Consider the following 55,764-nt stretch of genomic DNA (forward strand, 5'->3'; position numbering starts at 1 on the left):
TCTGTGCGGCGCGGGCGTCGTAGCGGATCTGTACGCGTTCCAGGGAGGTGGCGACCCATTGGAGGTAGTCGGAGAACTCCCACCGGAAGGGGTGGAAGGTTCCCAGGTTGACGAACTCGTCGAGTCTGCCCTGGGAGTGGAGGAAGCTGAGGAAGGTGAACCTGCTGCTGGGATTGCGCAGGGTCACCAGGTCCTTGAGGAAGGAGACCTGGCTGCGTGCCCATGGCATCAGCAGGTCGCGCTGCCATTTGATGTCCGGGCTCTGTTCCAGCAGCAGTGTGCCGTCGGCCAGTTCGGCCGAGCCCGATTCCTCGATGGCCACCGCGAGCGCCAGATTCGCCGGCCCCGCACCGATCGCCAGAACACCGACTTCCCGGTCAGTCACTCTTCCCCCTCGATGTCGATTCGGACCATGCCGGCGGCGGTCTCGGCCCGCCGGAGTGCCTCGGCCGAGCTGTCCGCGGTGGCCATGACGATGCCCGCGCGGTCCCAGGAGTGGTGCAGCCCCGTGAACCGGTGGCCCGGCCCGACGGTGACCGCGGCCAGGAACACGCCGTCGGCCTGCCGGGCCGCCTCGACGCCGGTTACGGAGGCCACCCGGCCCGGACCGGCCGCGAGGAACCGGACGGCGGCGCCGCCCTTCGCCCGCCGCGGCAGTTCGCCCGTCGGCTCCTCGCCCTTGAGCACCGCGTAGTAGCTGCGCAGGAGTTGCACCGGATAGGCCAGCTGGATGGTGTCGAGGATGCCGCCGCCGGGCAGCCGGCCCGCGCATTCCACGAGGTACGGGACGCCGTCCGAGACGATCCATTCGCAGTGGACGATCCCGTCGCGGAAGCCGACGGCGCCGACCAGCCGGGCCGTCTGCCCGCCGAGCAGGTCCGCGAGCTCCTGAGGGATGTCGGCCGGCACGGTGTGCGCCATCTCCACCGGATGGGCCCCGGGGAACAGCTGCTTGCCCGTGACGTTGACGAAGAGCGGGCCGCCGTCCCGTACGAGCATCTCGACGCTGTACTCGGGCCCCTCGACGTACTGTTCGGCCAGCATGGAGAGCTCCATGGGCCGGTCGGGAACGAAGACGCCCTCGTCCTGGACGAGACAGGCCGCCCAGGCCCCCTCGACCTCATCGGGGTCGTGGATCACCCGTGTGCCGACCGACGCCTGACGGTTCGCCGGCTTGAGCACGACCGGGCCCGGCCGGCCGCGCAGGAAGGCCAGGACGTCCGCCGGGCCCCGTACGGGGACGCTGTCCGGATTGGCGATGCCGGCGGCGGCGCTGACCCGCCGAAGCAACGCCTTGTCGCGCAGGATCTGCGCGGCGCCGAGACCGGCACCGGGCAGGCCGTAGCGCTCCGCGAGCCGGGCGGCGAACGGCGTCGCGTACTCGATGGCGGGGACGACCGCCGCAGGGGCCAGCCCGGGGTGGGCGTTGAAGAACTCGTCGGCCTTTCCCGCGAGGTGGTACTCCCACTCGATGAGGCCGCGGACGAAGGACACCCCGTCGATCTGCTCGCGCACCCCCCGCTTGCGGACGACGTCGGGCTCCTCGACGTAGACGACCGAGCCGTCCCCCTGGAACTCCCCGATGGCGGCCATCGTCACGCCCACGAACCCGACGACCAGGACCGGTCCGTCCGTCGCGGACCGCGCCATCACGAGGCACCTCCGACGACTTCGGGCCTGCCCTCGTCCGCGTTCGCCTCCGGGTCCTCGGCGGGGACCGGTTCGGGCGGTTGCCGTACGCCGGCCAGGGCGAGCAGGCCGGCGATGGCGGTCACGACGCCGCACAGCAGCCAGAAGCCGCTGCCGAGCGCGGTCCAGGCGTAGACGCCGAACAGCGGGGCGACGGCGCCGGCCGCACCGCCGACCGCCTGCATCGTGCCGATGTAGCGGGCCTTCACCGACGAGGGGAACGTCGCCGGGTGGGCGAACATGCTCGGAGCGGCAATCATGATTCCGGACACCACCAGCACCGCGCCCGCGATCGTGAACGCCCCGGACCGCGAGGACAGTCCGTAGACCGCGAGCCCGACCGCCTCCACCAGGTGGCCGGTGATGACCCGGACGTGCTTGGGCAGTCTGCTGAGGTACGCGGTGATCTTGAGCTCGCACGTGATCAGCACGACGGACGACACGGTGAGCACCGTGCTGTAGAAGCTGGTCGGGTAGTCGTCGGCGACCAGCTCCAGTGGCAGCGCGATGTGGCCCTGGGCGTAGGTGAGCGAGCCGAGCAGCACGGCGGCCAGGTAGTAGAGGTACTTGCGGTCGCGCAGCATCGCCGCGTACGCCGAGCCGGTGCGCCGGCCCTCTGCGGCGCCGGCGCCCTTGCCGTCGGCCGCCTTGCCGTCGGCCCCGGCGGAGGCCGCTCCGGCCGGTGCGGTCCCGCCCCCGGCCGCGCCCTCCTCGTCGGCCTCGTCCTGCACGGTCTTCTTCGGGAGCAGGGCAAAGGCCAGCAGTGCGTAGACCAGCGCGGTCCCGCCGTCGATCCAGAACAGCAGGTCCCAGTTGACGAGGATCAGCCCGGCGGCGATCAGCGGTGCCAGGGCCGCGCCGATGTTCAGCGCGATCCGCATCATCGAGAACGCCATGACCTGGTACCGGTCCGGCATCAGATCGCTCAGCATCACGGCCGCGGCCGGCCGGTAGGCCTGGGTGAACAGGCCGGCCAGCCCGACGACGACGAGCAGGGGCCACAGCATCCCCGGCCCGCTCAGCCACGAGATCGCCGCCACCAGCGGGGCCGAACCGGCCATGGCCGTCACGATCGTGGCCCGGGGCCCGAACCGCTGGGTGAACTCACCGCCCAGCATCGTGCCGAAGATGGATCCCGCGCTGTAGGCGACCAGTGTCAGACCCGCGGCGGCGACCGACATGCCGCGGAAGGTCAGGTACAGCACGAGGAACGTCTGGACGAAGGCGCCGAGCTGGTTGATCAGCACGCCCCCGAGGAGATACCGGACCGGTGTCGGGGTCGCCTTCAGCGCCTCGAACACACCGATCGGAGTGTCCTCCTTCTTCATGCCGCTCCCTTCGTCAAGGCATCGACGATCCGCCCCGCGACGAGCGGGGCCTGACTGAAACCGGAGCCGCCGCAGGCCGCCCGCGACCAGACGGCGGGCCCCACACGGGCGAGCAGCGCACCGCCGGTGTCCGCGGCGCTGACGTAGTGGCAGGGTTTCACCGCCGCCACGGTGTAGCGGTCCAGGCCGGCCAGCGGCGCCGCCCGGGCCAGCCGGGTCACCCAGGGCGACTGGTCCTCGTCCGCGCAGTCCGCGGTGGTGCCCACGTCCCGGGTCACGGCGTCGGAGCTGATCTTCAGGAGCGTGCCGTCTACGGGTGGCATCACCCAGGCCCGCCCGTCCGTGCCGAGGCCGCCCGCCGCGGGCGCGCCCGCCCACCACCGTGCCGCGTCCGCGGGCGGCCGCAGGTACACCATGGTCTGGCGGTGCAGTACGACCGGTTGTTCGACCAGATCGCGGGTCCACGGGCCGGCGGCGATCAGCACCAGGTCGGCGCCGAGCTTCTCCCCGCCGGTCAGCAGGACGTGCGCCGAGTCGACGTCCACGTGCGTGACTGTGCTGTACGGCCGCAGGGCCACCGCGGGATGTCCGCTCAGCCACCGGACCGCGGCCCGCAGCACCCGGTCCGCGAGCAGCACTCCTGCGTCGGCCTCCCGTACGCCCGCCGAGCCGGCCGGGAACTGCAGGTACGGCAGGCCCTCCGGCTCCACCTTCTCCACGGACACCCCTGCCGCGGCAGCCGCGGAGGCCACCGCGGTGAGCTGCTCCCGGGGCCAGGCGGTCACCACGCCCACACGCCGGTAGAAGACGGTGCCCAGCAGGGTCTGGAGTTCCAGCCACCGTCTCCGGGCGACGGCCATCCGACGGGTGGCGTCCGCGTCGTCCGGGCTGAAGGTACGGATGACCCGGTGCTGGTCCGCCGAGCTCGACTCCGGATTGGGGATCGGGCCCCGGTCCAGCACGGTCACCCGGTGGCCCGCGAGCGCGCATTCCACCGCGGTCAGCAGCCCGGTGACGCCCGCTCCCACGACGAGCACCTGCCGGGAGGCGGCCGCCGCCCTCACGGCCCCGTCTCCGCCAGCCGTGGCAACCGTACGGGCGTGATCCGGGTGACGGGACCGGCGTCCGCGGTCCGCCGTGCGGCGGGGATCGCCGGGTCCGGGAAGGCCTCCCCGGCCAGATCGATCAGGACAGGCCCCGCGCAGCGCAGGAACACCTCCACCTCGTGGCAGAAGTCGCCCGCGTCATCGGGCCCCACCTCCCACCGGTCCAGCCGCGCCAGCTGCTCGGACAGGGTGAAGGCCACCGCGGTGAGGCTGAACCGGCGGACGTCGTAGGCGGCGGCGAAACGTTCCAGCATCAGCCCGGCGGCGGCCCTGGACCGCTCGGACACCGGCAGCGGTCCCCGGCCCGTCCACGGGACGACCTTGTCCGCGACCCGGTTCCACGGCCGCACGAGCCGCGCCCCGGTCACCTGCTCCAGGGCCTCGCGGGTGAAGTTCGTGCGCTGGAAGTCGGGGCTGGTCGCGGCGAGATAGAACCGGATGAGGTCCCTCGGCACCTCGGCGGCCAGCTCCCGCCCCGTCACGACGTGGCCGCGGCTGGTGGAGAACTTGTCGTGGTCCAGCTCGTAGAACTCGTTGGTGACGAAGTGCCCGGGCAGGACGTAGCCGCCCAGGGCCAGCAGCATCGCGGCCCCGACCACCGCGAAGGCGAAGCCGGCGTCGGAACCGAAGAAGTACACCACCTCGGAGCCCGCGTCGGAGAACCACAGCTCGTCGTCGGCGGCGAGCACCCCACCCCGGTGCTCGGCTGCCAGCGCGGTGCAGTGCATGCTCCACGCGATGGTCTCGGCGTCCGCGTAGATCACCTGCCCGGCGACCTCCGGGAAGGGCGCCGGGATGCCCCAGGCGATCGGCAGGGTGACGGGATAGTCCGGGAGCGGCCGGGACAGGATCTCCTCGATCATCTGCGCCAGGCGCGGCCGCATCGTCGCGCTCTGCCCCGCGAAGTACTCCACGAGCGCCTCGCGGTGGTCCTCCAGCGGCAGCACCAGCACCTGCTGCTCGCGCAGTTCCACCGGATCGCCGGGATCCAGGGTGGAGCGCGGTCCGATCAGGTCGCCGGAGGCGATCCAGTGCCCGCACGTCTCGCACAGCCCGGCGCAGCCCTCGGCGAGGCACACCGGGCAGCCGCCCCGTACGTACGCGTCCGTGAGGTACTCGCCCGTGCGCGGCGAGTACGGGAACCGCACCCCCTGCAGCCGGAGCCTGCCCGCGCTGTGCAGGCGCTCGAAGAAGTGCCGGACCGTCTTCACGTACCGGTCGCCGAACCGGACGAAGCCGTCCGGCCGGATCCCCACGGCCGCCAGGGTCTCCTCCACCTGCCCGGCCGACCGCACGCGCAGGTCCTCCGGCTGCACGCCCAGTCTCCGCGCGGTCGTCACGATGTAGTTCTGCGTGAAGTGCACGCCCGTGCCGAAGAGCACGTCCCGGCCCGCGGCGCGCGCGTACCGCGCACACACGTCCGCGGCCAGGAAGGGGCCGGCCAGGTGACCGAGGTGCAGATCGCCGTTGGCGGTCGGGCCGGGGGCGATCACCAGCGTCCGCTTCATCACGCGCTCCTGGGTTCGGTGGCGGTTTCGCGGCGGGTGAGGAGGTCGGTGAGGATGTCGTGGGAGCGGTGGGCGAGGACGCTGATGAGGGAGTCGGCGATGCCGTGGGTTTCTTCGTTGACGCCTTGGAGGTAGACGGCGCCCCAGGCGGATGTGCCGAGGTCGACGCGGTAGTTGCGGCTGACGGTGACCTGGTCGAGTCCGACCCGTGCGGCCAGGTCCCGTACGAGCGCGGGCTTGCGCGGGTCGTAGCCGGTGCCGAGCAGGACCAGGTCGCACCGCAGCGGCTCGATCTTGCCGTTGATCCGGTCCCGGAGATCGAGCACCACTTCGTCACCGTCGAGGCGGGCACCCACCACCTCGGTCATGGCCCGGACGGCCGACCGCTGCGGGCCGAGCGTCTTCTCCCGGTAGAGCATCGTGTAGAGCTCGTCGAGGAACGGCGGTGCCAGCCCCGCGTAGTTGGTGAACCGCATTTCGTCCAGGAGTTGTGCGCGCACCTCGGGCGGGCTGTCGTAGAACTCGTCGACGAAGGACGGAAAGAACAGCTCGTTGACGAATTTGCTGGTCTGGTAGTTCTGCAGTCCGATCGAGCGGACCACCATGGTGATCCGGCTCGCCGGCAGGTTCTCGTGCAGCGCGAAGAACATTTCCGCGGCGCTTTGTGCTCCGCCCACCACGACGGCGCGGACGGGTTCGTCCTTGGGGATCTGTGCGATCCGGGTCCGGTACTGGGCGCTGTGGATGAGCCGGTCGCCGGGCAGTGTGGCGAAGACGTCGGGTACCCGTGGATCGCGTCCGCCCCCGACCACGAGGTCGCGGCAGCGGATGGTGTCCCCGTCGGTGAGGCGTACCTGCCAGCCTGATACCGATCCGTCGGCTTCGCATACCGGGTCGATCTGTGCGGCGCGGGCGTCGTAGCGGATCTGTACGCGTTCCAGGGAGGTGGCGACCCATTGGAGGTAGTCGGAGAACTCCCACCGGAAGGGGTGGAAGGTGCCCAGGTTCACGAACTCGTCGAGTCTGCCCTGGGAGTGGAGGAAGCTGAGGAAGGTGAACCTGCTGCTCGGATTGCGCAGGGTCACCAGGTCCTTGAGGAAGGAGACCTGGCTGCGTGCCCATGGCATCAGCAGGTCGCGCTGCCATTTGATGTCCGGGCTCTGTTCCAGCAGCAGTGTGCCGTCGGCCAGTTCGGCCGAGCCCGATTCCTCGATGGCCACCGCGAGCGCCAGATTCGCCGGCCCCGCACCGATCGCCAGAACACCGACCTCCCGATCAGCCACACTTCCCCCTCGATCACAGTGATCCGACTCACGGACAGGCAGTAGCGAGGCTAGATTTCCGCCGTTCCCGATCGATAGGGGAACTTGTCCCTTCGACTGGGGAATCTCAGCGGGGAAAACGGTGCCGCCGACTCAAGTGGTCTGACATGCATGCCTCGCTGCGCACCGGTGGCCGCATCGACCGCCGCAGCGATGCCTGCACCGACCGCCGTGGCGCCCCGCCCGAGGCGCCCTCACGAGGGTCGCCCCCGCACCCATGACGGACGACCGCTACCGGCTCCGGCCCGGGAGGTAGCCGCCGGGCCCCTCGAGGACCGCCCGCCGTCGTGAGCATCGGGGTCGGGCTGCACGGGGTCACCGGCGCGCTCGACGTCTTCCGGCTCCCGGGACCTGTGGCAGCCGCACCTGTACCGGTACGCCGCCGAGCTCACCGTCGACGGAGTGCCGCACGCCATCCGGCCGGGCCATGTGAGCCTCGTCCCGCCGGGCGCGGTGGTGCGCTACCGGGGCCGGGCGAGCCGCGGCGCGGCGAGCGGCGCCCCTGCGGGCCGCGGGCCGTGCCCGTGGTCCAGGACGCGGGGCCGAGGCTCCCCGCGCTCTCCCAGCTGTTGCTGCGCGCCATCGCCGCCGCCCCGGGCGCCCCGCGCCGGGCGGACGCCGAGATATGGGGGCGCTGTGGCGGGTCGCGGAGCTCGCCGAGCCCACCGGCCCCCGGCGCCCGGCTGCACGCCTCGGCGGCGGCCGCCATCGCCTTCGTCGAGTTCCACCTGGCCCGGCCGCTGCGCGCGCCCGAGGTCGCGCGGGCCGCCGGGGTCTCCCACAAGCACCTCATCCGGCTGTTCCGCAGGGAGACCGGCGGCACGGTCGCGGCGTACATCCGGCGCCGCCCGATGGAGCGGGCCCGGCATCTGCTGCGCGATCCGCAGCGGCCCGGTCCCGCGAGCGGGCGCGGGTGTTCTCGTCCTCGTCGAGGGGATGGCGCGGCTCACCCCCGCCGCTCCCCGACGCCAGGCCGCGGACCCCGGGGAGCGCGTGGGAGCGGATCACCGCCCGTGGTCGGTTCTCACCCTGTCGCCGGGTGGCTCGGCAGCGAACTGACGCAGGCCGGCGGCGCGTTGCGCCGGCCGTCTCGAACAGGTCTCCGTCGAACGGCCCCACGGCCACCGGGCTCCGATGCCTCCAAACGGGGGCCGTGGGGGCACCCCTTCGAGGGAACCGGCGGCCTGAACCACGGCGGGCGGCCGTCAGCTGCCGAATGAAAGGGGGCGGTCCCCCTCGGGGCCGCGCGGTGCTCAGGCACCGCTGTGCGGTAACAAGGAGATGTCACGTGTCGCGTGTTCTGAAGAGTGCCGGTCTTGCCCTGGTGATGAGCCTGGCGGTCATCGGCGGTGCGTCCTCGGCGTCGGCGGACGCCAAGGCGGAGGGTGCCGCGATCGGCTCGCCCGGCGTCCTCTCGGGCAACCTGGTCCAGATCCCGATCCACATTCCGATCAACGTGTGCGGGAACACCATCAGTGTGATCGGCGCGCTCAACCCGGCTGCCGGCAACGTCTGCGTCAACGCCTGACGGTCGTGAAGCCCGGCTCATCCCGGTCGCGGACAGCGCCGGGATGAGCCGCCCGCGCGGACGCCGTCAGGACAGGGTGCGGACGTGCTGGTCGCGCAGTTCGTAGCGGGCGGCGACCACGGCCAGTTCGCCCGCCGCCACCTTCCCGGCGAGGTCGGGCTCGGCCGCCAGCCGGCGGCGCACCCCGCGGACATGCGCGTTGATCGTTGCGTCGACGCGGGCGTCACCGTGCTGGCCGTGGTCGATGGACGGCCGTATCTGATCGGCCAGGTACTGGATGTGGGCAGGGAGCGGCTCGCCCGTCTCGTCCGCGTGGACCGTCGCGGCCACGGCTCCGCACGACTGGTGGGCCAGGACGAGCACCAGCGGTACGCGCAGCTCCAGAACCCCGTACGCGATGCTCCCCAGCACCGCCTCGTCGAGCACCTCGCCCGCCGACCGGACGGTCAGCAGGTCGCCCAGCCCCTGGTCGAACACCAGCTCGGGCGGCACCCGTGAATCGACGCAGCCCAGCACCACCGCGAAGGGCTGCTGGCCCTCGACGAGCCGGCGGCGCAGGTACGCGGATTCGTGCGGGTGCTCCTGGCGCTGCGTGCGCCAGCGCTGGTTGCCGGCCGCCAGCCGGCGCAGCGCCTGCGCGGGGGTGGTGACGCGCTCGGCGCTCTCCTGGTCCTGCGAGGCGGCGGCAGCCGGAAACGCCGAACCGAGGGCCAGGCCCGCGCCTGCGGCGGCCGTGCCCGCAACGGCAGTGCGCAGCAGGGCGCGGCGACTGCGCGGAAGAGCGGCGGGGGTTCGTGTGTTCGAAAGCATGGTCGGACGGTAACCCGGCCCACGGGTGCGGGAGTTGGGACCGCGAGCGCATTGGCGGGATCCGCTCGGTGTCCCCGCGGGGCGGACCCGGGGGACTCGGGCGGCGCCGGAAGGGGGTCGTGGCCGGCCCGGGTTTTGGCGGTAGCGGTCAGTCTGCGCTGAGCTGGTTCCGAACGCGGCCGGAGGCGCGCAGTTCCTGTAGGTCGGTGATGTGGCTGTAGAGGGTGCCGGGGCTGACGCCGAGGAGCTCGGCGATCGAGGCGATCGAGTTCTCGGGGTGGGGGAGCAGGTCGCGGGCGGCGCGGATGATCTCGGGGGCGGAGACGGCGGGTCGGCCGTCGACACGGCGGCGGACGCGTGCGGCGTCCAGGCCTTCGCGGGTGCCGGAGACGATGAGCTCGCGGAGGAACTCGGCGAGGGCGGCGAAGGCGTGGAAGGCGAGACGGCCGCCGCGGGTGGTGGTGTCCAGGCGTTCGTGCAGGGAGCAGAAGCCGATCTCGTGGCGGCGGAGTTCGCCGACCATGTTGACCAGGTCCTTGAGGGACCGGCCGTAGCGGTCGAGCGCTGGGACGAGGCGGCATGCACATGGCGGTGGCGGGTGAGGGGGTGCTGGCCTTTCATCGCGCTGGTGGTTGTCTGAAATTGGTCCTGCAGCGGTCGTCATGGCGAGGGGTGAGAGCCCCCGGTCAGTAGGCCAGTGCGGTCATGTGGTCGGGGTGGTCGGCGGCGACGTCGTGGGCGGCTTGGACGAAGGCGGCGACGGCTGCGGATCGCGAGGTCTCCGGCCAGGCGACCATGACCGCACTGGGGCTGAGGCCGGTGACCGGCCGGTAGGCGATGTCCGGGCGCTGGTGCCGCTCGGTGGTGGAGAGTGCCAGGAACGCCACCGCCTGCCCCAGCGCGACCACCTCCAGGAGTTGCTCGACGCTGGCCACGAGCGGCCCCTCAGGAGTGTCGGCCGGCGCCAAGCCTGTGTCGGCATCGCCATCGTCATCACCTGCTTCGGCGCCGTCGTATCCGGTGTAGTAGGCGGTGGTGGAGGGGGCGGCCCCCTTCCAGCGCGGGATCGGTTCGCCCTTGAGGTCGGTCAGCCGCAGTCGCCGGCGTCCGGCCAGGCGGTGCGCGGCGGGGAGGACGGCCAGTCGCGGCTCGACCACGAGCGTCTGGGAATCCAGCCCTTGTCCGTCGAACGGGCTGCGCAGCAGCGCTACATCGGCACGGCCGTCCCGCAGCATGGCGATCGGCTCTCCGCTGCCGCCGACGACGACTTCCGGCGGCGGCAGATGCGAACCCGTACCCCGGTAGGCGGCGAGGATGTCCCGCAGCAGCCCGGCATCGCCTCCCGGTTTGACCGCCACGACGAGCTGGGGTGTCGGCTGACCGGCCCGGCGTGCACGCCGGGCCGCCGCGTGCACCGCGTCGACCGCGATCCGGGCCTGGTCGAGCAGCACCTGACCGGCGTTGGTCAGCCTCACCTGCCGGGTGGTGCGCTCCAGCAGCCGTACCCCGAGCCGGGACTCCATCTGAGCGATCGCCTTCGACAGCGGGGGCTGCGCCATCCCCAGGCGTTGCGCGGCCCGGCTGAAGTTCAGTTCCTCGGCGACCGCGATGAAGTACCTCAGCTCCCGCACCTCTAGCTCACTCATATCTGTGGACTATAGATCCAGAGTCTTCTGGTCTTTCCCTGCAGCCCGTGGGCGAGGGGAGGCTGGGTGCCATGACCACTTCGCAGAAGACTGCTTTGATCACCGGCGCGAACAAGGGCATCGGCAAGGAAACGGCGCGCAGGCTCGCAGCCCTCGGCATCACCGTGCTGATCGGCGCCCGCAACGCCGAGCGTGGCGAGGCGGCGGCCGAGGAGCTTCGCGCGGGCGGCGCCGACGTACGGTTCGTTCCGCTGGACGTCACCGACGAGACCTCGGTCCAGGCCGCCGCCAAGCACATCGACGCCACGTTCGGCCGCCTCGACATCCTCGTCAACAACGCTGCGATCGCCGCCGGACCGCAAAAGCCGAGTGAAACCCCCGCCGCCACCGTCCGGCAGGTCTACGAGACCAACGTGTTCGGCGTCATCGCGGTGACCCACGCCATGCTCCCCCTGCTCCGCCTCTCCGCTGCCGCACGCATCGTCAACATGTCCAGCGAACTCGGCTCCCTCACCCACCAGGCCGACCCGGACAGCCCGTGGACCGCCTACTACTCGATCCTCCTCCCTTACTGCACCTCGAAGAGCGCGCTGAACGCGATCACCGTGCTCTACGCCAATGAACTGCGCGCCGAAGGGATCCTGGTCAACGCGGTGAGTCCCGGCTACTGCGCGACCGATCTCAACCGCCACGCCGGGATACGCACGGCGGAGGAGGGCGCGGCCGTCGCCGTTGACCTGGCGACGGCGGGCGAGGACGGCCCGACGGGCGCCTTTCTGGCCGAGGACGGGCCGATTCCCTGGTGAAACCATGCCGCGCCGTCCCCGCCCGAAGCCTGCCGGGGTGTCTTCAAGCCCCGCCGTGACGATCACTGGCACTTGTGCTCGTGGACGACGAGGGTGACGGCGACGCCGGTGGAACGGATCTCCCCGGCGAGCTTGACGGCGGCCTCCAACTCGGGGCGCCGGGCGGCGAGGGTGGAGAACTTCTCCGAGACTGCCGGGCGGTCGAGGCGCGGGTGTACCCGAGGCGGACGTGCCCGGCCGGGCTGGGGCAGCTCGGCCCACGCGGACCCCGGCTTGCGTACGGCGGGGGTCGGCACGCTGAGCGTCTTGGCGCGTCGGGGGACGAGGCGGCGCCCGCACCGTCCCCCACTGCACCGCCCAGCCCAACCGGGTCGCTGCTCGGGGAACGGGCCGGGCGCTGCTGCTGCCGTGGACCGCGACGATGAGGGCCTCGGGTCGGCAGGCCATCCGCAGCAGCCATCCGCCGTCCGTGTGGCGGACGGCGTTGCCCAGCAGCTCGCTGACCACGAGCAGGACGTCGTTCACATCGGCCCACGGGCACCTGGCCTGGGGGAAGCGCGCGGCGGCGCCGCGCCAGGGCGGTGTCCGCACGGGATGAGTCGAGGACCGGCATGAGGAGCGGCTCCTGCCCGGGAGGGAATGGCTGGCAGCCCCCGGGCCGATGGGCAGCCGGGCTGTGCCCGCGCTCAAAGCCGCCGCCGCGGCGTGCGAGGCTGTGTCCCGGCACAGGGAGGAGACCACACACCATGCACACGCCGAGCCGACCCGAAGACCTCGACCACCCCGAGCTGTTGTGGGCGAGGGCGGTGACCATGGCCATGGTCGACGCCGCCTGCTCGACCAGCACCGAATTCTCCCTGGACGACGAAGGCCTGTGGTGCCACTCCACCGGCGCGGGCGGCTGGTGGCGGCTGACCGTGCTCGACGGGGAACGCGCCGTGTTCTGCGGCCAGGACCCCGACGGCAGCCACACCCACGCCGCCGGCGAGCAGATCGACTTCCTGGCGGGCGGCCCCGCGTGGCTGCCCTGGGAGCTCCTGCGGGACGACGCCGCCGGGAACCTCTTCGGCTTCGTCTACTGGTGGGAGGGCGGCGCCTGGCACCGGATCCCGTACCCGGACGAGCTGAGGGAGGACGGGCTGGACGGGGCCGCCCCCTGGGTCGGCTCGCACGAGGAGTTCCTCGCGCTCACCGTGGCCGCGTACGACGCCCCGTACGACCGGGCACGCAGCCTGGGCGAGGCCGTCGCCCGGTTCGCGGCGCTGGCGCACGAGCGCAAGGCCGATGCGGACGACGTGAGGGCCCTGCTGGCGCCGGGCCACACCGAGGGCCGCCCCGCGCCACGGCCGGAGGTGGCGCTCGACCTCGCCACCCGCGCGGGCATCCTCGCGTAGCACGCGACGGGCCCGCCGCACGTCATGTGCAGCGGGCCCGTGGGGCGTTGGGCGGCGGCCGCTGGGGCGCGACCACGCGAGCGCGAGACCACCTGAGCGCGACCCTTAAGCGCGACTACTTGAGCGCGGCGAACGCCTTGGTGAAGGCCAGCGGCTGCTGCAGGATCGAACTGCAGGTGGCATCGGCGTAGTTGACGGCGCCCGCCGCGCACTGCTTGTCGCGCGTCGAGGACCACATGGCCAGCCGGCCGATCCCCTTCGACGCCGCGAACTGCACCAGCTGCGTCGCGTCCTCGACGGTGAAGATCTCGCTCGCGACGTCGTTCACGCCGATCATCGGCGTGACGGCCACCGCCTTCCAGGCCGCGGCGTCGGAGAGCCCGAGCACACCCTTGATCTGGGCCTGGGTGGCCGTCGCGGCCTGGATCGCGTACTGCCCCATGTCCCCGCTGTACGCCGGCCCGTAGTCCATCGCCATGATGTTGACGGCGTCCACCCGTACGCCGTTCTTCTTGGCGTCGGCCAGCAGCGCCACACCGGGCTGGGTCAGCCCCTCGGGCATCACGGGCAGGGTGAAGGCGACGTCCAGGCCGGGGTGGGACTTCTGCAGCCGGGCGATGGCCTGGGCACGGCGCGCGTTGGCCGCGGTGTCCGGCAGGGCCGCGCCCTCGATGTCGAAGTCGACCTTGGTGAGCTTGTACTGGTCGACGACCTTCCCGTACGCGGCGGCCAGTTCGTCCACGGTGGCGCAGTTCAGCGCCAGTTCATGCCCGGCGGCCCCGCCGAACGACACCCGCACGTCGCCGCCCTTGGCGCGCAGCGCCCCGATCTGGGCGGCGACCTTGTCGCTCGCGAGATCCGTGACACCGCCCCACAGGGGTGCGCAGCCGCCGCCGGAGGTGATGAAGGCGAGGTGGAACTCCTTCACGCCGGTCTTGGCCGCGGTGTCGACCAGGTCGTAGGCGGGGTAGAGGGAGGTGTCCACGTACGGGGCGAAGCGCGCGCCGCTGCCGCCGGGCGCGGGGGCCGGGGCGGTGGGAGTAGCCGTGGGCGAGGGCTCCGTGGTCTTGGTCGGGGCGGCGGAGGTGGCGGTCGCGGTCGGCGCCGCGGTGGCGGTCGCGGTGACGGTGGGACGGGCGGTGGGCCGCCCGCTCGGCTGGGTCGTCGCACCCTGATCGACGGAGCACTTCACCCCGTTGATCAGGCACCCGGTCGGATTGCCGGGGGAGTCAGACCCGCTGGTGACGAAGCCGACGGTGACGGAAGCCCCGGCCGCTAGCTGCCCGTTCCAGCTCGCGGGCTTCACGGTGACGCGCCGGCCGGAGACCGTGTGGGTGCCGTTCCACAGGGAGTCGATCTTCGTACCCGCCGGCAGGTCGAACTGGAGCGTCCAGTCCGACTGCGCCTGGCCGGTGTGGTTGGTGATGACGTACTGGCCGGTGTAACCACCGCTCCAGGAGCTGGACTTCGTGTACACGGCGCCGACGGAGGCCGCCTGGGCGGTTCCGGTGAAGGCGAAGGCCGCGCCTCCGATCACCGCCGCCGCCACGATCGCTCCCGTGACCTTGGCCTTGCCGCTCGTCCTGCGCCGGTGCCCGACTGTGCTGCCCATCGCGTGCCTGCCTCTGTGTTACTGGGGAGTTGGAGGATGCGGCAGCACGCTAGCCGCACCGAAACGGACATTCGTTCGTTTCGGTGCGCCCCCTGTGAGTCTTAGGTTCCGCTTAAGGAAGGGGTAAGGGAGGGCCAAGGAAGCGGCGTTGCGGAGCCCTTGCGCCCCGCCGTTCGACGGTGCTGCGTACGGTCGGGGCGTGGCAGCCAAGTGCGAGGAGGGGAAGCCGAGTTCGACGACGCCGGTGCGGTAAGATCACGTATGGCGCAATGGAAGTCAGCGCCTGTGCAGCACCGCGCGGAGGATCGGGTCTGCCGTGCCTTCGCCGCCGATTCGGCCGCGCGTGCGAGCACTGCTCTGCCGGGTGCGCCCGCTCTGAGGATCTCCAGAGCGCACTCTTCCGATGGCGCGCCACCGGTCGGCATCGATCCGCACTGCCCGTACGAGCCTCGCCGATCCGTCGTCGATCGGTGCGCAGGCTCCTTGCTGGAGACCATGTGAAAATCCTCCCCGAGATTTCTCGTACGCTGAGCGAATACCTCCTCATCCCGGGCCTGACCACCGAAGACTGCACGCCGGACAACGTGGATCTCGGGGCGCCGCTGGTGCGCCACCGGGTCGGCGAGGAGCCGGGAATCCGGGTCGCCACGCCCATGGTGAGCGCCATCATGCAGGCGGTGTCGTCACCGACGCTGGCGGTGGCACTTGCGCAGGTCGGCGGGTTGTCGTTCATCCACCAGAATCAGCAGATCGAGGACCAGGCCGCGGACGTGCTGGCGGTGAAGCGGCACAAGGCCGGCTTCCGGACCAGCGAGATCACCGTGGCGCCGCAGACGCCCCTCGGTGAGGTCGCCCGGCAGCTGTCCGAGGCCGAGCAGGGCGTGGCGGTGGTGACGCAGAGCGGGGACGCGGACGGCGAGTTCCTGGGGATCATCAGCCTCGACGACTTCCATCTGGAGCGGCACGGGGCTTCCGAGACCGCCGGCAACCGGATGCGGGGCCGCGCCGGCCTGGTCACCGCGTCGGCCTCGGTCTCCCTGACCGAGGCGAATGAACTGATCTGGCAGCACCATCTGGACGTTCTGCCGGTGCTCGAGGACGGCCGCGTCGTCTCCTTGGTCCTCAAGAAGGACTATCAGGCCCACAAGACGTATCACCGCGCGACGGTGGACAGCGACAAGCGTCTGCGCGTGGGGGCCGGTATCAATTCCCGTGACTTCAAGGACCGCATTCCCGCCCTGATGGAGGCCGGCGCGGACGTGCTGTGTCTGGACTCCTCCGACGGCTATTCCGTACACCAGGCGAGGACCCTCGAATTCGCCCGGGAGGCGTACGGGGATGAAGTTTTCGTCGGCGCGGGGAACGTCGTCGACGGCAGGGCCTTCCGCTACCTGGCCGATGCGGGCGCGGCGTTCGTGAAGGTCGGGATCGGCGGCGGGGCCATCTGCACCACCCGGGCGCAGAAGGGCATCGGCCGCGGGCAGGCCTCCGCGCTGCTCGATGTGGTCCAGGCGCGCGACGCCTACGCCCAGGAGACCGGTGTGTACGTGCCGCTGTGCTGCGACGGCGGCTTGCTCAACGACTCGCACATGGCGATGGCGCTGGCGATGGGGGCGGACTTCATCATGCTCGGCCGCTACTTCGCCCGGCTCGACGAGAGCCCGTCGCGGAAGCTGCAGATCGGCAGCCAGTGGTACAAGGAGTACTGGGGTGAGGGCTCGCGGCGCGCGCAGAACGCAGCCCGGTACGGCCAGCGCGGCCGGATGGTCTTCGAAGAGGGTGTCGACGGCTACGTGCCCTACGCCGGCAGCCTGTACGACAACGTGGAGCGGACCCGGGCGAAGCTCACCTCGACGATGATCAGCTGCGGGTCGACCAACCTGCAGGACTTCCACCGCGATGCGCTGCTCGTACCGGTGTCCGCAGAGTCGTTCAAGCAGACAGGTGCCGAGGTACAGCTGCGCCAGCCCACCATCGACTCCGGAGAGTGATCCGACCGCACCAGGGAGCGGGTTTGCAGGGGTAAGGAGGGGCTGAGGAACCTATACTCCCCCTGCCCGGCCGACAGGCTGCACAGGGGAGCGCGGGGGAAGCATGGCGGAGTACGTGGAGATGTCGCTGGGCATGGGCGTCCTGGCCGTGGTCGGACCGGCGTTGGCGGTGCGGCTGGTGTCGCTGCCGCTGCTGGTGCGGGCCCAGCGCGGGGTGCGTGAGCGGGTGTCGGCGACCGGGGGAGCGGCCGTGGTCCGGCCGGAGGTCTCGGCGGCGGCTCTCGGGGAGCTGGCGCTGGCGTTCGTCGGGGGCATCGGCCTGCTGCTTTGGATGACCTCCGACGTCATCCCCGGCTTCGACCTGCTGTTGGAGTCGATCGCCACCGGGCACGCGCTCGCGTTGGCCATCGAGTTCGGCATCCCCCTCGCCACGGCGCGGCTCTGGTTCCTCGGCGCCGCGATCCCGGTTCTGCTGGTCTGGCTGGTGCTGTGGGTCCTGACGCAGCGCAATCTGCTGGCCGCCGGCCCGTCCGCGCGGGTCTGGGCCTCGCCCGCGGTGCGATTCCGGCTGGCCGCCCTGTTCGCCCTCCGGCTCGTCCTCGGCGTGTTCCTGCCGGCCGGACTGGTCCTGGCGGCCCTGTTATGCGAGATCGTCGCCCTGGTGGCCAGCGGGAGGGGCCGGCCCGTCGGCGGGGGCGCCACAGCGGTTCCGCCCCCGGACGCGCAGCCGGTCCCGCACGCGCAGCCCGCCCCGGACGCGCGGACGGCCGCGGCCGCGCAGGCCGTCCACGCCCGGCCCGGCCACCTGCCGCCCGTCCCGTCCGCTCCGCCCGCGCAGCCGGCCGCGTACGTGCCGACGCAGGCCGACCGGGGCGTCGGCGCTGCCGGCAGCGTCGACGCCGGGGCCGCGCCGCAGATCGCGTACCAGGAACTGCATCCGAACGAGCCGCGGGCGATCGGCGGGTACCGGCTGCTCGGCCGGATCGGGGCCGGTGGGATGGGCACGGTGTACCTCGCCCGTCGCGAGGGGGCGGTGACCCAGGTGGCCCTGAAGACCATCCACCCCGAACTCCTCGACCACGCCGAGCTGTTGCAGCGATTCGAGCGCGAGGCGGAGGTGCTGGCCATGGTGTCGGGCGCCTACACGGCCAGGGTGCTCGACTCCGGAGTGGACTCCGGACGGCCGTACCTGGCCATGGAGTTGCTGGACGGGCGGCCGCTCGACGTGCACCTGCGGGAGCAGGGGCCGATCCGCTCGCCCGAGGCGCTGAAGGCCCTGGCGCTCGCGCTGGCCGTGGCCCTGTCCGGCGTGCACCGGCTCGGCCTGGTCCACCGGGACCTCAAGCCCGCCAACATCATGCTCACCACCGCCGGTCCGCGCCTGCTCGACTTCGGCATCGCGGCGATCGTCGACGGCACCCGGCTCACCCGGACCGGCGGCGGCCCGGGCACCCTGACGTACATGGCGCCGGAGCAGTTCGGCGACGAGCGCGTGGGCACGGCCGCCGACGTCTGGGCCTGGGCCTGCTGCGTGGTGTGCGCGGCGCACGGCACCAGCCCGTTCTCCGCGACCAGTACGGGCGCCGTGATCCGCCGGATCGTGGACACCGGACCCGAGCCCGCCGCGCTCGCGGCCGTGCAGGCGCTCGACCCGGCCCTCGCGGCGGCCGTCACGAGGGCGCTGACCGCCGACCCGGCGGCGCGCCCCGCCGACGGCGCGGCCCTCGTGGAGCTGCTGACGGCCGACCGGGCACCGGAGCGGCCGGCGCCCGACGCGCAAGCCGTCCGCGAGCAGATCACCCAGGGCTGGCGCACGCTGGCGCTCTGATGCGGGGAAGCGCTGTCGGGCCGGCCCCGGCCCCGGCCGGAGCTCAGCCGTGGGAGGTGTCGATCACGCAGAAGCGGTTGCCCTCGGGATCGGCCAGCACCACGAAATCGGGGTCCTCGGGATAGGAGTCCCAGTCCACGTGCCGGGCCCCCAGCGCCACCAGGCGCGCCACCTCCGCCTCCTGCTCCGCCGCGTCGGCCACGTACAGGTCGAGGTGGACGCGCGGGCGCTCCTGTACGGGCGTGACGCTGCGGCCCAGCGCCAGGCCGGGCCCGCCGCCGTCCGCGGGGACGAGGACGGTCCAGCCCTCGTCCACCTCGCCGTCGCGCGGGACGTAGCCCAGCGCCCGGCTCCAGAATTCCGCGGCCCGCCGCACGTCCGCGGCGCCCATGACGATCGTTCCGATGGTCAGCATGATCCGATTCTGGCAAACCCCGGAACCGGGTCTAGACGAGCCGTTCGATCGCCACCATCGCGGCGTCGTCGCCGAGGGTGTTGCCGGTCGCGTGGGCGAGCAGGTCCCGGCACAGGTGGTCCAGCAGGGCCTGGGGGTGCATGCCGGAGCAGGCGGCCACGCGCTCCGCGAGGGGGTAGAAGGTCCCGTCCCGGTCACGCGCCTCCAGGACGCCGTCCGTGTAGAGGAGCAGGACGTCACCCGCCGCGAAGGCGAAGGTCTGCGCCGCGACGGGCGCGGCCACGAGCCCGGCGAGCCCCAGGGGCGGCCCGGGGCGGGGCACCTCCAGGCGTACGACCCCGCCGGCGCGGCGCAGGACCAGCGGCGGCGGATGGCCGCAGCTGACCAGGTGCAGCACCGGGTCCTCGTCGGGGACCTCCAGGACGGCCGCGGTCACGAAGCTCTCGCCTCCGTCGCCCGGGACGCCGGCGGATCCCTCGTCCTCCGAGCCGTCCAGGTCCGGGGAGACCGCAGCCTCCAGGTAGTCCACCAGGCCCGGCAGCTCGGCCTCCTGGTGGGCGGCCGCACGGAAGGCGCCCAGGACGAGGGCGGCGTCCCCGACGGCCTCCAGCCCCTTGCCGCGGACGTCGCCGATGATCAGCCGCGTCGCCGTGGCCGTACGGGCGGCCGCGTACAGGTCGCCGCCGATCCGGGCCTCGGCCGCCGCCGCGAGGTACACGGAGGCCACGCCCAGCGGCCCCATCCGGTCGCGCAGCGGCCGCAGGACCACCTGCTGGGCGGTCTCCGCCACCGAGCGCAGCTGGACCATCTCCTTCTCGTGCACCTCGCGCAGGTGGGCGAAGAAGGTCACGAACCCCGAGATCATGACCAGCGCGATGATCTGGAAGGTGTGGTTCAGATCGGTCAGGCTGGTGCGCGTCGCCGCGACCACCACCTGGGCCAGCACGGCGACCAGGCCCACGAAGCCCGTCATCCGGGGCCCCGCGAACGAGGCCGTCACCGCGGGTGCGGCGACGAGGAACGGCCCGAGGTGGACGTCCGGCGGAGCGAGGACGTCGACCAGCGTCACGAGGGCGATCAGCGCGAACGGGACCGCCAGCTGCAGGTGGCTCACCTGCCGGGCTCGGTGGTGAATCGGGTGGGACAGCCGGAGATCCATCCCACCTGCATACACCGCGAGGCGACCCCGGTCCCCGAAGCCAGGCCGTCGGGGACCCCGGGGCCTGTCGTTCGGATCAGGCCGTCCTACGGCCGGCGGCGGGGCTTCCCGCTCTTGCCGCCCTTGCCCGCCTTGGCGCCGCCGGACGCGCCACGGGGGTTCTTGCCCGTCGGCTTCCCGGAGGCGGTCTTCCGCTGGGCGCCGGAGCCGGAGCCCGCTTCGGGGCGCTTGCGCTTCGCCTTCGGCTGCGGCGGCGTCGGGGGGCGCCCCCGCGTGCTGTTCACGGTCCGGCCGCGGACGATCCCGATGAACTCCTCCACCAGATCGGTGGTCTCCTCCTGCGGCCACGACAGCGCGACCCGCGACTCGGGCGCGTCCGAGACCGGCCGGTAGGTGAGGTCCTTGCGGTGGTGCAGACGGGCCAGCGACTGCGGGACGACCAGTACGCCCACCCCGGCCGCCACCAGCTCGATCGCGTCCGCCGTCGTCGCGGGGCGCTCGATCGCGGGCCGTCCCGGCAGCTGCTCCCACACGAGGGTGTCGTCGAGGGGGTGCAGCACGATCTCGTCGGCCAGATCCCCGGTGGACACCTCTTCGGCCGTCGCCACCAGGTGGTCCTTGGGGACGACCACCACCGTGGTCTCGGTGTAGAGCGGGATCGCGCTGAGGTCCGTACGGTCGACCGGCAGCCGGACGAATCCCGCGTCGGCGCCGCCGCCCCGCAGCACGCCGAACGCCTCGCCGGGGGACACCGCGACAAGGGTCAGCGGGACGTCGGGCAGCCGCTCGTTCCAGATCCGCACCCACTTGCTGGGTGTCACCCCGGGGACATAAGCGAGCCGGAACGAATGGGGTACTTCCGAGCCTGTCACCCCGCCAGGTTACCGGTCGTGGTCGGAGGTAGCGCACACGCTCGATACTCTTGACACCATGACGTCGCACCAGAACACCCAGACGATGAAGCCCGCGACCGCGGCGAAGAAGCTGGGCGTGTACCTCGAGGCCACCCCCGCCGAGTTCCAGGAGGGTGTCGTCTCGCGCAGCGAATTGAGTGCGCTCCAGGCCGATCCGCCCCAGTGGCTGAAGGAGCTGCGCGCCAACGGTCCGCACCCCCGACCGGTGGTGGCGGCCAAGCTCGGCGTGTCCATCGCCGGCCTCGCCCGCGGCGGGGTCACCGAGCCCCTCACCACGGAGCAGATCGAAGCGCTGAAGCAGGAAGCCCCCGAGTGGCTCCAGCGCGAGCGCGCCACCCAGGCCGAGGTCCGCAAGGAAACGGTCCGCATCAAGGAGAAGAACGCGGAGCGCGCCGAGAAGGCCCGCGAGCAGCACTCCTGACCCGCGGCTCCGGTTTCCGTCAGGCCTGGCCTCCCCCGGGGAGGCCAGGCCTGACGCCTTTCTTCCGTTCAGGCTCTCTTCCGTTCAGGCGCAGTCGAAGCGATCCCTGTACGGGCGGCCCGGGCAGGTCCGGCACTCGAAGAGGCAGACCCCGCCCAGGTCTCCCAGCACCAGGCCGGGACCCTCGTACGCGACACCCTGATCCTCGACGGGAGTCCAGGTCAGCCGGGACGCGGCGTCCGCCTCGGTGCTCGCCACGGTCAGCAGGTGATCCATCGGCTTCCCGCACCCCGAACAGTCAGGCCATTGCGGGTCCTGGCTCCAGCCGGGATATCCGCCCAGCTTGGTCCCCGGAGCGGTGGACAAGTGGTACTGGTAGTCCCACCCCGTCTCGGCCTCCACCTGTTCGAAACGCGGCTCCAGCGCGTCCCAGAGCCCGTAGGGGAGGTCCCAGCTCGGGTACTCCGTGACCAGCTCCGGATGGACGACGCACGGCTTCGGCACATGTCCGTACGGGTTCCCGACCGGCAGCGGCGGTGTCCCGCGGATCCTCCCGACCGCCTCCGCGTCCCGCCAGTGCACCTCGGGAACGACCCATCGGCCGTCGTGGTCCCGCGGGCACCACAGCACCTGGAGCAGGTCGCATCCAGGGGGAAACGGCACGATCCCCCGCGCGTCGGCGGCGTGGAGCTGGACCACCGGCACCATCGGCGACCGGTGGTGCTCCGGACACACGGGCCAGGCCTCGTGGTCGGGCCACGACAGCGGACCGCCCACCGAACTGTCCCGCGGTGTCGGGCTGCCCGCGCGGGGGTGCAGCCGCAGCGTCTGCCTCCGCAGCGGGGCGACCTCAGGGAAGAGCCCCTCGACGTCCACGGGGCGGGGAGGAGTACGGCGGGTCACGGGGCCCCGCCCGCCGTCAGCGTGTGCAGGGCCCTGGTGAGGCGGGCCCGCCTGTTCTCCGGGGTGAGGGCCTGGAGCAGGGGCAGGATCAGCTGGTAGCGCCCGGTCCTGTCGAGCGCCTCGAACGCCTTCCGGGCCCCGGGGTGCGCGTCGAGGGCCGCGTCGAGATCCGGCGGTACCGCCGCCGTCTTCTGCGACTCGTAGGCGCTCGCCCACCGTCCGTCCGCCTGCGCCCTGCGCACCTCGGCGAGCCCGGGTTCGCGCATCCGCCCCGCGGCCGTCAGCGCCGCCACTTTGTCCACGTTCACCTGCGACCACAGGCTCTTGGGTCGGCGCGGCACGTACTTCTGCAGGTAGTACAGCTCGTCGAGGGCGCGCCGCTGGCCGGAGATCCAGCCGTAGCACAGCCCGATGTCGACCAACTCGTCGTCGGTGACCGACGGGATGCCGGACTTCTTCTTGGCCACCTTGATCCACACGCCCTCGTGGCGCGTGTGGTGCTCGGCGAGCCACCCCTCGAACGCCGCGGCGTCCGCGAAGCCGACGATCTCCACCCCGCCCATTTCCTCCATGCGCTCAGGCTAACTCCCGGCCCGGCCCGTGACCGTCCTCACCGGGGCGACCGTACCCCCGGGCGCCGGCCGCGAGCTCGTGCAGCACCTCCTCCAACGAGGGCTTGCGGGTGTCGAGTTCGAGAACCACGATCCCGTGCTCGGTGGCGAGCGCGCCGACGCGCTCCGCCGTCATGCCGGCCACGGCGAGCCGCCCGGGCCCCGACAGGCCGGCCCGGACGACCGTGGCGCCCTCGGCCGCCAGCACGGCGGCCAGCTCGGCGCCGCACGCCGTGCCCACCACGACCCAGGCCGCGGCGCCCCGCGCGGCGAACTCGTCCGCGGACTGCGCCGCGACCACCCGGCCCCGCCCGAGGACGACGATCCGGTCGGCGGTGTCCGCCGCCTCCGCCGCATGCTCGCCGGTGATCGCGACCGTACGGCCCTGCGCGGCCAGGGTGTGAAGGAGCCGGCGGGCCCACCGCACCCCCTCGGCGTCCAGCCCGGCCAGTGGCTCGTCCAGGAGCAGCACGGGCGGATCCCCGAGCAGGGCGGCGGCGATCCGCAGCCGCTGCCGCATCGCGGGGGAGTACGTTGCCACGCGCCGCCGCGGCTCCTGCGCCAGGCCCGTCTCCGCGAGGACTTCGGCCACCCGGCCGGACCCGATGCCGTGGGCGCGGGCCAGCGCCCGCAGGAAGGCCCTCGCGGTGCGCCGGCCGGGCAGCGCGGCCGCCTCGGGCAGGGCCCCGACCTGGTGCGGGCTGCGCGGGCGGCCGCGCAGCGGGACGCCGCCCACGGCGACCGTGCCCGCGGTGGGGGAGTCCAGCCCCAGCATCAGACGCAGCGCGCTGGTCTTGCCGGCCCCGGCGGGGCCGAGGACCGCCGTGACCGTCCCCGGCACGGCCGTGAGGGACAGCCGGTCGACGGCGGCGCGGCCGCCGTGCATCTTGGTGAGTTCCTTGACCTCGATCACGCGGCCACCCTGCCGGGAGATCCGGCCCGAGGACATCGGGCCGCCGGCGGCAAGCGCGGAGGGAGCCACCACCCCGGGGTGTAAGCCCGGGGGCCGATGTCCCCACATGGGCCCGCTGGTTACCGTCGCGGCATGAACACCCCACCCAGCAATGCGAAGAGCAGGAAGCGCGCCGAGAGCGCGGGCCGGCGTGTGGAGGGCTCCGACGGCTCCGCGCCGACACCGCCGTCGGCCGGCGCGGCGTGGGGCGGAGCCGTCCTCTACCTCCTCATCCCGGGCCTGCTGATCGGCGGCGTCCCGTACGCGGCCGGGCCGCTCCTCGGGGCGGTGCTGCTGCTCGCCGTGACCCCGCTCTTCGGACTCCTGCGCCGCCGGCCCCTGGTGGCGCTCGCCTTGACCCTCCTCGGGGGCATGCTCGTCGCCGCGGCCAGCCGGGACCACACCCCGGGCCGGTTCCTGGTGTTCATGGCCTCGGACCTCGCGCTCGGATTCATCGTCGCCACGCGCTCGCGGCGGCACGCGCTCATCGCCACCGCCATGGTGGTCGTCGTCGAGCTCCCGGCCGTCGGACTGCTGTCGGTCGGGCCCTACGACATGATGAGCACCGGTCTGATCGCCTCACTGTCCCTGGGCGCCGTCTACATGACCGGCCTGCGGTTCCGCGAGCGCCGGGAGCACACGGTGGAACTGCGGTCGAAGGAGGTCTCCGAGGCGGTGACCGCGGAACGGCTGCGCATCGCCCGCGAGTTGCACGACATGGTCGCCCACAGCGTCGGCGTGATCGCCATCCAGGCCGGTGTGGGCAGCCGGGTCATCGAGACGCAGCCGGCGGAGGCCCGCGCCGCCCTGCAGGCCATCGAGGCCACCAGCCGGGAAACCCTGTCGGGCCTTCGCCGTACGCTGGTGGCACTGCGCCAGGCGCAGCCGGACGCCCTCCACGGGCAGGCGCCCCTCGGCCCCGCCCCCGGACTGGCGGACCTCGGCGCCCTCGTGGCCACGACCGCCGCCGCCGGGGTGCTGGTGGACGTACTGCGGGAGGGGGAGGAGCGCCAACTCCCGCCCGACATCGACCTGTCGGCCTACCGCATCGTGCAGGAGGCGCTGACCAACGTGGTCCGCCACGCGGGCACCGGGCACTGCCGGGTCACCATCGGATACGGGGAACAGGAGCTGACCGTGGAGGTCGCCGACGACGGGCGCGGGACGCCCGACGGCATCGGGAGCACGGGATTCGGCATCACCGGGATGCGCGAGCGGGTCAGCCTGCTGCACGGCCGGTTCACCGCCGGGCCGCGTGCCACCGGCGGATTCCGGGTCGAGGCGGTGCTGCCGCTGCCACTGGCGGTCACCGCGGCGGCAGCCGTGGCCGAAGGCGGAGGAGAGGCCCGGTGAGCGGGGTTCCCGCGCCGCCGGTGCGCGTACTGCTCGTGGACGACCAGCCGCTGGTCCGCTCCGGCCTGCGCGTACTGATCGCGGACACCGCCGACCTGGAGGTCGTCGGCGAGGCCGGTACGGGTGCGGAGGCGGTCCGCCTCGCAGCGGAACTGCGCCCCGACGTGGTCGTGATGGACATCCGGATGCCGGGGATGGACGGGATCGAGGCCACCCGGCTGATCACCGGAGGGAACGGGGAAAGCGGTGGCCCCGGGGCGACCGAGGGCGTCAGGATCCTCGTCCTGACCACCTTCGACGAGGACGACCACGTCTACGGGGCGCTGCGCGCCGGCGCGAGCGGGTTCGCCGTGAAGGACATGGCCCTGGAGGAGATCCTCGCGGCGATCAGGATCGTCGCCGCCGGAGACGCCCTGATCGCGCCGGGCGTGACGCGCCGGCTGATCGCGGACTTCGTCGGACGGCCTGGGCCCCCGGCGGCGGAGCCGGCCCTGAGGTCCGTCGCCGGTATCACCGAGCGGGAGCGGGAGGTCCTCACCCTGGTCGGGCGGGGCCGTTCGAACGGGGAGATAGCCGAGGAGCTGTTCATCTCGGCCGCCACGGCCAAATCCCACGTATCGCGCCTGTTCACCAAGCTCGGCGCCCGGGACCGGGTCCAACTCGTCATCACGGCCTACGAGATGGGACTGGTCGCACCGCCCCGATGAGGGGCCCGGGCGCCGGAGCAGGGCGGGGCTGGGCGGGACAGCTGACGGGGAAACGATTCCTCAGGCGGTCACGGTCTCCGTGCGGGCCTCGTCCCGGCGCCCGGCGGACGCGGTCGGGCGCGAGGCGAACAGCCCGTCCGCGGCGAGGGCGCCGGGGCCGGTGAAGACCAGCAGGAGGAAGGCCCAGCAGAACATCGCGGAGGCCTCGCCGCCGTTCTGCAGCGGCCAGAGCGCACCGGGCTGGTGCACGGTGAAGTAGGCGTACGCCATCGAGCCGGAGGCGACGAAGGCGGCCGACCGGGTGCCGAGGCCCAGCAGGACCAGGACGCCGGCGACCAGCTGGATGGCGGCGGCGTACCACCCCGGCCAGGTGCCGGCGGCGACCGTGCCGCCGCCGTGGGCGCCGCCGAGGACGCCGAAGAGGGAGGCGGCGCCGTGGGAGGCGAACAGCAGCCCCGTGACGATCCGGAACAGGCCGACGGCATAGGGCTGGGCGTGCTGGAGACGTGTGTTCATGGGGGGAGGCTCCTTCGGTTGGGGACGGGTCCCGAAGTCGTGCCGAGATGCTCAAGCGGAGCAAGCCAAAGGTTAGGTAAGCCTAACTGGCCTGGCAAGCGCGAGTTACGGCCACCGGCCGAGGGGATCCGACGCTACCCCGCGGGCGGAAGGCGGCACCGGCGGCGCGCGCGGGGTTCCCCTCCTCGGCGGCAGCCGGCGGAACACGGCGTCGCGGGCCGACCGAGCGGGGAGCCGGGCGCCAGGCGGGCCGGGCGGCAACCCGGCGAGGGGCCGCCGGGAGCCGGGCAGGGCAGGGGTGGCGATCGGGACCTGCCGGTCCGTTCCCCTGTGACGGACCGGCAGGTCCTCGTCTCCCCCCGAGCCTAGGTCCGGCCCGCGCCCCCGCATGTGCATCGTGTGCAGGCTCCGTTGATCTTCCGTGCAGATCGTTTGGGCCGCCCGGAGGGCGTGGCCCGCCGGTCGGCCCCGCCTGCTGGCGCCGCGTGCAGCGGTGCGGTCCGCTGGAGGGGTGAGCATCCCTCCCGGCCGCGGCTGGTGGACCGGACTCCCGCCCGCTGCGGGAGCCGCCGTCATGGCGGCCGGCATCATCTCCGTCGGCCTGCACCTGACCGGGTACGAGGCGGCCTCGCTGGTCGCCCTCGCCCTCGCCGCTGCCCTGTGGCTCGTGCTCGCCGCCGACTTCACGGCCCGGCTGGTGGGCGACCGCGGCCGGTTCCGCGCCGAGGCCGACACCCCGGCCGCGCTGACGGCTGTCGCCGCCACCACGGTCATCGGCACCCGGCTCTCCATGCTCGGATGGCAGACCGTGGCGGCCGCCCTGCTCGCGCTCTCCGCGGCGCTCTGGCCCGGGCTGCTGCTGAACGTCGTACGGCGCTGGGGGCGGCGGATGCCGGGGGCGGCGTTCCTCGTCTGCGTGGCCACCCAGGGCCTGGCCGTCCTCGCGACGGTCGTGGCCGCCGCCGGCGGCCACGACTGGCTGGCCTGGGCGGCGTTGGCCGCCTTCTGCCTCGGGCTGGTGCTCTACGCGGCGGCCTTCCTGCGCTTCGACCTCCGCGAGGTGGTGGGCGGCGCGGGCGACCACTGGGTCGCGGGCGGGGCGCTGTCCATCTCCGCCCTGGCCGGATCCAAGCTCACGGCGTCGCCCGTATGGACGGGAACGGCGCACGAGGTCCTGCGCAACGTCACACTGGCCGTGCTCGCCCTGTCCCTCCTCTGGTACGTCGTCCTCCTCGCCGCCGAACTGCGCCACCCGCGGCCGTGCTACGACATCCGGCGCTGGGCCACCGTGTTCCCGCTCGGCATGACCGCCGTGGCCTGTCTCTCCGTGGCCGGCCCGGCCGGCGTCGCCTGGCTGCTCCCGCTGGGCGAGGTCCTGCTGTGGATCGCCGTGGGCGCCTGGCTGCTGACCTTCGCCGCGCTGGTCGCCTCCCACGTCAAGGCCCGCCTCGGTCCCCGGCGCCCGCCCGGCACCGGGACCAAGGCCGGATGACGACGTCCCACCTCCTGCCCGCGTACGAGATGGAACGCACCTCGGCGGTCGCGGACAACACGATGAACCGTGAAGGAGGGCTCGCCGGCGTCAACAGCTGGCGGCAGCGGGAGGCCGTCAGTAGGGTCCCGGCATGGCATACACGTTCCAGGTGACCATCGACTCGGCCCATCCGCACACCCTCGCCGACTGGTGGGCGGACGCCCTCGGCTGGGAAGTGGAGCCCAGCGACGAGAAGTTCATCCGCAGCATGGTGGAAGCGGGGCAGGCGACCGAGGCGGACACCACCACCCACCACGGCACCCTCGTCTGGAAGTCGGGCACGGGCATCCGCCACCCGGAGGGCCTGCAGCGCGCCCCCCGCATCCTCTTCCAGTTCGTTCCCGAGCCCAAGACGGTCAAGAACCGGGTCCACCTCGACGTCCGCACCGGCGCCGACGACCCGCGGGCCGTGGTCGAACGCCTCATCGCCAAGGGCGCCCGGCACCTCCACGAAGGCAGCCAGGGCCCCAGCACCTGGACGACACTCGCCGACCCCGAGGGCAACGAGCTCTGCGTCTCGCACTAGCGCGGCCTAGGCTGCCTCCGTGAACGTCATCCTCTTCGGCGCGACCGGCATGCTCGGCCGGGGCGTCCTGCGCGAATGCCTGCGTGACGACTCCGTCGAGAGCGTCCTGGTCATCGGACGCACCCCGCTCGGCGTGAGCCACCCCAAACTGCGCGAACGCGTCCAGGCGGACCCGTCCGACCTGTCCGCCGCAGAGGTCGACCCGGCCGCGTACGACGCCTGCTTCTTCTGCCTCGGGGTCTCCTCGGTCGGCATGAAAGAGGAGGAGTACCGGCGCGTCACCCACGACCTGACACTCGCCGTGGCCCGGCCGCTGGCCGCCGCCAACCCCGGGCTGACCTTCGTCTTCGTTTCCGGCGAAGGCACGGACAGCACCGAGCGCGGCCGGCTCATGTGGGCCCGGGTCAAGGGGAAGACCGAGAACGACCTGTTGGAACTGCCCTTCCGCGCCTACATGTTCCGCCCCGGCATCGTCCAGCCGGTGCGCGGAGTGCCCTCCAAGAGCCGGCTCAACCGCACCGTGTACGCGATCACAGCGCCGCTGATCCCGCTGGTCCGCCGGTTCGCGCCGAACCTCGTCATCACCTCCGACACCTTCGGCCGTGCCATGATCGCCGTCGCCACGCCCGGCACCCGGGTGCCCGGCCACATCCTGCGCCCCGCCGACATCAACCGCCTGGGCGCTTCCCCGACCAGGCGAAACTGAGTACCGGGCACACCCTCCCGCAGGTGAGAATGAGCCATCTCAATCCGGGAGGAACCCATGAGCCAGGAGACCCTGACTCTGCATGACCTGCTGCCCGCCCAGGCGCTGGCGGCCTCGATCGACGCCGGGTACGTGACCCGCAAGTCGCACCCCGAACTGCCGCTGTCCATCTACACCTACACACGGACGGCGCAGTACGAGCGCGTCTGGGACCAGGTCACCACGCGCTGCCGCGGACTCGTCGCCGACGACACCACCGGCGCGATCGTCGCCCTGCCGCTGCCGAAGTTCTTCAACGTCGGCGAGCACGAGGCGGGCATGCCCTACGCGCCCGCCCTCCCGGACGAGCCGTTCGAGGTGTACGACAAGGTCGACGGCAGCCTCGCCGTGGTCTTCCACTACGCGGGCCGCTGGCGGGTCGCCTCCAAGGGTTCCTTCATCAGCTCCCAGGCGACCTGGGCCCAGCGGCGCCTCGACGGCAAGGACACCTCCGCGCTGCGCCCGGGCGTCACGTACCTCGCGGAGATCCTCTACCCGCAGAACCGCATCGTCGTGAACTACGGCGACCGCCGCGACCTCGTCCTCCTCGCCGCCTTCGGCGCGGACGGCACAGAGGTCCCGCTCGCCGAGGCCGCGCCCCACTGGGAGGGCATCGGATCCGTCGTCAAGGTGTGGCCCGCCATGCCCCTCGATGAGCTGATGGCGCTGACCGAGTCCAACACCATGCCCGGCGGCGCCGCGGCCACCGGCACCGACGCCGAGGGCTTCGTCCTGCGCTTCGCCTCCGGCGTGCGCGCCAAGGCCAAGCTGTCCGAGTACGTGCGCCTCCACGGGGTGCTCACCGGGGTCAACGAGCGGGACATCTGGCGCAGCCACGGCATCCAGCGGTTCGCCGGCCTGCCCGCGGGCCGGCTCGCGCAGGGCCTCAACTGCACCGTCGCCGAGGTCGAGGCCTCGGGCGGCAAGCCGCTGGACGCGCTGCTGCAGCAGGTGCCCGACGAGTTCGACGCCTGGGTGCGCGAGGTGATCACCCGCCTGGAGGCGCGGGCCGCGGCGCACGAGCGCGCCGTCGACCAGGCCTACGCGAGCCTCGTGCACCTGGCCGCCGACCGGGGCGCCTTCGCCCGCGCCGTCAAGGAACTGCCGGACCGGGAGGTCCGCCCGGCGATGTTCATGCGGCTCGACGGCCGGTCGACCGAGCTCACCACCTGGCGCCACGTACGGCCGGAGGTGGCCGACTCGTACACCACCGACGAGGAGGGCCGGGAGGAGCCGCAGGGAACGCGCCGGCCCTCGCCCGGGGCCGCGCCGCGCGCCGCCGCACCGGCAGCGGCCCGTCCGGCGCAACCGGCCCCGGCCGTCCGGCAGCCCGCGGTCCGGCAGCCCGCCGTGCAGAACGACATCGCGCGGGAGGCGGGTCCGCAGGAGGCCGAGGGCGGGGCCGAGGAGGCCGCGCTGCCCGTCGTGCACGTCATGACGGGACTGCCGGCCTCCGGCAAGACGACCGCGGCCCGTGCCCTCCAGGCACGCTCCGGCGGCCGGATGCGCCGGGTCAACCTCGACGACCTCCGGGCGATGCTCGACCTTCCGGACCCGACGCGGAGCCGGTCCTTCGCGCACGAGCAGACCGTGCTGGAGGTCCAGGACGCGGCGGTCCGCGCGGCCGTGGACGGCGGCTTCGACGTGGTCGTCGACAACACGCACCTGACGAAGCACATCCCGAAGCGGCTCAAGGCGGCCGTCGGCGGGCTCGCGACCTTCGTCGTGCACGACTTCACCGACGTCCCGCTGGAGGAGTGCCTGCGCCGCGACGCGGCGCGCGAACGGCAGGTGGGCGAGGAGATCATCCGGATCCTGGCCGAGAAGCACGAGAAGGCCCGCAAGGGCGGCTGGCGGCTCACGGCGGAGTGGATGAACGGGACGTCCGGCGCGGCGGCCGTGCCGCCAGTGACCGCGTACGTCCCCGATCCGGCGCTGCCGGCCGCGGTGCTGTGCGACATCGACGGCACCCTCGCGCTGACGGGCGACCGCGGGCCGTACGACTTCTCCCGCTGCGAGCTCGACCTGCTCAACGAGTCGGTCCGGCACGCGCTGGACGCCTTCAAGCGGGCCGACGGCGACACCATCGTGCTGCTGTCGGGGCGCAGTGAGGAGCACCGCCCGCAGACCGAGTCCTGGCTGCGGCGGCACGACGTGCCGTACGACGAGCTGTGGATGCGGGCGGCCGGTGACACGCGCCGCGACGACGTGGTGAAGGCGGAGCTCTTCGACGCGCACGTGCGCCACCGCTACGCGGTGCGGATGTCGCTCGACGACCGGGACCGTGTGGTCGCGGTCTGGCGCCGGATGGGCCTGCCCACCTGGCAGGTCAACTACGGGGACTTCTGACCGTGGCGCCGGGCGTGCTGATCGTGGACGGCGCGAACGTCGTCGGTTCCGTGCCCGACGGCTGGTGGCGGGACCGTCGGGGCGCGGCCGAGCGGCTGCGCGACCGGCTGGCCGGGCGGGGCGGCGACGAGGAGATCATCCTCGTCGTCGAAGGCGCCGCCCGGGGTGTCGAGTCCGTTCCCGGGGTACGCGTGGACGCGGCCCCCGGGAGCGGTGACGACCGGATCGTGGAACTGGCCGCGGCCCATGCGGACCGCGGCTGCGTCGTGGTCACGGCGGACCGGGAACTGCGCGAGCGGGTCCGGGCGTACGGAGTGGAGTGCGTGGGGCCCCGTACCGTACGCCCGGCGGACTGACCCGGGGTCAGCGGCAGTACTTCACCTCGGAGAGGTTCTTGACGTAGCGCGCGGAGACCCAGCGCTCCTTCTCGTACGCGGCGCGGCCGGCGCTGTCGGTGCTGTTCGCCAGGTCCTCGTGGTCGTACAGGCGGTACCAGATGCGGTTCCCGTCGACCTTCTCGCCGTACGCCTTGCACTTGATCTCGACCTTGCCGTGCGGGTACACGTGGCCGAGGGACTTCGAGTGGGTGGTCGGCTTGCTGCGGACCTTCAGCGGGCCCTTGGAGACGACCTTGCCGATGGCGTGCTTGTACTCCGGGTAGGTGCCGGGCTGGCCGTCACCGACGACGATCTCACGCGGCGGCCGGTTGTCACCGTCGTCCGCGACGGCGGCGCCCGCTCCGGCCAGACCGAGAACCAGGCTTCCGGCGGCGAGAGCGAGGATGGTTCTGGTGGGCTTCAGCATGAGCCGGCTCCTCTACGAAGACGTCCGCCCGGCCGCGTCGCGCGGCGCGGTGGCGGCAACCAGGCGGTTGCCAGGGACGACTATGACGAGGACGGGAGCCCTAGCCCCGGTGGCTCACCGAGCTTTAGCCCGATATGACCAATCTGTCCCGTTGCTGCGCGGCGGCCGTGCCCGCCCCCGAACGGGCACGGCCGCGCAGCGGGGCCCCGGGGGGACAGGGCCGGTGCCGGCCGGTGAACCGGCGGAGCCGAATCTACGCGCGGACCGCACCCGGCCGCGCCCATCCACGGGTTGAGACCGGCCTACCCCATGGGGTGTCGACGCTATACAACCAGGGTTGTACACAAGGGGGGTTGCTGTGCACTTCGTCAGACACCCGGCCGCGGTCCGGATCCGGGGCGGGCTTCCGGCCGCCGGCGCGATCGTGCACGCCGTCGGCTCGCCGCGCCCGCGCGAGGTTCCGGCCCGGGCCGCATTCCCGTGGTACTCCGGCGCGCACGGCGGACACGCCGGTGCCGCCACCCGGAAGACCGCCGGTCAGGGGTTGATCGACTTGCGCGAACGGGCGACGATCCACCACGGCACGGCGACCGCCGTCCCCGCCCCCGAGGGCGGCTTCGAGATCGGCCCGCGGGTCCGCGCGCCGCGACCGGGAGGGGGTCACGCCCATGCCGTCCGTGCTCGTCGTCGATGACCAGTTCCTGATCCGGTCCGGACTGACCGCGCTGCTGACCGCAGCACCGGGCTACGAGGTCGTCGGCGAGGCCTGCGACGGCGAGGAGGCGGTCCGGCTCGCCGCCGAGACCCGGCCCGACGTCGTCCTCATGGACATCCGGATGCCCGGCACCGACGGGATCGCCGCCACCGAGCGGATCCTGGCCGGCCGGGAGGACCCCGCGGACGGCGGGCCCAAGGTACTCGTCCTGACCACCTTCGACTCCGACGAGCACGTCTTCCGCGCGCTGCGGGTGGGCGCCAGCGGCTTCCTCGTCAAGGACACCCCGCCCGAGCGGCTGCTCGCCGCCATCTCCACCGTGCACGCCGGCGAGATGCTGTTCAGCCCCCGGGCCCTGCGCGGACTGATCGACGCCTACGCCGCCCCGACCGCCCGCGCCCCGCACCCCGGCCTGGACACCCTGACCCCGCGCGAGCACGAGGTGCTCGCCCTGGTCGGCGCCGGACTGTCCAACGCCCAGATCGCCGTACGGCTCGTCCTCAGCCCGGCCACCGTCAAGACGCACGTGCACCGCTGCATGAGCAAGCTGGCGCTGAACAGCCGCGCCCAGGCCGTCGTCGTGGCCCACGAGTTCGGCCTCGCCGCCCGAATGCCCTGACCGCGCGGCTCCCCGGATGCGGGCGGTGGCGGCCCGGGCGAGAGTGGGTGCCATGGGTATCGAAGACTACGGCGGCGGGGCCGGGGCACAAGAGACCGGCGTACTCGTCGTCACGACCAACGACGTCCCCGGCTACCGGGTCGAGCGGGTCATCGGCGAGGTCTTCGGCCTCACCGTGCGCTCCCGCCACCTGGGCAGCCAGATCGGCGCGGGCCTGAAGTCGATGATCGGCGGCGAGCTGAAGGGCCTGACCAAGACCCTGGTGCAGACCCGCAACCAGGCCATGGAGCGGCTCATCGAGCAGGCGAAGGCGCGCGGCGCGAACGCCGTGCTGATGATGCGCTTCGACGTCACCGACGCCGCCGACGTCGGGACCGAGGTGTGCGCCTACGGGACGGCCGTGGTCCTGGTCCCCGCATCCACCTGACCCCTCCGGACACTCCACGCGCAGTGAAGTCCAGGACGGCGCTCCGCTTTGTCCATGGGCCTGCCCCGGCCCCGGCCCGCAAGCTGTCGGATCAGTGAGCGGACCGCCCGGGGCTGCGTGCCGAGCGGTCTTCCGTCCAGGAAGCGCCGACTCCCGGAGGTCCGATGCACACCCCCCAGTGGCCGGCCGCAGCCGCGGTGGCCGGCCTGGTCGCCACCCTGTTCGTGGCCGCGCCCGCCGCCCCCGCCGTGGCGGCCGCACCCGTGACGATCACCTCGCCCGAGCTGTCCGTCAGCGTGGACAGCGGCTTCCCCCGGATCATCGGCTACACCCGGCGCGCCACCGGGGACGTGCTGCACGGCAACGAGGACCCGCTGAGCGCCGTCGTGGTGAACGGGACCACCTACACACCGGCCGTGACCTCGGTCCCGTCCGCCTCCGCCGTCGACTACGCGCTCACCTTCTCCGGCGTCACCATCAGGGCCCGCATCTCGGTGGCCGGTTCCACCGCGGAGTTCAAGGTCACCGCGATCGAGGACACCGCCGTCCTGCGCGTACGCAGCCTCGCGATCCCCGACCACCACCTCGTCAGCGTCCGCAGCGACCAGCCGGGCGCCGCGCTCTCCACGGCCACCATGCACACCGCCACCACCGGCACCGGGGACGCCTTCACCCCCGTCACCGCGAGCACGCCCGTCGACGCCGCCGCGACCACCGTGATGTACGGAATGGTCAACACGGGCAGACTGGCCGCCGCCATCGACTCCAACTCCCTCTACGACACGCCCTCCGGCACCACGGCCCGGGAGAACGGCCGGATCAGCAAGCGGGTCACCGACAAGGGAGGCTACCGCCGCGCCGGACTGTGGAGCGGCGCCTGGCTCCACCGTCCCGCGGGCGCGGCCGACACCGACACCGAGCCGCTCCCGTACGCCCGTATCGCCGTCACCGCCGACCGCAACGCGGACTCCGTCGTGGACTGGCAGGACGCCGCCGTCGCCTACCGGGACATCTGGAGCCCGCCCACCGGCTGGCAGGACACCGCCGACCGGGTCGTGCAGCGGATCCCCTTCAACTTCGCCTCCCAGGCCACCCACCCCTTCGCGCAGACCCTCGACGAGACCAAGCGGGTCGGCCTGGCCACGGACGGCCTCGGGCAGTTCGTGCTCCTCAAGGGATACGCCTCCGAAGGCCACGACTCCGCGCACATGGACTACAAGAACATCGGCTCCAGACTGGGCGGCGCCGCCGGCCTGAACGCCCTCACCACCGCCGGTCACGCCTACAACGCCGACTTCGGCGTGCACATCAACGCCACCGAGGAGTACCCGGTCTCGGCCACCTTCGACCCGGCTCGCCAGAGCGGCGGACTCGGCTGGGACTGGCTCGACCAGTCCTACTACGTGGACACGAGGAAGGACGGCCAGTCCGGCGGGCGGCTGAAGCGCCTGCAGGACCTCAAGGCCGCCGCTCCCGGACTCGACTTCCTCTACGTGGACGTCTGGTACGGCGACGGCTACGTCTCCCGCAGGCTCCAGCGCGACATCTCCGGGCTCGGCCTCCAACTGGCGACGGAGTTCCCCCACACCCTCACCGAACAGTCCCTCTGGCACCACTGGGCGGCCGACGTCGACTACGGCGGCAGCGACCTGAAGGGCGTCAACTCCACCATCGCCCGGTTCATCGCCAACCACGCCAAGGACGACTGGATCGCCCGCGACCCGCTCCTCGGCGGCGCCGAGGTGACCGCCTACGAGGGCTGGCAGGGCAAGAAGGACTTCACCGCCTTCCTCAACACCACCTTCGCGGTCAACCTGCCGACCAAGTACCTCCAGGAGTCCCCGGTCGTGAAGTGGACCGCCGACACGGTCACCCTCGCCAACGGCACCACCGTCACCACCACCGGCAACAAGCGCCGGATCACCACGGCCGGCCGCACCGTCCTGTCCGGGGACGCCTACCTGCTGCCCCGCGACGGCAAGCTCTACCACTGGAACGACAAGGCGGGCTCCACCACCTGGACCCTGCCCGCCGGCTGGACCGCCCCCAGGCTGTACCGGCTCACCGACACCGGACGCCAACCGGTCGGCGACCTCGCCGTGAGCCAGGGCCGGATCACCATCGACGCCGCCGCCCGCACCGCCTACGTGGTCACCGACGGCGCCGCGCCCGCCCAGGCCGACCCGAAGTGGGGCGAGGGCACCCCGGTCAGGGACCCTTCCTTCTACGCGGGCGACCTGAACGCCTGGACCGTCACCGGGAGCGGCGCCGCCGTCGCCCGCAACGCCCAGGGCCAGAGCGAGCTCACCTTCGCCCCCGGCACCACCCCGGCCGTCTCCCAGCAGCTCACCGGGCTCGCCCCCGGCACCTACGCCGCCTCGGTCTGGGTCTCCACCCCCGCCGGCCGGGCCGCCACCCTCACCGTCACCCCGGCCGGCGGGGCCGCAGCCTCCGTGTACGCCGACTCCTCACCGCTGACCAACAGCCTCGGCGGCAGCGAGAAGAACGGCACGAAGATGCAGCGCATGAAGGTGCTCTTCGACGTCCCCGCCGGGCAGTCCACCGCCACCCTCGAGCTGTCCGCGGCCGCCGGACCGGGCACCGGCGCCGTCCACCTGGACGACGTACGCGTGGTCCCCTCCGCCCGCTCCCCGCTCGGCGGCCACTTCTTCGCCGAGGACTTCGAGAACGCCGACGCCGGCTGGGGCCCCTTCGCCTTCGGCGGAGCGGGCGGTTCCGCCACCGACCCGCGCACGCACATCGCCCAGCGCAACGCCCCGTACACGCAGGCCGGATGGAACGGAAAACCGGTCGACGACGTGATCGGCGGGCAGAACTCCCTCAAGTCGCACGAGGAGCGGACCGGGCTCGTCTACCGCACCCTCCCGCAGACCCTTCGGCTGACCCCGGGGCGCTCGTACAAGGTGTCCTTCTCCTACGAGAGCGGCTTCAGCGGCGACTACCGGTTCGTCACGGGATCCGGGACCACCGAGACCGCCACCGCCCTCGACCAGGCCCGTACGCCCACCACCTTCACCCGGACCTTCACCGCCGGCGCCGACGCCTGGATCGGGGTACGGAAGGCCACCCCCGAGGACTCCCACAACGAGGCCGACCTGATCCTCGACGACCTGACCGTGGACGACCTCGGACCGGCCGGCGGCGGTGAAATCCTCGTCCCGCAAAGTCAGATGAGCGTCAAGGCGGTCGACAGCCAGGAGACCGCCGGTGAGAACGGCGCCGCCGCCAACGTCCTCGACGGGGACGCCGCGACGATCTGGCACACCCAGTGGTACGCCGCCACCGCACCCATGCCGCACGAGATCACCCTCGACCTCGGCGCCGCCTACGACGTCTGCACCCTGCACTACCTGCCCCGGCAGTCGCAGGGCAACGGACGCGTCGCCGGCTACCAGGTGTTCACCTCCACCGACGGGACCACCTGGGGGACGGCCGCGGCCGCCGGGACCTTCCCGGACACGACGGCCCGGCAGGACGTCACCTTCACGGCGCGCACCGCCCGCTACGTCAGGCTCAGGGCCACCAGCGAGGTGGCCGGAAACCCGTGGACCTCGATCGCGGAACTCAACATCGGATACCGGCCGTAGAAGCGGGCGCCGGCAGGCAGACTGGGTGCCGTGACGACATTGCACAAAGGCGCCAACCTGCCCGTCGGAGCCGCCTCCGTGCGGGCCGTGCTCTGCTGGTCGGCCGGGCCGGGCGTGCCGGACGTGGACGCGTCCGCACTGCTGCTGACGGCGGCCGGACGGGTCCGCTCCGACGACGACTTCGTCTTCTACAACCAGCCGCGCCACGCATCCGGAGCCGTGCGGCACCTCGGCAAACAGTCCGGCACCGACACCATCGGGGTCGATCTGGGAATGCTGGAGGCCGGCATCGAGCGCGTCGTGCTGTGCGCGTCCGCCGACGGCGGCACTTTCGGCCAGGTCCCCGGGCTGCACCTGCGGCTGCTGGACGCGGTGTCCGCGGCCGAGCTGGCCCGCTTCGACATGGAGGCCGGCCCGGAGACGGCCTTCCTGAGCGGAGAGCTTTACCGGCGGGCGGGCGTCTGGAAGTTCCGGGCCGTCGGCCAGGGGTACGCGAGCGGCCTGGCCGGGCTGGCACGGGACTTCGGCATCACCGTGGACGAGGAGCCGCGGCCCGCCGCCCCGCAGCCCGCTGTCCCGCGGCCCGCCGCCCCGGTGGTTCCCTCCCCGGCGGTCCCTCCGCCGGTCGTCTGGCCCGACCCGGCCCCGGCCGAGCCGGAACCCCCGTCGGTCCCGACGGTACGGATGGCCAAGGGCGAGGAACAACTCCCGCCCGCCGTCCGCGAACTCCTCTCCCTGCGCAAGCAGCAGGTCGCGGTCAGCCTGCGCAAACAGGGCGTCGCGACCCTGACCGCCCGCGTCGTCCTCGTCCTCGACGCCTCCGGTTCGATGGCGGGCCACTACACCCGCGGCACCGTCGCGGGCGTCGCCGAGCGGATGGCCGCCGTCGCCGCACAGCTCGACGACGACGGGCAGATGCAGGCCTGGACCTTCGCGACGAACCCGGCCCGCCTGCCGGACCTGGAGATCGGCGAGCTGCCCGCATGGCTGCGCCTGCACGTACGCGTCGGCCAGATCGGGCTGTTCGGGCGCCGGAAGCCGCCCAAGGGCCTGGTCCCCGGCCAGATCGACATGCGCGCGGTCGGCATCGGCAACGAGGAGCAGAAGGTCATCGCGCAGGTGCGTGCCTTCGTACGGGACCACCCGGTGCCCGCCCCGACGCTGGTGCTCTTCTTCTCCGACGGCGGCGTGTACCGCAACGCCGAGATCGAGCGGGAGCTGCGGGAGGCCGTCGAGGAGCCGCTGTTCTGGCAGTTCATCGGCCTGGGCCGGGCCCAGTACGGGGTCCTGGAGTACTTCGACACCCTGCCCGGACGGCGGGTCGACAACGTCGGCTTCTTCGCGGTCGACGACATCGAGCGGCTCTCCGACCCGGAGCTGTACGACCGGCTGCTGTCGGAGTTCCCGTCCTGGGTGCGTGCCGCCCGCGCGGCCGGCATCCTGCGCTGACGGCCCGCGGCCTGCAGGGCCCGTACGTCTACCGGACGGGCCCCCGGACCGACTGCTGGGCGCGGAAGCGTACGGGTGCCATGCCCACCCGGCGGCTGAACAGCCGGCTGAAGTAGGCCGGGTCCTCGTAGCCGACCCGCCGGGCGATCCCGGCGACCGGCAGGTCGGTGCGGGCCAGCAGCTCCTTCGCCCGGCTCACCCTGATCCCGAGGAGGTACTCCTTGGCCCCCTCACCGGTGCTGCGCCGCACCGCCCGGCGCAACTGCGGCAGCGGCATCCCGAGACGGGCGGCGTGCTCGGTCACGGACATCGGCAGCAGGGCGTCCCGCGCCAGCGCGTCCATCACCGCGTCCCCGTGTCCGGACGTCTCGGCACGGGCGTAGCGCAGGGCCACGAGCAGCCCGTGCACGGCGGCCGCGGCCTCGACCTCCAGCAGCGGTCCGCCGCGCCGTGCGGCCCGGACGATCCCGTCGACGACGTGCTGCACTCCGGCCGTCGCGCCGAGCGGCACCAGCGGGCGGTCCGGGGTGACGTAGCCCAGGTCGGTGTACGCGGCCACGGCGGTCCCGGCGAAGTCGACGAAGCACTCGTCCCAGCCGGTCAACGGGTCGGGCCCGTAGTGGTGTTCCACTCCCGGCACCAGCCACAGCAGCGCGGGCGCGGCCACCGGCTGCGGCGGCCGGCCCCCGTGACCGAACCAGCCCCGGCCGCGGGTGACGACCACGGCGACGTGGTGGTCGAGCGCACGCGGCCCGACCACCGGCAGCACGCCCTGCTGGACCCCCACGCCAAGGCAGACCAGGCCGAGCCTGCGGTGGTTGGCGGTGGGGGAGAAGTACCGCATCCAGCTGCTGTACGGGGGCGCGTGGCGAGCGGGCTTCGGCATCTGCGGATTGTGATCCACGAGCCCCGGCGCCCTCAAGGGGATGCGGCAGCCCGGTCACCGCGCGGAGTCCGCGTGGGCACTGCCGGGCGTCCGCGCGGGCGTTGCGGGGGTCCGGCCCGGGCGCAGGCCCACGGCCAGCCCCGCGACCACCACCAACAGGCCCAGCCACACCGCCGGTCCCGGGACGCCGCTGCCGGTCAGGACCCCGGCGCCGGCCGCGGCCGGCGGCGCGACCCCGGTCAGCAGCCCGGCGCGGCCCGCGCCCACGGAGGCCACCGTGCGGTACCAGAGCAGGAACGCCACCGCCGTCACCATGACGGCGAGGTACCCCGCCGCCGCCCACTGGACCGGCCCGAGCGAGCCCAGGTCGGCAGGGCGCTCGAAGACCACCGCGAGCCCCGCCAGCATCAGAGCCCCCAGCCACACCGCGTGCACGGACACCCCCCACGGGCCGTGCCGACGCAGCACCGGCACGGCGAGCAGGGTGAACCCGGCCTCGCAGCCCAGCGCGAGCGCCGCCCAGCCCACCCCGGCGGCGTCGGTGCGGCCCGTCCCCTCGACCAGCACCGCCCCGGCCACCACCACCGGAGCCGCCAGCAGCACCTGGCGGCTGGGCCGCCGCCGCTCCAGGAACGGGCCGATCAGTCCCAGCAGAATCGGTACGGAGGCCACCGCGACGGCGATGACGGCGGGTTCGGCGTGCGCCACCCCGCGCACGACCGCCACGTTGAACAGCACCAGCCCGGTCGCCGCGATCCCGGCCAGCCACAGCCATTCCCGCCCGCGCGGCCGCAGGACCGGCACCCGCGCGGCGCGGGCCAGGGCCAACAGCAACAGCGCGGCGGCGGCGTACCGGACGGCCTGTGTGGCGAACAGAGGGGCGTCGACGAGCGAACGGGAGACGGTGACGCTGCTGCCGACCAGCGCCATCCCCGCGATGCCGGGGGCCAGGTCCCGGAACGCGGTGGAGGCTCCGGTCGCGGTCGCGGTCGCGGCCGTGGTCGTGGTCGTGGGCGAATTCGTGGTCGTGGTCGCGGGCGAATTCGTGGTCGTGGTCGCGGTGGGGGTTCTCTGCATGAGATCCAGCGTGGCCGCACAATGGTCCGATGAGCAGGTCCAATGAAGGCGTGATCGAGGGGTCCAAAAGCCCGGGCGGCTCGGACTTCCTCCAGCTCGACCTCGGCCAGGCCCCGCCGGGCGGCCGCACCGACTGGCTGGCGGGTCGGCTCCGCGCGGCCATCGCCGACGGCCGGCTGCCCGTCGGCAGCCGGCTCCCGGCCAGCCGCGTCCTCGCCGCCGAACTGCGCGTCTCCCGCGGGCTCGTCACCGAGGCCTACCAGCGGCTCGCCGAGACCGGCCAGGTCCGCGGCCGTGGCCGGGGCGGCACCGTGGTGGTCGCCGGCCCGCCGCCGGTGGCCGGGCCGGCGCCCGCCCCGGACCGGGGCGGGCTGGTGGACGCCCTGCGCGCCGTGCCCTGCCGGATCGACCTCTCGCCCGGCGTCCCCGACCTCACCGCCTTTCCCCGTACGGCCTGGCTGCAGGCCGAGCGCCGGGTGCTCGCCGGTCTGACCCCGGCCGACTTCGGCTACGGCAACCCCCAGGGCGCGCCCGCCCTGCGCGAGGCGGTCGCCGGCTGGCTGGCCCGCAACCGCGGCATCCGCGCCGACCCCGACGAGGTGGTGATCGTCGCGGGCGTCGCCCAGGCCCTGGGGCTGCTGGCGCAGGTCCTGCGCGAGGAAGGCGTGCACCGGGTCGCGGTGGAGGATCCCGGCTCGCTCGGGGCCCGGCAGCAGCTGGAGTACGGACGGCTGGAGACGGTTCCCGTACGGGTGGACGAGGCCGGGCTCGACGTGGCCGCGCTCCGCGCGAGCGGGGCCGGGGCCGTGCTGCTCACCCCGGCGCACCAGTTCCCGACCGGGGTGGTCCTCGACGGCGAGCGCCGGAGGGACCTGCTCGGCTGGGCGGCCGCCGGGGGCCTGGTCATCGAGGACGACTACGACGCCGAGCACCGCTACGACCGCGCGCCCGTCCCCGCCCTGCGCGCCCTGCATCCCGAGGCCGTCTGCTATGCCGGGAGCGTCTCCAAACTCCTCGCCCCCGCCCTGCGCCTGGGCTGGCTGCTGGTGCCGCCGCGGCTGCGTGACGCGGTGACCGCCGCCAAGCGCTACGCCGACCTGGGCAACCCGGTCCTCGCCCAGCTGGTCCTCGCCCGGCTGATGGACTCGGGCGAGCTGGAGCGGCACCTGCGCCACGTCCGGCGCCGCCACCGGCGCCGCCGCGACGCCATGCTCCGGGCCCTCGCCGACCACCTGCCGGGGGCCAGGGTGCACGGCGCGGCGGCCGGCCTGCACCTGATGGTCACCTTCGACGCGGCCGGCTTCGAGGACACGGCGCTGGCCTCGGCGGCGCTGGCCCTGGGCGTCAAGACCCACCCGCTGTCCTGGCACCGCGTCCGGCCGGGCCCGCCGGGCCTGATCCTCGGCTACGCGGCGGGCTCGGCCGGCGAGATCGAGGAGGGCATCGCCACCCTGGGCACCGCCCTGCGCGGGCTGCCGGAAACCGGGCCGAAAGTTTTTCCGGATCGGCGGCAACCTCCCGGAGGGTCGCGCGTCGTGCGGGGGTGAAGGGCGCAGTCCCGCGTCCTCGACCCGACCGTGGAGAACCACCGTGAAGAACCTGAAGCGCGCCCTGCGTGCCCCCCTGGCCGTTCGCCGGACGGCCGTGATCGCCGCCGCGGCCGGAGTGGCCGTCTCCCTCGCAGGGCCGGCCTCCGCCGCGAGCGGCAGCTCGCCCGCGCCCGCTCCGTCGGTCAGCGTCCCGGCCAGCGCCTCTCCCAGCGAGGGGGCCAAGCCGGTCCCCTCGGTCAGCACCCCGCCGAGCGAGGGCTCGGGCGCGAAGAGCGCGGCGCCCAGCGCCGCTCCCGGCGCGGCGCCCAGCGTCTCCCCGTCGAGCCCGGGGACGCCCGGCCCCAAGCCCAGCGCCTCCCCGTCCGAGGCGGGCCCCACCGCCGAGGGGGCCGAGCTCGCGCATACTGGCTCCTCGGCGACCACCATGGCCCTCGGGGCGGGGGCCACCGGTCTGGTCCTCGCCGGAGCCGGAGCCCTGTACGCCGTGCGGCGCCGCGCGAACTGAGGAATCCCGTGCTCCACCTCGCACCACCCGTCGGCCCCCTCACGCCCGGCTTCGGCCGGGCGTGGCGGGGCCTGTGGTCGTTGCTGCGGCGGGAGCGTTCCGCCCCGTCGGCCTCCCCGCGCCCGTACGGGTCCCCGTACGGGCCTTCGTACGGGTCCTCCTCCGGATACGGGGGGCACACCGGACACGGCGAACCGCAGCCGCCCACCGTGACCGATCTCTACCACGCGCACCGGCTGCGGATGGTCCGCCTGGCGGTGCTGCTGGTCGACGACCTGGCCACCGCCGAGGACGTGGTCCAGGACGCCTTCACCGCGCTGTACCGGCGCCACGGCGAGCAGATCACCGAGGTCGACAACGCACTCGGCTACCTGCGCACCGCGGTCGTCAACACCTCGCGCTCCGTACTGCGCCGTCGGCGCACCGTACGGGCCTGGACCCCGTCACCGGAGGCCGACGTGCCGTCCGCCGAGGACCACGTGGTCCTGGACGAGGCGCACCGCGAGGTGCTCGCCGCGCTCGGCCGGCTGACGGCGCGCCGCCGCCAGGTCCTGGTGCTGCGCTACTGGGCCGACCTCAGTGAGGCGGAGATCGCGGCCACCCTCGGGATCAGCCGGGGAGCGGTCAAGTCCAATGCGAGCCGCGGCCTGGACGCGCTGGAACGGATTCTGGAGGGACGGATATGACGCGTGACGGCGAACGCCTCGCCGAACGCCCGGTCGAGCGGCGGCTGCGGCAGGCCCTCGACGCCCGCGCGGACAGCATCGACGTCCGCCGGCTGCGCCCCGCGGATCCGCCTGGACCGCAGGTGGGGCGGCTGCGCGTGGAAAGGCTGCGGCGGTTCGCGCTGCCGCTGGCGGGCCTGGCGGCCGCTGCTGCCGCCGGGATCGGCTACCTGCTGCTCGCCCCGGATCCGGCGCCCGGCCCGACGCCTCCGGCCACCCCGCCGAAGGTCACGGGACCCGGCCCGTCCCCGGAGTCCTCGCCGACGCCCTCGCCGAGGTCCGCCGGGCCGGCGCAGCCGAGCCCGGGCGTGGACGCGTCGGGGCGCCCGGTGGAATCGCAGTCCCCGTCCGCGTCGCTGAGCCCGCCGACCCCGTCCGCGTCGAAGGGTTCGGGGTCGGTGTCGCCGTCGGCGGTCCCGTCCACCCCGTCGGGCCGGGCGGTGACCTCCTCGCCGCCGGCCACCGGCGGTCCCCGCTAGACGGCCTGGGCACCGGACCGCGCCGGTGTCCGGCGCCGTTCCGGTCTCCGGGCCCGCGCCCGGGTCAGCGGCGGAGGTTCTCCACGGCCGACACCAGCGGGGCCAGTTCCGGGTTGCGCGAGGCCTCGTCCAGGGCCTCGCGCAGCGCGGTGTCGTTCGTGGGCCGGGCCGCGGCCAGGAGGGTCAGGCCCGCCTCGCTCACGTCGGTGTAGATGCCCCGGCGGTCGGTGTCGCAGATGTAGCGGTTCAGCAGGCCGCGGTCCTCCAACCTGCTGACCAGCCGGGTCGTCGCGCTCTGGCTGAGCACCACCGAGTCGGCGACCTGGTGCATCCGCAGGTGCCCGCCCGGCCCGTTGTGCTGGCGGCTGAGGACGTCGAGGAGCGAGTACTCGCGCACGCTCAGGCCGTGCCCGGCCTGCAGGGCCCGTTCGATGTGCGTCTCGATCCGCCCGTGCAGGAGGGAGAGGGCGCACCAGCCCTGGGAGAGGGCGGTGAGCGCGCTGTCCGTGGCCGTCATGGGCTTCCTCCGTCGAAGCGTGCTGCGGTGCGGGGTGTGTGATCCCAGGATAGGTCACGTCTGCAATAGCCCGCGCTTGCAAATATCCCGCGTCTGCAATTAATGTGTACGCATGTAAGCGGCGACCGCAACCGTGTGCCGCACCCGCACCACCACCTCCCCTGAAGGGCACCTCCCCATGCCTCTCGCACTGCTCGCCCTCGCCATCGGGGCCTTCGGGATCGGCACCACCGAATTCGTGATCATGGGCCTGCTCCCAGAGGTCGCCGGCACGTACGGCGTCTCGATCCCCACCGCGGGCTTCCTGGTCACCGGCTACGCCCTCGGCGTCGTCCTCGGCGCGCCGCTCATGACCGTCCTCGGCACCCGCATCCCCCGCAAGCGCATGCTGATGCTGCTCATGGGCCTCTTCATCGTGGGCAACGTGCTCTCCGCCCTCGCCCCCGCCTTCGGCGTCATGCTGGCCGGCCGCGTCGTCGCCTCCCTGGCCCACGGTGCCTTCTTCGGCATCGGCGCGGTCGTCGCCGCCGAACTCGTCGCCCCCGAGAAGAAGGCCGGCGCAATCGCCATGATGTTCACCGGCCTGACCGTGGCCAACGTCGTCGGCGTCCCGCTCGGCACCCTCGTCGGGCAGACCCTCGGCTGGCGCGTCACCTTCCTGATCGTCGCCGCGCTCGGTGTCGCCGGGCTGCTCGGCATCGCCCGCCTGGTGCCCGAACTGCCGCGGCCCGAGGGCGGCGTACGGATCCGCCGCGAGCTCGCCGCCTTCCGCAACGTGCAGGTGCTGCTCGCGATGGCGATGACCGTCCTCGGCTTCGGCGGCGTCTTCGCCGCGATCACCTACATCACCCCGATGATGACCAACGTCGCCGGCTTCGCCGACTCCTCCGTCACCTGGCTCCTCGTCCTCTTCGGCCTGGGCATGGTCGCCGGCAACCTCATCGGCGGCCGGTACGCCGACCGCGCGCTCATGCCGATGCTGTACGTGTCCCTCGGCGCGCTCGCCGTCACCCTGGCCGTCTTCACGCTCACCGCCCACACCAAGGCCGGCGCCGCCGTCACCGTGGTGCTGATCGGCGCCCTCGGCTTCGCGACCGTGCCGCCGCTCCAGAAGCGGGTCCTGGACCAGGCCGCGGGGGCGCCCACCCTGGCCTCCGCCGTCAACATCGGCGCATTCAACCTGGGCAACGCGCTCGCCGCCTGGCTCGGCGGGCTCGTGATCGCCGCCGGACTCGGCTGGACCGCCCCGAACTGGGTCGGCGCGGCGCTGGCCGCCTCCGCCCTGGTGCTCGCCCTCGTCTCCGGCGCACTGGAACGCCGTACGGCCGGGCGCACCGCCCGCGCCGGCCGGGTCGTCGCGGCAGCCGCGGCCCGCGAGGCGACCGCCGCCGCACCCGCCCACCACTGATCCATCCCTTCCCCCGTACGCAACCCCCCGCAAGGAGAAACCGGCATGTCCACCCCCACCCGCACCGCCGTCGCCCCCCTGACCACCGAGGACGCCGAGCTGCTCGTCGCCGTCGCCAAGTCCGCCGCAGAAGAGGCCGGGGCCACGGTCAGCGTCACCATCCTCGACGCCGGCGGCCACCTGCTCGCCTTCCGCCGTGACGACCGGGCCGTGCTGATCTCCGGCGAGACCAGCACCCGCAAGGCCTACACGGCCCTCCAGCTGAACGCGCCCACCGCCGACCTCGTCGACGCGGTCCGCCCCGGAGGCCCCTTCCACACGCTGCCCACGGCCCTGGACCGTCCCTTGCTGTTCATCGCCGGCGGGCTGCCCGTCCACCGCGACGGCCGGCTCGTGGGCGCCGTGGGCGTCGGCGGTGGAGCCCCCGACCAGGACCACGCCTTCGCCGCCGCCGCGCTCGACGCCCTGGTCTGAGCCCCCCGGGTCGCGCGCCCGTGTCCCCCGTGCCAGGTTGGGTACGGGGGACACGGGTGCATGATGCGGAAACCTAGGCTTCACAGGAGGGTCCACACCATCGCGACGGCAACGGCCGCCGCGCTGGTGACCCTCGCCGTGCCGAGTTGCACGGCCGCCTCGGACGAGGCGCGCGCCCCCGCCACCCCGGGCTCCTCCACGACGGCCGCCGACCCGGCCGGGGCCGCCCCTACACCACCGGCACCGACACCACCCGCCCCGACGCAGTCCTACCCGCTGTCCACCGCCCCGCGCACCATCCCCGCCGTACGGGAGCACGTGCCCGCCCGCGGCCCCGGCTGGAAGCCCGCCCCCGACGCCCGCGTGGTCGTCGCGCAGGGCGACGCCGCCGCCCTGTCGGACGAGGCCAAGCTGATCGCCGGGGAACTGGGCCTCAAGTACGGCGACTCGGCGGCGCCACGCGCCGGCGACGTGGAGCTCTCCCTGGAGGGCGCGGGCAAGCCCGAGTCGTACACCCTCGCCGTCAAGGACGGCACGGTCCGGATCAAGGGCCCCGACGAGGCCGGGGTCTTCTACGGGACCCGCACCCTCAAGCAGGCGGTGAAGAGCGCCGGTTCGGCCCCCGAGGGCACCGTGAACGACGCCCCGGCCCGGCCCCAGCGCGGCCTCAACCTCGACATAGCGCGCAAGCACTTCACCCCCGACTGGATAGAGGACCGGCTGCGCGAGATGGCCGACCTCAAACTCAACCAGCTCGGCCTGCACTTCTCCGACGACCAGGCCTTCCGCATCCAGTCCGACACCCACCCCGAGATCGTCTCCGATCCGCACCTCACCAAGGCGCAGGTCCGCGACATCACGGCGCTCGCCGCCCGGCTGCACATCACCGTGGTCCCCGAGATCGACTCGCCCGGACACCTCGGCGCGGTGCTGCGCGCCCACCCCGACCTGCAACTGCGCGACGTACAGGGCAGGGCGGTCAAGGGAGCGGTGGACATATCCAACCCGGCGGCCGCGAAGCTCATCGACGAACTGCTGCGCGAGTACCGGCCGCTGTTCCCCGGCGGAGCCTGGCACCTGGGCGCCGACGAGTACCAGGCGCTGGTCTACAAGGACCCGCAGGCCTCCTTCCCGCAGCTCGCCCGCGCGGCCCAGCAGCGGTACGGCTCCTCGGCGCGGGTGCAGGACCTGGCGACGGGCTGGCTCAATGACCGCGCCGACGCGGTCCGCCCGTCGGGCAAGGCGCTGAAGGCGTGGAACGACGGCTTCTTCGCGGGCGGGGTGACGAGCGCGGCCAAGGACATCCAGGTCGAATACTGGACCGGCAAGGAGATCGGCGCCCGGCCGCCGCTGGAGTACCTGCGCGAGGGCCGCAAGCTGGTGAACCTCAACGACGAGTACCTGTACTACGTGCTCGGTGAGCCCAACCAGTTCACGTACCCCACCGGCCGGCGGATCTACGAGGAGTGGACCCCGCTCGTCCTGCGCGGCACCACCGCCGTCCCGGCCTCGTACGCGAACCAGATCCTGGGAGGGCGCCTCGCCGTCTGGGCCGACCTGGCCGGCGCCCAGACCCAGGCCCAGGTGGCGGAGGGCATCCGGCTGCCGCTGGCCGCGCTCTCCCAGAAGGTCTGGGACTCCCGCGCACCCCAGCTCCCCTGGTCCGGCTTCCAGGCCCTCGCCGACCGACTCTGAGCTGGGACACAAATCAGTGATCTGCAACAGTCCGACACCGGGCCGGTGACGAACGACTTTCGGCCATCGTTGCGGCCTGATCCCGGCGCTACGTTGACGCTCCGATTCGACGTGGCAAAGGGAGACGACATGAGAGTGGTGCGCAGCCGGAGACGGGCTCGCGGGCGGGCCGGACTGGCCGCCCTCGCGGTGTGCGGGATGCTGGGGCTCACGGCCTGCCAGGGCGGCGGCGACGCGGGTCCCGGCGCGTCCGGGGCCGGCCCGACCGGCTCGTCGGCCACGGTCACGGCCTCCGCCGGCTCCTCCGCCACCGCCGCGACGCCCTCGGCGTCGAAGTCGCCCGCGAAGGCCACGGCGACCGCCACGCCGGCGAAGAAGCCCACATCTGCCGCCCCCAGGTCCGGTGCCACCTGCGACCACAAGATGCCGATCGCGCCCGACCTGATCGCCGTCCGGCGGTACACGCCCGAGGGCGCCGCGCACCATCTGATCGTCCATCACGGGAACTGGGGCTGTACCCCCGACGGGGACGGGACGTACTTCGAGCCGGTGGGCAAGGAGACCTTCCTGCCACTCGCCGACGACGCCGAGATCACCGCCACCGCCCCGGTCGTCAAGGGCTCGGCGCCCGAGAAGATCAGCGTCCAGCAGCTCGTCGACTGGGTGGTCGCCCACCCCGACTCCGGGCTGCCGTTCCGCTACCACCTGGGCGCCGACGGGGCGATCGACACCCTCGACGAGGTCTACCTCCCGTAGGCCGCCCGGCCGCCGCCGGACGGGGCGGCCGCCGTGACGGCGGCCGCACCGGGTCACCAGATGGAGTTGACCCACTCCGGGTGGTCGATGAACGGGTTGCGGTTGTGCTGGTAGGTGTCGAATATGACCTGGTTGCGGCGCTGTTCGAAGGCGTCCGGCGGGTCCATCTGGTTCCACTGCTTCAGCAGGCTGATACGGCCGAAGAGCGGCGCGGTGCCGTTGTTGACCTTGTCGTTCATCTCCAGGTCCGCGAAGCCGTCGCCGCCGTCGTAGCGGACCGCCATGTAGAGCAGCATCCGGGCCACGTCGCCCTTGACCGCGTCGCGCGGCTCGAAGGAGTCGGCGTCGGTCAGGCTGCCGGGGGCCTCGCTGACGGGGCTGCCGCCCTTGTCGAAGTCCTTGTTGCCCCGGGTGCTGTTGACGGTCACGTCCTCCGGGCGCAGGTGGTGCAGGTCGGTGCCCGGGCCGGTGGCGGTGCCGAAGTCGCCGTGGCTCTTGGCCCAGACGTGCTCGCGGTTCCAGTCGTTGACCCCGCCGCCGTTCGTCGCCTTGGACTGGGAGCGGCCCGAGTAGACGAGGATGACGTTGTTGGGGTTCGCCGGGTCCTGGTCGGTGACCTTCAGGGCGTTCCACACCCCGTCGTAGGTCACCTTGGACTGGTTCTTGATGATGTTGTGCAGGGCGGTCTTGAGCGCGGCCCCGGTCTTGCCCTGGGCGCTCGCGTAGTAGTCCGCGTACGGGTCCGCCGCGGCGGCGGCCGCCGGGTTCTCGGGAGTGGTCGTGCGCTGCTGTCCGGCGGACGCGGCCGCCGGTACGGCGACCAGGGCGGCGGCGGCGAGGGCGGCCGCCCAGGGGGTCAGGCGCGAGATTTTCATCGGGTGGGGGGTACCTCTCCATACGCACCGTCCCCGCCCGGGGAATTGGCGGAGTGTCAGTGGCAGAGCGAGGTTCACATTGTCATGTGCCGAACAGGTGAAAACCACGTGTCGGTAGTGGGGGATCTTCGTGTGTGCGGGCCGTCCGGCGCGGGCAGGGTAGCGGTGGCCCCGGGCGGGGCCGGACCGACCACGACCAGCCCCATCTGGAGCAGCCCATGGCAGTGAAGATCCTCATCGTGACCGGTGACGCGGCCGAATCGCTGGAGGTCCTGTATCCGTACCAGCGCCTGCGCGAGGAGGGGTACGAGGTCCACATCGCGGCTCCGCAGGTGAAGAAGCTGCGGTTCGTGGTCCACGACTTCGAGGAGGGCTTCGACACCTACACCGAGAAGCCCGGATACACCTGGCCGGCCGACCTGGCCTTCACCGAGGTGGTCACGGAGGACTACGCGGCCCTGGTGGTGCCGGGCGGCCGGGCGCCGGAGTACCTGCGCAACGATCCCGAGGTGCGGCGCATCCTGGCGGCCTTCGCCGCATCGGACAAGCCGATCGCCCAGATCTGCCACGGTCCGCTCATCACCGCCGCGGCAGGGGGCCTGACCGGCCGCCGCGTGACCGCGTATCCGGCGCTGGAACTGGACATGAAGGCGGCCGGGGCCGAGTTCGAGGACTCCGAGACCGTGGTCGACGGCACCCTGGTCTCGGCCCGGGCCTGGCCCGACCACTCGCGCTGGATGAGGGAGTTCCTGACGGTACTGCGCAGCAAGGCCCCGGTGGTCTGACCACCGGGGCCCGGGGCGGGGCGGGGGAACGGCCCCGCCCCGGCCGTCGTCAGTTGACCGGGGTGATCGCCGGCGCGGGCTCGTACTTGTAGTTCGGGCCGAAGTTCTTCTTCACGGCCGTCTCCCAGGAGCCGTCCTGGACCATCTTCTTCAGCGCGTCGTTGATCTTGCGCTGGAGCTCCTTGTTGCCCTTCTTGACGCCGATGCCGTAGTTCTCGTTGCTGAGGCTCTGGCCCGTCAGCTTGAACTTGCCCTCGTTGCCCTTGCGGGCGGCGTACCCGGCCAGGATGGCGTTGTCCGTGGTCATGGCGTCGACACGGCTCTCCTGGAGGGCGACGACGCAGTCCGAGTAGGTGCCGAGCTCCAGCAAGGCCGCCTTGGGGGCGAGGTTCTTCTTGAGGTTCTCGGCCGAGGTGGAGCCGGTCACCGAGCACATCGTCTTCGTGTTGAGGTCCTCGGCCTTGTTGATCGAGGTGTCGTCGCCACGGATCATCAGGTCCTGGTGCGCGACGAAGTACGGGCCGGCGAAGTCGACCTTCTCCTTGCGCTTCTCGTTGATCGAGTAGCTCGCGACGACGAACTTCACCTCGTTGTACTGGAGGAGCAGCTCGCGGTCGTTGCTGAGGACCTGCTTGAACTCGATCCGGTCCGCCTTGTAGCCGAGCTCCTTGGCCACGTAGGTGGCGACGTCCACGTCGAAGCCGGAGAAGGCCCCGCCGGTCTCCCGCATGCCGATGCCCGGCTGGTCGAACTTGATGCCGATGGAGAGGGTCCCCTGGTCCTCGTCGTCGCCGAAGACACACCCGGAGGCGGTCAGGGCGATCGCGATGACTGCGGCGACCGCACCGGCCTGGGGAACCTTCATGCTGCACTCTTTCCTGGGGAAACGCGGGGGCGCCACCGGGATCACCGGGGCGCGTGGAACCGCGGGAACGCGGATGACGTCGAGACGTGTGTACGAGGAAGCTAGGAACCCCGCAGGCGTAGCGTCACTAGATTTGAGCGAAACTTGAGGATAACGATCCGGTTCACCCGCAGATCCTGCGGTTGAACCGGGCCGGAGCGGGAGAAGGGGGCGGGCGTGGGAACAGGGTCGATACGCGTGGACGGGAATGCGCTGCTACTGGGCGAAGGGGTACAGATCAGGTTCATCCGGACCCTGAGGCTCCCCGAGTCGGGTACCCACGCACTGCCGCCGGGGCTGGGTGAGTTCCCGCTGCGGCGGGTGGAGGACCATCCGGACACGGTGCCGCCCGAGTGGCTGGCGAAGGGCGGCGTCATGCTGCCCGTGTACCTGCGCGAAGCGATGTGGCTCAGCTTCGGCGGGACCCGCGAGCCCGCCGCCCTCCAGGTCGGGGTCGGCAAGGTGTGCGCCGTCTCCGGCGAGCGCTGGACGGGAAGCCTGGCGCGCGACCCGCAGAACTACGTGGTGCTGCCCCGGCAGCCGTGGCTGGACGGGATCAACTCGGGGGACGGGACGGTGCGCCAGTTCGTCGCCGTACCGCTGGGGCTCGGAGCCACGGTCGAAGGCCAGGTCACCGGCGAGGAGACCACCGGCGGCGTCCAGCTCCAGGCGTTCCCGCTCGGAGCGGCGGCGCTGGCACGGTGGCGCCAGGCCGAGCGGGCGCGCCTGGCGCCGACGCCGGTCGGCGGCGAAGGGCTCTACGGGGCTCCGCCCGCCCCCGGCTCCACGGGCTCCGCCGGCTTCGCGGGCTACGGCGGCCCGGTGCCCGCGCCGATGGCGGCGCAGCCGGGCGCGGCTCCCGGCGCGCCCCGTCCTGTGGGCAGGACGGGTCCGCCCGCGGCTCCGGCGATGGGGCTCGGCGTCGGCGGCTCCATGCGCCAGGAGGTCTACCGGGACGAGCGGCCGCTGTCCGACTGGGCCGGGGAGCCGGCCGGGCGGGTCTTCGTCCACCTCGTGCCCCCGCCTGCGTGGCGCCGTATCACCGGGGAGGACGCCCCGCCCTCGCCGGTCGACCGGGCCGCCTACACCCGGGCCGGGCTGCCCTGGTTCGACTACTACGACGAGTCCGCCGCCGACCTCGCGCCGGCCGACGCCCTGAGCGGGGTCAAGCCGGTGGGGGAGTGGCTCGGGGACGACCACACCCCGTGGGAGGAGCCGTCGCCCGGGCAGGTCGAGCCGCTGGGGAGCGCGCCGAGGCCGGGCAAACCCGTACAGGACGGCGACTGGTAACCGGCCGGGAACGTACGGTCCTTCGGATCGCGGCGGGGTCCCGTGGGATCATGCGGGGGCAAGTCCTGGTGAACGAAGGGGGAGTTCGGTGACTGGTGTACGCAAGGGCCTGGCCAAGGTGGAGTTCGCGCTGCGGTGGGACCCCAGCCCTGCGGGCGCGCCCGCGAGCGACCTCGACATCGTCGCCGCGGTCTACGACGTCGGGGACCTCCACGGCACGCCGGCCCAGCTGGTCCACTTCGGCAGCCGGTCGCCGGACGGGACCATCACCCTGAACCGGGAGAGCCAGACGGGCCAGGGCTTCGGCTTCGACGAGGTGATGACCTTCGAGCTGGACCGGATGGGGTCCGGTCTGCGCCGGGTGGTGGTCGGCGTGGTCATCCAGAGCGTGGGCGCGGGCGCCGCGGGCCGCGCGAAGACCTTCGCCGACATCGCCGGCACGGGGTTCCGGATCCGCGAGGGCCACATCGACCTCGCCCAGAGCGACTTCGCGTCCGTGCCCTCCGCCACCGCGGCGACCGTCGCCGAGTTCACCCGCGACGCGTCGGGCGCCTGGTCGTTCGAGGTGCGGTTGCGCGGGTTCGACACCGACCCGGAGGAGTTCGCCCGGGTCATGGGCGGTGCCCGCTGAACACGGCCTCCCCGGCGGACGCGGAGCCGCACAGACCGGGCGGCCGCCACTCCTCGAGTGAGTGGCCGCCGCCCGGTCCGGGTGGCGCGCTGCCGCCGTCCCCACGAGGCAGCGCGGGCGGATCGCCGTCAGGTCATCGAGACGGCGGCCCGCCGGTTCAGGGGGTCGGCCCGGCCGGGGGCCGGGCGGGGCGGGAAGGTGCGAGGCCCAGGGACGGGAGCATGACCGCGTCGACGAACCGGACCAGGTAGTCGGCGTCCGCGTACCGTCCTTCCAGCACCGGCCGGATCCGCAGCACGCCCATCAGCTGGGCCGGCAGGAACTCGACGGCCGGATGGTCCGCGGCGATCTCGCCGCGCGCCACGGCCCGCCGCACCATCACGTCGAACGCGGCGAGCTCGGGCTCGACCAGCGCCTCGCGCAGGGCGGCCTGGAGTTCCTCGTCACTGAGCACGGCATGTCCGAGGGCCTGCGTCAGCCGAGTGTCGCGCCCGGAGGTCCCGGCCGCGATCCGGGCCGCCTCGCGCAGGTCGCCCGCCAGCGTCCCGGTGTCCACCGCGACGAGGGTGCCGTGCCGGCCGGCGCGCAGGGCTGCGGCGACGAGCTGGGGCTTGGTCTTCCACTGGCGGTAGAGCGTGGACTTGCCGCAGCTGGCCCGGGCGGCGACGCCCTCCATGGTCAGCGCCTCGTAGCCGTGCTCGCGCAGCTGCTCCAGGACGGCGTCGTAGAACTCCTGCTCCCGCTCCGGGGTGATTTTGGAGCGGCGCGCGGGGGTCGGCGTCGACGTCATGGCTGCGGCTCTCCTCGGGGCTCCTCGGCGGCGGTTCCACTACGGAAGTGTACGGGAACGCGACCGTATCGGTACACCAGCGTATCGATACGCCAATGTATCGATACACTGGCGTGTCGCAGTGCGCGTAAACAGGAAGAGAGACCGGGGGATGACCTCCCACACCACACCTGCCGGGCCGGAAGCCGGGCCAGCCGGAACGAGAGCCGCGCGCCGTCGCCTCATACGCGAGCTGCTGCTCGTCGCGGGCTTCTTCATCGTCTACAAGGCCGGCCGGCTGCTCTCGACGGACCGCACCGGGGAGGCCTTCCGCAACGCGGAGCGAATATGGGACGCCGAGCGGGCCCTGCGCCTGCCCGGTGAAGGCGCGGTGCAGCGGCTGCTGCTGCACGGGGACGCCCTCGTGCACACCGCGAACACCTACTACGCGGTCGTCCACTTCCCCGCGACCGCGCTCTTCCTGATCTGGCTCTACATCCGCCGCCCCGCGCACTACCTGTGGACCCGCCGGGTCCTGGCCGTGCTCACCGGAGCCGCCCTCGCCCTGCACCTCGCCTTCCCGCTCGCACCCCCGCGGATGCTCGAGGCCGCGCAGCTCATCGACACCGGGCAGGTCTACGGGCCCACCGTCTACCGGGCCGCGCCGGACGCCGACACCCTGGCCAACCAGTTCGCCGCGATGCCCTCGCTCCACTTCGGCTGGGCGCTGATGCTCGCGCTCGGCCTGATCGCCGCCACCCGCACCGGGTCCCCGGGCGGGAAGGCCCCCTCCCGGTGGCGCCTGCTGTGGCTGCTGCACCCGCTGCTGACCCTGCTGGTGATAGTCGGCACGGCCAACCACTACTGGCTCGACGCGGTCGTGGCCGCGGTCCTGCTCGGCTTGGCCCTGCTGGTGGTCCCGAGGCCGCGCGCGAGCGGCCCCGGCACCGGCCGCCCGGGCACCCACCCGGGCGCGGACGCCGATGCGGACGCCGCCGTACGAGGGCTGCCGGACCGGCAGGGTGCCGCGGCCGCCGTAGGGGCCGGGCAGTGAACGACACCGTCCTCGCCCTCGCGCTCTGCCTCGCCTCGGCCGTGGCCTACGCGGCCGGCGCCGTCGCCCAGGAGCGCCTCGCCCGCGCC

Annotated in this window: 57 protein-coding genes (2 of these 57 only partly in view); 32 read left to right on the forward strand and 25 right to left on the reverse strand. The window is 73.1% G+C overall.

Annotation, left to right across the window (positions count from 1 at the left end; genetic code table 11):
- The 6 genes in view from OG472_RS39645 to OG472_RS39670 are tightly spaced (each overlapping or abutting the next) and all read right to left on the reverse strand, a layout consistent with a single transcriptional unit that may run on beyond the window.
- Nucleotides 1–385 carry the start of a lysine N(6)-hydroxylase/L-ornithine N(5)-oxygenase family protein gene (locus OG472_RS39645; protein ID WP_405942831.1) on the reverse strand. 899 nt of this gene lie to the left of the window's left edge, so the window shows 385 of its 1,284 coding nt (coding positions 1–385); its start codon is at nt 383–385; its stop codon lies off the left edge, out of view.
- Nucleotides 382–1,650, reverse strand: coding sequence for an ATP-grasp domain-containing protein (locus tag OG472_RS39650; RefSeq protein WP_405942832.1), 1,269 nt, complete (start codon nt 1,648–1,650; stop codon nt 382–384). The genes OG472_RS39645 and OG472_RS39650 overlap by 4 nt, the downstream gene beginning before the upstream one ends.
- Nucleotides 1,650–3,017 (reverse strand): MFS transporter, encoded by a 1,368-nt coding sequence (locus OG472_RS39655; protein ID WP_405942833.1) that lies wholly within the window; start codon nt 3,015–3,017, stop codon nt 1,650–1,652. Before OG472_RS39655 ends, OG472_RS39650 begins: the two co-directional genes overlap by 1 nt.
- The gene (locus OG472_RS39660) at nt 3,014–4,081 is read right to left on the reverse strand and encodes an NAD(P)/FAD-dependent oxidoreductase (protein ID WP_405834018.1); all 1,068 of its coding nucleotides are present in this window, start codon (nt 4,079–4,081) and stop codon (nt 3,014–3,016) included. The genes OG472_RS39655 and OG472_RS39660 overlap by 4 nt, the downstream gene beginning before the upstream one ends.
- Complete coding sequence (locus OG472_RS39665; protein ID WP_405942834.1) at nt 4,078–5,631, reverse strand: class I tRNA ligase family protein; 1,554 nt, start codon at nt 5,629–5,631, stop codon at nt 4,078–4,080. The genes OG472_RS39660 and OG472_RS39665 overlap by 4 nt, the downstream gene beginning before the upstream one ends.
- The gene (locus OG472_RS39670; RefSeq protein WP_405942835.1) at nt 5,631–6,914 is read right to left on the reverse strand and encodes a lysine N(6)-hydroxylase/L-ornithine N(5)-oxygenase family protein; all 1,284 of its coding nucleotides are present in this window, start codon (nt 6,912–6,914) and stop codon (nt 5,631–5,633) included. The genes OG472_RS39665 and OG472_RS39670 overlap by 1 nt, the downstream gene beginning before the upstream one ends.
- 563 nt (nt 6,915–7,477) lie before the next feature.
- Here OG472_RS39670 and OG472_RS39675 point away from each other — a divergent pair.
- A complete protein-coding gene (locus OG472_RS39675) occupies nt 7,478–8,173 on the forward strand; it encodes a helix-turn-helix domain-containing protein (protein ID WP_405943243.1) in 696 nt (231 codons plus the stop codon).
- Between the two features lie 68 nt (nt 8,174–8,241).
- On the forward strand, nt 8,242–8,481 hold the full coding sequence (locus tag OG472_RS39680) for a chaplin (RefSeq protein ID WP_401610656.1): 240 nt from the start codon (nt 8,242–8,244) through the stop codon (nt 8,479–8,481).
- A gap of 66 nt (nt 8,482–8,547) precedes the next feature.
- Here the strand turns inward: OG472_RS39680 and OG472_RS39685 are convergent, their stop codons facing one another.
- From OG472_RS39685 to OG472_RS39695, 3 genes are all read right to left on the reverse strand, one after another.
- Complete coding sequence (locus OG472_RS39685; protein ID WP_405942836.1) at nt 8,548–9,291, reverse strand: carbonic anhydrase; 744 nt, start codon at nt 9,289–9,291, stop codon at nt 8,548–8,550.
- Nucleotides 9,292–9,439: 148 nt separating this feature from the next.
- The gene (locus OG472_RS39690; protein ID WP_405942837.1) at nt 9,440–9,955 is read right to left on the reverse strand and encodes a recombinase family protein; all 516 of its coding nucleotides are present in this window, start codon (nt 9,953–9,955) and stop codon (nt 9,440–9,442) included.
- A gap of 22 nt (nt 9,956–9,977) precedes the next feature.
- Nucleotides 9,978–10,937 (reverse strand): LysR family transcriptional regulator, encoded by a 960-nt coding sequence (locus tag OG472_RS39695; RefSeq protein WP_405942838.1) that lies wholly within the window; start codon nt 10,935–10,937, stop codon nt 9,978–9,980.
- A gap of 71 nt (nt 10,938–11,008) precedes the next feature.
- Between OG472_RS39695 and OG472_RS39700 the strand changes: the two genes are divergently transcribed.
- A complete protein-coding gene (locus tag OG472_RS39700; protein WP_405942839.1) occupies nt 11,009–11,743 on the forward strand; it encodes an SDR family oxidoreductase in 735 nt (244 codons plus the stop codon).
- A 62-nt stretch (nt 11,744–11,805) separates the two neighbouring features.
- Here OG472_RS39700 and OG472_RS39705 read toward each other — a convergent pair whose 3' ends face one another.
- Entirely contained in the window at nt 11,806–12,039 is a 234-nt protein-coding gene (locus OG472_RS39705) for a hypothetical protein (protein WP_405942840.1), read from the reverse strand.
- 450 nt (nt 12,040–12,489) lie between these two features.
- On the opposite strand from OG472_RS39705, the gene OG472_RS39710 reads away from it, so the two are divergent.
- Complete coding sequence (locus tag OG472_RS39710; RefSeq protein ID WP_401610664.1) at nt 12,490–13,137, forward strand: hypothetical protein; 648 nt, start codon at nt 12,490–12,492, stop codon at nt 13,135–13,137.
- 115 nt (nt 13,138–13,252) lie between these two features.
- On the opposite strand, the gene OG472_RS39715 is transcribed toward OG472_RS39710, so the two are convergent.
- Nucleotides 13,253–14,749, reverse strand: coding sequence for a cellulose binding domain-containing protein (locus OG472_RS39715; RefSeq protein ID WP_401610665.1), 1,497 nt, complete (start codon nt 14,747–14,749; stop codon nt 13,253–13,255).
- Nucleotides 14,750–15,246: 497 nt separating this feature from the next.
- Here OG472_RS39715 and OG472_RS39720 point away from each other — a divergent pair, with 497 nt between their 5' ends.
- Nucleotides 15,247–16,740 (forward strand): IMP dehydrogenase, encoded by a 1,494-nt coding sequence (locus tag OG472_RS39720; protein ID WP_405834032.1) that lies wholly within the window; start codon nt 15,247–15,249, stop codon nt 16,738–16,740.
- Nucleotides 16,741–16,843: 103 nt separating this feature from the next.
- Nucleotides 16,844–18,568 carry a serine/threonine-protein kinase gene (locus tag OG472_RS39725; RefSeq protein ID WP_401610668.1) on the forward strand — a complete coding sequence of 575 codons (1,725 nt, stop codon included), beginning with the start codon at nt 16,844–16,846 and terminating at the stop codon, nt 18,566–18,568.
- A gap of 43 nt (nt 18,569–18,611) precedes the next feature.
- Here the strand turns inward: OG472_RS39725 and OG472_RS39730 are convergent, their stop codons facing one another.
- The 3 genes from OG472_RS39730 to OG472_RS39740 all read right to left on the reverse strand — a co-directional run bounded on the left by OG472_RS39730 (nt 18,612) and on the right by OG472_RS39740 (nt 21,014).
- On the reverse strand, nt 18,612–18,983 hold the full coding sequence (locus OG472_RS39730; RefSeq protein ID WP_401610669.1) for a VOC family protein: 372 nt from the start codon (nt 18,981–18,983) through the stop codon (nt 18,612–18,614).
- Between the two features lie 31 nt (nt 18,984–19,014).
- Entirely contained in the window at nt 19,015–20,142 is a 1,128-nt protein-coding gene (locus OG472_RS39735) for a PP2C family protein-serine/threonine phosphatase (RefSeq protein ID WP_405834035.1), read from the reverse strand.
- Between the two features lie 86 nt (nt 20,143–20,228).
- A complete protein-coding gene (locus OG472_RS39740; RefSeq protein WP_405834037.1) occupies nt 20,229–21,014 on the reverse strand; it encodes a LysR substrate-binding domain-containing protein in 786 nt (261 codons plus the stop codon).
- 58 nt (nt 21,015–21,072) lie between these two features.
- Between OG472_RS39740 and OG472_RS39745 the strand changes: the two genes are divergently transcribed.
- Nucleotides 21,073–21,477: a DUF5997 family protein gene (locus OG472_RS39745; RefSeq protein ID WP_383578064.1), complete on the forward strand. Its 405-nt coding sequence runs from the start codon at nt 21,073–21,075 to the stop codon at nt 21,475–21,477.
- An 84-nt stretch (nt 21,478–21,561) separates the two neighbouring features.
- Here OG472_RS39745 and OG472_RS39750 read toward each other — a convergent pair whose 3' ends face one another.
- The 3 genes from OG472_RS39750 to OG472_RS39760 are packed head-to-tail and all read right to left on the reverse strand — an operon-like array spanning nt 21,562 to nt 23,904.
- Nucleotides 21,562–22,380, reverse strand: coding sequence for a DUF1963 domain-containing protein (locus tag OG472_RS39750; RefSeq protein WP_405942841.1), 819 nt, complete (start codon nt 22,378–22,380; stop codon nt 21,562–21,564).
- Nucleotides 22,377–22,952, reverse strand: a complete 576-nt coding sequence (locus tag OG472_RS39755) for a YdeI family protein (RefSeq protein ID WP_405942842.1) — start codon at nt 22,950–22,952, stop codon at nt 22,377–22,379. Before OG472_RS39755 ends, OG472_RS39750 begins: the two co-directional genes overlap by 4 nt.
- Before the next feature lie 4 nt (nt 22,953–22,956).
- Nucleotides 22,957–23,904 carry an ABC transporter ATP-binding protein gene (locus OG472_RS39760; RefSeq protein ID WP_405942843.1) on the reverse strand — a complete coding sequence of 316 codons (948 nt, stop codon included), beginning with the start codon at nt 23,902–23,904 and terminating at the stop codon, nt 22,957–22,959.
- Between the two features lie 132 nt (nt 23,905–24,036).
- Between OG472_RS39760 and OG472_RS39765 the strand changes: the two genes are divergently transcribed.
- Complete coding sequence (locus tag OG472_RS39765; protein WP_405942844.1) at nt 24,037–25,296, forward strand: sensor histidine kinase; 1,260 nt, start codon at nt 24,037–24,039, stop codon at nt 25,294–25,296.
- Nucleotides 25,293–26,003, forward strand: a complete 711-nt coding sequence (locus OG472_RS39770) for a response regulator (RefSeq protein WP_401610679.1) — start codon at nt 25,293–25,295, stop codon at nt 26,001–26,003. Before OG472_RS39765 ends, OG472_RS39770 begins: the two co-directional genes overlap by 4 nt.
- Nucleotides 26,004–26,063: 60 nt before the next feature.
- On the opposite strand, the gene OG472_RS39775 is transcribed toward OG472_RS39770, so the two are convergent.
- Nucleotides 26,064–26,519, reverse strand: coding sequence for a DoxX family protein (locus OG472_RS39775; RefSeq protein WP_405942845.1), 456 nt, complete (start codon nt 26,517–26,519; stop codon nt 26,064–26,066).
- A 511-nt stretch (nt 26,520–27,030) separates the two neighbouring features.
- On the opposite strand from OG472_RS39775, the gene OG472_RS39780 reads away from it, so the two are divergent.
- From OG472_RS39780 to OG472_RS39800, 5 genes are all read left to right on the forward strand, one after another.
- The gene (locus tag OG472_RS39780; RefSeq protein ID WP_405834047.1) at nt 27,031–28,011 is read left to right on the forward strand and encodes a hypothetical protein; all 981 of its coding nucleotides are present in this window, start codon (nt 27,031–27,033) and stop codon (nt 28,009–28,011) included.
- 133 nt (nt 28,012–28,144) lie between these two features.
- Nucleotides 28,145–28,579, forward strand: a complete 435-nt coding sequence (locus OG472_RS39785; RefSeq protein WP_401610684.1) for a VOC family protein — start codon at nt 28,145–28,147, stop codon at nt 28,577–28,579.
- A gap of 19 nt (nt 28,580–28,598) precedes the next feature.
- On the forward strand, nt 28,599–29,285 hold the full coding sequence (locus OG472_RS39790; RefSeq protein WP_401610686.1) for an epimerase: 687 nt from the start codon (nt 28,599–28,601) through the stop codon (nt 29,283–29,285).
- Nucleotides 29,286–29,342: 57 nt separating this feature from the next.
- Nucleotides 29,343–31,673, forward strand: coding sequence for an RNA ligase (locus OG472_RS39795; RefSeq protein WP_401610688.1), 2,331 nt, complete (start codon nt 29,343–29,345; stop codon nt 31,671–31,673).
- A 2-nt stretch (nt 31,674–31,675) separates the two neighbouring features.
- The gene (locus OG472_RS39800; protein WP_401610690.1) at nt 31,676–32,029 is read left to right on the forward strand and encodes an NTP pyrophosphohydrolase; all 354 of its coding nucleotides are present in this window, start codon (nt 31,676–31,678) and stop codon (nt 32,027–32,029) included.
- A gap of 7 nt (nt 32,030–32,036) precedes the next feature.
- Here the strand turns inward: OG472_RS39800 and OG472_RS39805 are convergent, their stop codons facing one another.
- Nucleotides 32,037–32,477: an SH3 domain-containing protein gene (locus OG472_RS39805; protein ID WP_401610692.1), complete on the reverse strand. Its 441-nt coding sequence runs from the start codon at nt 32,475–32,477 to the stop codon at nt 32,037–32,039.
- 358 nt (nt 32,478–32,835) lie between these two features.
- Between OG472_RS39805 and OG472_RS39810 the strand changes: the two genes are divergently transcribed.
- The 5 genes from OG472_RS39810 (at nt 32,836) to OG472_RS39830 (ending at nt 39,295) form a co-directional block, all read left to right on the forward strand.
- The gene (locus tag OG472_RS39810) at nt 32,836–33,171 is read left to right on the forward strand and encodes a hypothetical protein (RefSeq protein WP_405942846.1); all 336 of its coding nucleotides are present in this window, start codon (nt 32,836–32,838) and stop codon (nt 33,169–33,171) included.
- Nucleotides 33,146–33,811 carry a response regulator gene (locus tag OG472_RS39815; RefSeq protein ID WP_383577784.1) on the forward strand — a complete coding sequence of 222 codons (666 nt, stop codon included), beginning with the start codon at nt 33,146–33,148 and terminating at the stop codon, nt 33,809–33,811. Before OG472_RS39810 ends, OG472_RS39815 begins: the two co-directional genes overlap by 26 nt.
- Before the next feature lie 52 nt (nt 33,812–33,863).
- Nucleotides 33,864–34,238: a YbjQ family protein gene (locus OG472_RS39820; RefSeq protein ID WP_361766478.1), complete on the forward strand. Its 375-nt coding sequence runs from the start codon at nt 33,864–33,866 to the stop codon at nt 34,236–34,238.
- Nucleotides 34,239–34,402: 164 nt separating this feature from the next.
- The gene (locus OG472_RS39825) at nt 34,403–37,846 is read left to right on the forward strand and encodes an endo-alpha-N-acetylgalactosaminidase family protein (protein ID WP_405942847.1); all 3,444 of its coding nucleotides are present in this window, start codon (nt 34,403–34,405) and stop codon (nt 37,844–37,846) included.
- A gap of 30 nt (nt 37,847–37,876) precedes the next feature.
- A complete protein-coding gene (locus OG472_RS39830; RefSeq protein ID WP_405942848.1) occupies nt 37,877–39,295 on the forward strand; it encodes a VWA domain-containing protein in 1,419 nt (472 codons plus the stop codon).
- Between the two features lie 28 nt (nt 39,296–39,323).
- Here the strand turns inward: OG472_RS39830 and OG472_RS39835 are convergent, their stop codons facing one another.
- Nucleotides 39,324–40,181, reverse strand: coding sequence for a helix-turn-helix domain-containing protein (locus OG472_RS39835; protein ID WP_405942849.1), 858 nt, complete (start codon nt 40,179–40,181; stop codon nt 39,324–39,326).
- A 54-nt stretch (nt 40,182–40,235) separates the two neighbouring features.
- Nucleotides 40,236–41,258 (reverse strand): DMT family transporter, encoded by a 1,023-nt coding sequence (locus OG472_RS39840; RefSeq protein WP_405942850.1) that lies wholly within the window; start codon nt 41,256–41,258, stop codon nt 40,236–40,238.
- A 29-nt stretch (nt 41,259–41,287) separates the two neighbouring features.
- On the opposite strand from OG472_RS39840, the gene OG472_RS39845 reads away from it, so the two are divergent.
- From OG472_RS39845 to OG472_RS39860, 4 genes are read left to right on the forward strand one after another with little or no spacing between them, the layout of a single operon-like run.
- Complete coding sequence (locus tag OG472_RS39845; protein WP_401610702.1) at nt 41,288–42,805, forward strand: PLP-dependent aminotransferase family protein; 1,518 nt, start codon at nt 41,288–41,290, stop codon at nt 42,803–42,805.
- Nucleotides 42,806–42,848: 43 nt separating this feature from the next.
- Complete coding sequence (locus OG472_RS39850; RefSeq protein WP_401610704.1) at nt 42,849–43,313, forward strand: LPXTG cell wall anchor domain-containing protein; 465 nt, start codon at nt 42,849–42,851, stop codon at nt 43,311–43,313.
- An 8-nt stretch (nt 43,314–43,321) separates the two neighbouring features.
- Nucleotides 43,322–43,999, forward strand: a complete 678-nt coding sequence (locus OG472_RS39855) for an RNA polymerase sigma factor (RefSeq protein WP_405834061.1) — start codon at nt 43,322–43,324, stop codon at nt 43,997–43,999.
- Entirely contained in the window at nt 43,996–44,517 is a 522-nt protein-coding gene (locus OG472_RS39860; RefSeq protein WP_401610706.1) for a hypothetical protein, read from the forward strand. The genes OG472_RS39855 and OG472_RS39860 overlap by 4 nt, the downstream gene beginning before the upstream one ends.
- 64 nt (nt 44,518–44,581) lie before the next feature.
- Here OG472_RS39860 and OG472_RS39865 read toward each other — a convergent pair whose 3' ends face one another.
- Nucleotides 44,582–45,034, reverse strand: coding sequence for a MarR family winged helix-turn-helix transcriptional regulator (locus OG472_RS39865; RefSeq protein ID WP_401610707.1), 453 nt, complete (start codon nt 45,032–45,034; stop codon nt 44,582–44,584).
- A 178-nt stretch (nt 45,035–45,212) separates the two neighbouring features.
- Between OG472_RS39865 and OG472_RS39870 the strand changes: the two genes are divergently transcribed.
- From OG472_RS39870 to OG472_RS39885, 4 genes are all read left to right on the forward strand, one after another.
- On the forward strand, nt 45,213–46,442 hold the full coding sequence (locus tag OG472_RS39870) for an MFS transporter (RefSeq protein WP_405834064.1): 1,230 nt from the start codon (nt 45,213–45,215) through the stop codon (nt 46,440–46,442).
- Nucleotides 46,443–46,487: 45 nt separating this feature from the next.
- Nucleotides 46,488–46,916 carry a heme-binding protein gene (locus OG472_RS39875; RefSeq protein WP_405834065.1) on the forward strand — a complete coding sequence of 143 codons (429 nt, stop codon included), beginning with the start codon at nt 46,488–46,490 and terminating at the stop codon, nt 46,914–46,916.
- 63 nt (nt 46,917–46,979) lie between these two features.
- On the forward strand, nt 46,980–48,611 hold the full coding sequence (locus tag OG472_RS39880; protein ID WP_405835015.1) for a beta-N-acetylhexosaminidase: 1,632 nt from the start codon (nt 46,980–46,982) through the stop codon (nt 48,609–48,611).
- Between the two features lie 129 nt (nt 48,612–48,740).
- Entirely contained in the window at nt 48,741–49,367 is a 627-nt protein-coding gene (locus OG472_RS39885) for a hypothetical protein (RefSeq protein WP_405834067.1), read from the forward strand.
- Nucleotides 49,368–49,420: 53 nt separating this feature from the next.
- Here the strand turns inward: OG472_RS39885 and OG472_RS39890 are convergent, their stop codons facing one another.
- Nucleotides 49,421–50,242, reverse strand: coding sequence for an endonuclease I family protein (locus OG472_RS39890; protein WP_405834069.1), 822 nt, complete (start codon nt 50,240–50,242; stop codon nt 49,421–49,423).
- Nucleotides 50,243–50,460: 218 nt separating this feature from the next.
- Between OG472_RS39890 and OG472_RS39895 the strand changes: the two genes are divergently transcribed.
- A complete protein-coding gene (locus tag OG472_RS39895; RefSeq protein WP_405834071.1) occupies nt 50,461–51,027 on the forward strand; it encodes a DJ-1/PfpI family protein in 567 nt (188 codons plus the stop codon).
- Nucleotides 51,028–51,076: 49 nt separating this feature from the next.
- On the opposite strand, the gene OG472_RS39900 is transcribed toward OG472_RS39895, so the two are convergent.
- On the reverse strand, nt 51,077–51,892 hold the full coding sequence (locus OG472_RS39900) for a glutamate ABC transporter substrate-binding protein (RefSeq protein ID WP_401610715.1): 816 nt from the start codon (nt 51,890–51,892) through the stop codon (nt 51,077–51,079).
- Nucleotides 51,893–52,108: 216 nt separating this feature from the next.
- On the opposite strand from OG472_RS39900, the gene OG472_RS39905 reads away from it, so the two are divergent.
- Entirely contained in the window at nt 52,109–53,221 is a 1,113-nt protein-coding gene (locus OG472_RS39905) for a hypothetical protein (RefSeq protein WP_405942851.1), read from the forward strand.
- An 88-nt stretch (nt 53,222–53,309) separates the two neighbouring features.
- Nucleotides 53,310–53,852, forward strand: a complete 543-nt coding sequence (locus OG472_RS39910) for a TerD family protein (protein WP_405942852.1) — start codon at nt 53,310–53,312, stop codon at nt 53,850–53,852.
- Nucleotides 53,853–54,009: 157 nt separating this feature from the next.
- Here OG472_RS39910 and OG472_RS39915 read toward each other — a convergent pair whose 3' ends face one another.
- A complete protein-coding gene (locus tag OG472_RS39915; RefSeq protein WP_401610718.1) occupies nt 54,010–54,642 on the reverse strand; it encodes a TetR/AcrR family transcriptional regulator in 633 nt (210 codons plus the stop codon).
- 151 nt (nt 54,643–54,793) lie between these two features.
- Between OG472_RS39915 and OG472_RS39920 the strand changes: the two genes are divergently transcribed.
- Complete coding sequence (locus OG472_RS39920) at nt 54,794–55,675, forward strand: phosphatase PAP2 family protein (RefSeq protein ID WP_405942853.1); 882 nt, start codon at nt 54,794–54,796, stop codon at nt 55,673–55,675.
- Nucleotides 55,672–55,764: the start of a hypothetical protein gene (locus tag OG472_RS39925; RefSeq protein ID WP_401610721.1), read on the forward strand. It continues 801 nt past the right edge of the window; 93 of the gene's 894 nt are visible here — the first part of the coding sequence; the start codon lies at nt 55,672–55,674; its stop codon lies off the right edge, out of view. The genes OG472_RS39920 and OG472_RS39925 overlap by 4 nt, the downstream gene beginning before the upstream one ends.

The organism is Streptomyces sp. NBC_00207, assembly GCF_045160965.1.
Taxonomy (GTDB): domain Bacteria; phylum Actinomycetota; class Actinomycetes; order Streptomycetales; family Streptomycetaceae; genus Streptomyces.

Coding starts and splice junctions, on each gene's coding strand:
- OG472_RS39815 (WP_383577784.1), top strand. CDS start 33,146: ATGCCGTCCGTGCTCGTCGTCGATGACCAGTTCCTGATCCGGTCCGGA.
- OG472_RS39875 (WP_405834065.1), top strand. CDS start 46,488: ATGTCCACCCCCACCCGCACCGCCGTCGCCCCCCTGACCACCGAGGAC.
- OG472_RS39920 (WP_405942853.1), top strand. CDS start 54,794: ATGACCTCCCACACCACACCTGCCGGGCCGGAAGCCGGGCCAGCCGGA.
- OG472_RS39845 (WP_401610702.1), top strand. CDS start 41,288: ATGAGCAGGTCCAATGAAGGCGTGATCGAGGGGTCCAAAAGCCCGGGC.
- OG472_RS39650 (WP_405942832.1), bottom strand. CDS start 1,650: ATGGCGCGGTCCGCGACGGACGGACCGGTCCTGGTCGTCGGGTTCGTG.
- OG472_RS39805 (WP_401610692.1), bottom strand. CDS start 32,477: ATGCTGAAGCCCACCAGAACCATCCTCGCTCTCGCCGCCGGAAGCCTG.
- OG472_RS39700 (WP_405942839.1), top strand. CDS start 11,009: ATGACCACTTCGCAGAAGACTGCTTTGATCACCGGCGCGAACAAGGGC.
- OG472_RS39835 (WP_405942849.1), bottom strand. CDS start 40,181: ATGCCGAAGCCCGCTCGCCACGCGCCCCCGTACAGCAGCTGGATGCGG.
- OG472_RS39860 (WP_401610706.1), top strand. CDS start 43,996: ATGACGCGTGACGGCGAACGCCTCGCCGAACGCCCGGTCGAGCGGCGG.
- OG472_RS39735 (WP_405834035.1), bottom strand. CDS start 20,142: ATGGATCTCCGGCTGTCCCACCCGATTCACCACCGAGCCCGGCAGGTG.
- OG472_RS39710 (WP_401610664.1), top strand. CDS start 12,490: ATGCACACGCCGAGCCGACCCGAAGACCTCGACCACCCCGAGCTGTTG.
- OG472_RS39915 (WP_401610718.1), bottom strand. CDS start 54,642: ATGACGTCGACGCCGACCCCCGCGCGCCGCTCCAAAATCACCCCGGAG.
- OG472_RS39840 (WP_405942850.1), bottom strand. CDS start 41,258: ATGCAGAGAACCCCCACCGCGACCACGACCACGAATTCGCCCGCGACC.
- OG472_RS39870 (WP_405834064.1), top strand. CDS start 45,213: ATGCCTCTCGCACTGCTCGCCCTCGCCATCGGGGCCTTCGGGATCGGC.
- OG472_RS39695 (WP_405942838.1), bottom strand. CDS start 10,937: ATGAGTGAGCTAGAGGTGCGGGAGCTGAGGTACTTCATCGCGGTCGCC.
- OG472_RS39890 (WP_405834069.1), bottom strand. CDS start 50,242: ATGAAAATCTCGCGCCTGACCCCCTGGGCGGCCGCCCTCGCCGCCGCC.
- OG472_RS39785 (WP_401610684.1), top strand. CDS start 28,145: ATGGCATACACGTTCCAGGTGACCATCGACTCGGCCCATCCGCACACC.
- OG472_RS39765 (WP_405942844.1), top strand. CDS start 24,037: ATGAACACCCCACCCAGCAATGCGAAGAGCAGGAAGCGCGCCGAGAGC.
- OG472_RS39820 (WP_361766478.1), top strand. CDS start 33,864: ATGGGTATCGAAGACTACGGCGGCGGGGCCGGGGCACAAGAGACCGGC.
- OG472_RS39865 (WP_401610707.1), bottom strand. CDS start 45,034: ATGACGGCCACGGACAGCGCGCTCACCGCCCTCTCCCAGGGCTGGTGC.
- OG472_RS39685 (WP_405942836.1), bottom strand. CDS start 9,291: ATGCTTTCGAACACACGAACCCCCGCCGCTCTTCCGCGCAGTCGCCGC.
- OG472_RS39655 (WP_405942833.1), bottom strand. CDS start 3,017: ATGAAGAAGGAGGACACTCCGATCGGTGTGTTCGAGGCGCTGAAGGCG.
- OG472_RS39900 (WP_401610715.1), bottom strand. CDS start 51,892: ATGAAGGTTCCCCAGGCCGGTGCGGTCGCCGCAGTCATCGCGATCGCC.
- OG472_RS39690 (WP_405942837.1), bottom strand. CDS start 9,955: ATGACGACCGCTGCAGGACCAATTTCAGACAACCACCAGCGCGATGAA.
- OG472_RS39745 (WP_383578064.1), top strand. CDS start 21,073: ATGACGTCGCACCAGAACACCCAGACGATGAAGCCCGCGACCGCGGCG.
- OG472_RS39825 (WP_405942847.1), top strand. CDS start 34,403: ATGCACACCCCCCAGTGGCCGGCCGCAGCCGCGGTGGCCGGCCTGGTC.
- OG472_RS39795 (WP_401610688.1), top strand. CDS start 29,343: ATGAGCCAGGAGACCCTGACTCTGCATGACCTGCTGCCCGCCCAGGCG.
- OG472_RS39665 (WP_405942834.1), bottom strand. CDS start 5,631: ATGAAGCGGACGCTGGTGATCGCCCCCGGCCCGACCGCCAACGGCGAT.
- OG472_RS39775 (WP_405942845.1), bottom strand. CDS start 26,519: ATGAACACACGTCTCCAGCACGCCCAGCCCTATGCCGTCGGCCTGTTC.
- OG472_RS39755 (WP_405942842.1), bottom strand. CDS start 22,952: ATGGAGGAAATGGGCGGGGTGGAGATCGTCGGCTTCGCGGACGCCGCG.
- OG472_RS39885 (WP_405834067.1), top strand. CDS start 48,741: ATGAGAGTGGTGCGCAGCCGGAGACGGGCTCGCGGGCGGGCCGGACTG.
- OG472_RS39715 (WP_401610665.1), bottom strand. CDS start 14,749: ATGGGCAGCACAGTCGGGCACCGGCGCAGGACGAGCGGCAAGGCCAAG.
- OG472_RS39880 (WP_405835015.1), top strand. CDS start 46,980: ATGCGGAAACCTAGGCTTCACAGGAGGGTCCACACCATCGCGACGGCA.
- OG472_RS39895 (WP_405834071.1), top strand. CDS start 50,461: ATGGCAGTGAAGATCCTCATCGTGACCGGTGACGCGGCCGAATCGCTG.
- OG472_RS39725 (WP_401610668.1), top strand. CDS start 16,844: ATGGCGGAGTACGTGGAGATGTCGCTGGGCATGGGCGTCCTGGCCGTG.
- OG472_RS39730 (WP_401610669.1), bottom strand. CDS start 18,983: ATGCTGACCATCGGAACGATCGTCATGGGCGCCGCGGACGTGCGGCGG.